This is a genomic window from Bradyrhizobium genosp. SA-3 (assembly GCF_004212635.1).
Taxonomy (GTDB): Bacteria; Pseudomonadota; Alphaproteobacteria; order Rhizobiales; family Xanthobacteraceae; genus Bradyrhizobium.
On the sequence record NZ_PSRT01000061.1, the window covers coordinates 1 to 49,515 of the forward strand.

A 49,515-nucleotide genomic window follows, 5' to 3' on the forward strand; every position below is an offset into this window, starting at 1 on the left:
CGAGCTCGGCGGCACGTCGGGCCCGGTGCTGGTCGCAGGCTGGAGCGCCGGCGGCAACATCGCCGCCGTCACCTGCCAGCTCGCGCGCGACCGCGGCGGGCCTGACATCGCCGGCCAGCTCCTGGTCTGCCCGGTCACCGACTGCACCTTCGATCGTCCGTCCTACAACGACAATGCGACCGGCTACTTCCTGACGCGCTCGCTGATGTACTGGTTCTGGGACCTGTACTGCTCGCCGGCGGACCGCACCGATCCACGCGTCTCGCCACTCCGCGGCAAGGTCGCCGGCCTGCCGCCAGCCTTCGTCGTCACCTGCGAGTTCGACCCATTACGCGACGAGGGCGTTGCCTATGCCGAGGCGATGGCCGCAGCCGGCGTCCCGGTCGAGCACCTCAGAGCGAGCGGCCATTTCCACTCGTCCTTTGCGATGGTGGACGTGGTGATCACCGGCGTGCCCGGCCGGGCGCAGATGGCCGGGGCCTTGCGGCGCTTCGCCGGGCTGCCGGAGGTCAGCCGCGGCGACGAGAGCAGCAAGGGCCATGACAGCCCGGAGCACAGAATCGCGGCCGCCGCGAGCTGAAGCGGCACAACGCCGCCGGGAACCTTTTCCCGGCTGCCGCGTTAAGTGTTCGTGGCATTGAGATGCAGCGACAGGTGTGTAGACCCCGGCACGCGAACCCGTGTGCTGGGGTCGTTTTTTGTGTGAGGCGGGACGATGGGGGACGTGGCCGGAGATTCAAAAGTCGATTTCGGCGCGCTTGCGGTGCTGCATAAATGGCCGTCGCTGGCAAACCAGCGAAGACCGGACAGAGACTCCTATCAGGTGAGTCAAGGCACGCTCGACGAGTGCATCTCGGCCTTCATGCAGAAGCCGGCGGCAACCCGGCACCTCTACGAGATCCGCACCGTGGCGCAGCCACCGCTCGTCACCGAAATCCTCTCGCCCGAGCACGTCATCGAGCTATCACGCTTACGAGAATTTCTCTGACGGCCTTCACAAGCACGCGAGCAGGAACCTTCTTCCCGTTTTTCCCGTTGTCAGGGATCGGAAGCAAAGACGTGAGCGCCTCAAGATGTTTGACGCCGACGTATCATCACCGATCGTACCCTACGGCGCAGACGAGACCCTCTTCGTGGTGATCGATCGCCGCGACGAGGCGACCGAAATCCGCATCGAGCGCAGCGATCTCGAAGCCACCATCGGCGAGCTTGTCGCCGGATGCTTCAACGACCCGATCAAGGTGATTTCGTTCAATACGCTAGAGCATTGGATGAAGGACATCTCGACCGACGTCGCCGGCGAGATTCGTGCGCGCTGCGAGATCTACGGCATAGAGCTGCCCGATTATCTCAGCGACTTCGTCGAGAGCCACCGCTGAGCGGGCGTTGTCTCAATTGCGCAGACAGGGAAGCAAGGGCGGATGCGCTTAGCGCGTGGTTCGCCAGAGTTAGGCGCGCCGGTGCTTGCCGGCGATGACCTCGATCTCGCGGCGGCGCTCGCCTGCGAAGGTCAGCAGCTTTTCGATCGTCAGCGTATCCGTGATCCGTTTGGCCAGCCGCTCGGCGCGCGCGGCCTGATCTTCGAGATACTGGATCGTGTTCAAGCGCCGCCTCCCCCAAAGCCCCGAATTGTTGGACAGCCATGGTGCGACAGAGCAGCTAACAGCCGGTTAAGCGCTGCGATGGGCTTGAGGCTCATTGCACGACGTCGAGCCGGACATTGGTGATGCCCTTGTCGACCATGCCGAGCGCCTCGGCCGCGGAAGGGGAGATATCGACCACACGCCCGCGAATATAGGGCCCGCGATCATTGATCCTGACGGTGACGAAGCGGCCGGAGGAGGTCTCGGTGACGCGCAGCTTGGTGCCGAACGGCAGGGTGGGATGGGCCGCGGTCAATTCGTTCTTGTCGAACTTCTCGCCGCTCGCGGTCTCCGTGTCCGAGTAGAAGCTGGCAACGCCGCGCGAAGCTGTTTGCTTTGCGTCATCGCCAGAGGCGCGCGACCGGCTGATCGGCCGTGGATGCAGCGCCGCCACCCTGTGCGGGCGCTCCACCGCGGCCTGCCGGCCGGTCGCGGCGAGATCGGCCTTCTGACGGCCGACCGGCGATTGCGCGCAGGCGGCGAGCGAGGCGGCGCCGGCAATGGCGAGCAGCCGGCACGAGGTTGCGAGGGAAATCCGGGCAGTTTCGGCACGTGCAATGCGAGACATGGTACGCCCCTCCGAACGGCCGGATTTTCGGTGGGCAATGAGGGCAGAACCTTGTCGGAACAAAAGCGGCCCTGAGGCCGCGGCCGTTTCACGCCAGCTGTGGCGATTCCACCACAGTCACTGTCCTGAATCGGGACAGAGACTGCCTCCTAGAGGCGGCCCAGCTCAGGCCGGAGGCGGGATCGCGCGCAACACGTCCCGGAATACGCCGAACTGCAATCGAAATGCTTGCGGGCTGTAGTCCTGATAGTAACCCGCGGTCACCGCGACGACGAGATCGAGCTTCGGGACGATGCGGATCGACTGCCCGCCGCGACCAAGCGCGCCGATCCAGTTGACCTTCCCGTGATTGAGCCTCGCTTGGCCCCGCCACCACAGATATCCGTAGGATTGATCGTCCGTCGCCTTGATCTTCTCTGCCGTCGAGGCGTCGATCCATGCCTTGGAAACGATCTGGCGGTCGTTCCAGCGACCGCCCGCAAGAACCAGCTGGCCGATCTTGGCCATGTCGCGCGGTCGCAAGCGCAATCCCCCTCCGGCATCGGTATCCCCCCCTGTACCGATCCCAAGCTGTGCTGGTGATCCCCAGAGGCTCGAACAACGTCTCGCGCGCGAATTCGTCGAGGGGACGTCCGGTCGCCTTGCGGATGATGGCCGACACCAGCGTGAGCGCGCCGGTGTTATAGAAGAACTCCTGCCCCGCCGCGGCGGTCACGGGAAGACCGAGAACGTAACGGCACGGATCCCATGCCATATGCATGCGCGCCTCGTCATTGTCGTAGTCTCCCGTTGCCGGTGTCGCTTCGACCCACTTCAGGCCCATCGACATGCTGAGCACGTGCGCCAGCCGGATGCGGTCCTTTTCAGGGGAGCGCAAGTCGGCCAGCTCGGGGAAGAAGCTCCAGATCGGTTCGTCGACGCTGCGTATCAACCCGCGATCGATCGCGATTCCGACTGCGAGCGACGCGACGCTCTTCGAAACTGACTTCATGTCATGCAGCGTGTCAGCATCAAAGGCGACGGTTTCCACCCGGCGGCCGTAAATATGGCCGGGTATCTCGTCGGCTCCCTTGAAGTACCGCTCGAACGCCAGCTTGCCGTTGCGAACGACCAGCACGGCATGAATATTGGTATCGCCTGATGCGAGCCGATCAGCCATCGCGCACAGCGCGTCCCGATTGACGAGCCCATCGTCATTGACGGAGCCGACGGGCCAGCCATCGCCTCGCGCAAGCGGAACACCGCAGGCGCCCGATGGGTCCGCATACGCCGGCAGCGCGGAGAGAGGCGCCAGTGCGGCTCGCCCGAGAATTGAAATGAACCGGCGCCGTCTCATCCGAGCTTCTCGTTCACACCCTTTGCGAGACGCGGCAAAAGTCGGCGCGGGCCTCGCTGGACTCCGCACCCTCCCTGAGAATACGCGCGAACTCGCGCCAATAGAGCCTTCGCCAGCTCGTCTTCAAGCTGGCGAGAAAATCGAGCTCTCGTTGCGTCAGCGTGCACATCGCGCTTCAGGCCACGAGGCCTCCCATCGGCCTGACGTCGGCGCTGCCGGGGAAGACCGTCTCGGCGAGAACCTTCTCCTCGACGCGCAGGTGATCCCTCAGCAGGCCCTTCAGCACGGCGCGCAGATCCATTGTCGGCTTGAGGTCGCGATCCTCGAACAACTGCGCCGGCTTTAGCCCCGGCCAGTCCGCGATCACGCGCCGCCGGCGAGCGCGCCGCCGATGAGGAAGGCGACCGTGCCGGTGCCGTGATCCGTGCCTTGCGTGCCGTTGATGCGCGCGGTGCGTCCGAACTCGGTGACGACGGCGACGACCGTCTCGCGCCACGCCTCACCCATGTTGCTCTCGATCGCCGCGAAGGCGCCGTCGAGCGCGCCAAGCAGATTGTAGAGCTGGCCCGAGGCCGCGCCTTCGGCGATATGCGTGTCCCAGCCGACGAACCCCATGGCGCCGACACGCGGGCCGTCGGGTTTGGCGAGATAGCGCGCGGCAGTTCCGGCCGCTTCGGCGAAGTAGGCGCGCACGCGCGCGATGCCGGGCGGCGCCAGCGTCGGATCATCCGACATCGGATCGCCCGCGCCAGGCGCGCCGCCGAGTGAAGCCAGCTTCATCCGCGCCTGGAGCACGGTCGCGAGCTTCTGATCGGTGTGCTGATAGAGATCGAGCAGGCGGTTCTGCGTGTCCTCGCTCGCCGGCAGCAGCTTCTGCGGCACCCACGTCATGACGGGCGCTGAGCCGCGCACCACGAGCGGCGTCACCGAGCCAATGCCGAGCGCGCGGCTGCCGCGCGGATCGACGCGGCCGCCCGATTCCAGTGCGAGCAGCGCGCGGTTGAGCCATCCCGAGCTGGTCATGCCGGGCTTGACCAGCCCGCTCTCCAGCACGTCCTGGCCGTCGAAATGCGAACGCTCGCGATAGGGCGTCGCAGCGGCATGGACGATCGCGGCCTTGCCGCTTCGATAGAGCCGGTGCAGGTTCGGCATCGCCGGATTGAGCGCGAAGAAGGAATCGAGCGGCAGCGCCGGCGGCTTGCCATCCAGCACCAGCGCGCGGTCGCCGCGCAAGGAGGCCCAATCGGGATCGCCGACCGGCGCGACGGCACCGAGGCCGTCAAGCGCGCCGCGCAGGACGATGACGAGCAGGCGCGGGTCGCGTCCTTCGGCGCGCGCAATCCGCGGCATCTGGCTCCATGCGAACAGCGCACCGGAGCCGACCAGAAGCTCGCGCCGCGTGGGCAGGTGATTGACGAATCCCATGCTCACCTCCTCTGAAAATCCGCCGACATGAACAACAGCGCCAGCGCCTGCTGCCGGCTCTCGGCGCGACTGACCGCCTGCTTCACCTCGGGCGCGATCTGCGATGCGAAGACGTCCTCGATGATGGCTTGCGGATCGGCCATGCCGGTGATGCGCTCGGCGAAATTGTTGGCGACGTCGAGCCGCCGGCCGACGCCGTCGATCCAACTCGCCTCGTCGTCCGGATAGCCTTTTGGTGCCGGCGGACGCCACAGCGCCTCGCCGAGGAGCTCCTGGCCTCCGGCGAAGCGCACCGGATCGACCTGCGTGATGCCGGTCGCACGCACCATGCCGATGACCCATTCGCCAGGACGCTTGAGCTTTGACGGCGGCCCGCGCCACGCCTCGTCCGACGACACCATCGCGATCGCGACCTGCTTGAGATCGCCGTCGGTGTCGCGGAAGGTTTTCGCCATCAGCTCGACGAGTGCCGGCGGCGGCTCGTCGGCGACGAAATGGCGCGCGAGCTTGGTCGCGACATGGGTTGCGGTCGCCGGATGCGCAGCGAGATCGCGCAGCACGGCGCGGCCCTGCTCGACGTCGTCCTGCTCATAGTGTTTGCCGAGCACGGTCTGGCTGCCGGGCTCGTGCAGGCGTGGATTGAAGGTGAACTCGCCACCATGCAGGGGGTCGGCGCCCGGCGGCACCAGCGTCCAGCCGGTCAGCACGTTGGCGAAGCTGATGACGTCCTCCTGGGTATAGCCGGTGCGCACACCGAGCGTATGCAGCTCCATGATCTCGCGCGCAAAATTCTCGTTGAGGCCGCGGCTGCGGTTGATGCCGGCCGTCGAGTTGGCGCCCATCGACTCCAGATTGTCGAGATAGAACAACATTGCCGGATGACCTTCGACGGCCTGGAGCAGGTCGACGAAACGACCGAGCGCATGGGCGCGAACGGCTTCGCGTTCATAGGCACCGGACATGCTCTGGATCCGGTTGGCCGAGACGCAGAAATGGTTGGACCAGAACCACACCAGCCGCTCGGCAAAGCCGATGTCGGCGGCAAGCGCAGCTTCCGTGCGCAGCTTGGCTTCCTGCAAATAGATCGGACGTCCGGGATCGGGAATGGCGTCGGCCGCCTGCTTCGCCGCCATCTCGGCGGCGTCTTTCTCCTGGCTATAACCCTGCGCTTGTCCTTCGCTCTGCGCCTGAGCCTGACCTTGGTCGCCCGACGCTACCGGCGTCGCAGCCATCTGCTGCTTCTTGGCCTGCTGCTGCGCCTGCTTGGCGCGCGCGGTTCGCCGCGCATTGGCATCGGCGACGGCGCGATAGGCCTTTGCGCTTGTGGGAAGGCTGGCGGCGGCGCTCAGCACCAGCGGTCGCTCGAGCTCGGCGATCAGCGCACCGCGCGGATCGGTGCCGACGGTGGCGATCGATCCAGGTCGCGGTCCCATCCCGAAGCGCTGAAGCGCGAGGACGACCTCTGCCTTTGCAGAATTGCTCATGGCGCACGCCCAATTCTTTCGAGCCTGCCGATAGCGCGCGGCGCGAGGCTACGACTTGTAATGCTACAAACCGTAACACTCACGACACGATTCCGCAAGCGGAGATTGAACCCTGCCCGTCAAATGATCGAGAACCGGATCATGCTCTAGAAATTCGGCCCCAACGCGATCTTCGTGATGGTGCCGTTCCTGACGCCGATCCGCCATTCCGCCGACCCATTGGCGAACTGGGCGATGTAGATGTCGCTGTCGAGCGCTGTGACGCCACGGAAGGAGACCGCGCGCAACGCGCCGAGCCGCGCCAGGATCGCCTGATCGAACGGAAGCTGCTGACGCGTGATGTCGGCCACCTCCGACGTCATGCGGTCGTAGTCTGGCTGTCCCTTGCCGACGCCCTCGATGTAGCGGCGCAGCATCTCCTCGCCATTGGCGATCGGAACGGCGCGGCGCGCGGCGCGCCCCGGACGCGCACCGAGGTTCGAGGCTTCGACATTGTGGAAGCGCGTCTGCCGGCCCGGCACCAGGATCTCCAGGCAACGTCCGGACTTGTCGGCAATCACCCAGGGATTGTTTACGGTGGTCGTGGAAGCCCAGGACATATTGGGCCTGACCACGCTCTGCGTCCTGCGATTGCCGTCGGCGTCGAGATTGGAGATCTGGATATCCTCGCCCGTCTCATTATAGACCATGATCCTGATCGGCGAAGTGCCGGCGCGTCCGCGCACGCTCGCCTCCTCCGCGCAGGAGACGATACCGCCGAGCTCGTCATTGCCGTCGGCCCGGAAGATGACGTCGCCGGCCTTGCCGTCGGGCTCGAGCAGCAGGCGGAATTCCGCGGTGCCGTTCTCGAACTTGGCGCCATAGATGTCGTAGCCGCCGGGGCCGACGCCGCGGAAGAAGATCGATTCGAGGGCGCCGAGCGCCACGAACGTCGCCTGCGTCTCGTTGAGCTGACGGTGGATCTTCGCAGCCAGCGGCGCGCTCATGCGATCGTAGTTCGGCGTGCCCCGGCGCAGATCCTCAATTCCGCGCAGGATCACCTCCTTGCCGCCGGCGACGGGGACCTGCTCGCGGAAACGGTCCGGCACCCCCGCAACACGGCGCGCGAAGTCGGCCTCGATCGCCTGCGCCGCGGCCGCATCGATCCGCGGCGCGAGACGGGCACCAAACACCGCATTCTGGACCAGCACGCGCGAGACCCTGGCTTGTTCGTCGCGCAGGAAGATCAGGAGATTGTCGCCATGGATCGAGAAGACGTCGGCGCCTTCCGCGAGAAGTGCCGCCCGGCCCTGCACGGTTTCCTGCACCTGTAGCCGATCGCCGTCGCGGCGCACGGTGAGAACGCGGTTCGGTGCAACCCTGTACGAGCCGACATATTGATCGAGCGGCGCGGGTCCCGTTGCCGACGCCGGCATCTCGGCGACGCGAAGCGCGCGCACGTCGCGGCCGTTCATGCGCAGCATCAGTTCTGAGGAGCGACGCTCCGCTTCGATCGGGAACGTGATCTCGCCGGTTGAAGCCGGGTAGGATGCCGTACCATCACCGCCGATCGTCAGACGCAATCTGCGCTGTCCGGTGAGTTGGCCGTAGAGCTCCTCGCCCTCGCGGAAGATGGCGAAGACCGAGGCCGGGCCCATGGCGTAGAAATTGACGAAGGGGCGGTAATGCTGGGCCGGGACATCGCCGAGATCGGCGGTGACCGGCGCGACGTCCGGCGTGCGATAGGCGATCATGCCGGCGGACACGATCACGGCGGGGACGATCGCGGCCGCGATCCACAATCGCTTGCGCCAGCCGACCGCCACCGGCATCGCGCGGCCGCAATGATGCGCTCGACGCGAGCGCGCACCGTCGAGGCCCGCGCCATCGCGAGCTCGACCGAGCGCGGTCTTACGGTGCTGGCAAAATCGAGCAGGATCTCGGCATAGGACAGCCGGTCTTCGATCACCTCGATCGCCCGGGCATCGCTGATGATCTCGGCGAGCTCGGCGAGGCGCGCAAGCTGCCACCACGAGAACGGGCTGAACCAGAACACCGCGCGATTGAGCGAGGCCAGCAGCAGGATGTAGAAATCGCGATTGACGACATGCGCGCCTTCATGCGCGAGCACGGCGAGGCGCTTCTTCGCATCCCAGCCGGCGAATTGCGGCGGCACCAGAATGGTCGAGCCGAAGGTGACGGGACCGCCGACGTCACGGCTGATGCGGACGTCGGCAGCGATCAGCTGTGCACCCTTCATCGGCGCCGCCGCGCGTGCCATGCGCCAGGTCAGGCAGAGGCCGATCATCAGCCGCAACAGCAGGCAAGCGGTGACGCCGGCATAGATGATCGTGGCCACCAGCCACCAATTGATCGAGAGCCCGCTTCGGGCCGGCGGAACGATCGCCGCGCCTGATGCGACCGGCAGCGACGGCTGCGGCAGCTCCAGCATCGAGACGTCGGTCGGTACAAAATCGCCCGGCGCCGGCATCGGCACAGGCGGCCGGGTGATCGTGAGCGTCGGCCAATGCATCACGAAGGGCATCGCCAACGACGCCAGCAGCACGACGACCCACGCCGTCATGTGGACGTGCGGATTGCGCACGCGAAACAGGGTGAGACCGAACCAGACGATGCCTCCCAGCACGAAGGAGCGCAGCGCCGCCTCAGCCAGAGTTGCGATCATCTTTCTTCACTCCCCTCGCCTTCTTCGCCTTGGCCACCTGGTCGGCCAGCGTGCGCAGCTGCTGCTGGTCGAGCATCTTGTTGTCCACCATGCCGACGAGAACTTCTTCAATTGAACCGTTGCAGAACCAGTCGACGATGCGCTGCACCGCCTTGGCCGCCACGCGCGCGCGTGGTTCGGCGGCGTGGTAGACGTAAGTGCGACCGTCCACGGTGTGGTTGGCATAGCCCTTTTCTTCCAGCCGGCGCAGCACCGTGCGGACCGTGGATTCCTTCAGACGCCGCGGCAGGCGCTCACGCACGATTTCGGCCGTGACGGGACCATGGGCCCAAACCAATTGCATGACCTCGCGCTCGAGGTCGCCCAGTTCGGGCAAACGATCGTCCATGGCACTTACCTTGCGGATTGAGATTTCTTGTAACGCTACAGATCGTCACATATGCGGCCGCAGCGCGCAACGGCGATTCCACCTGAAATGGTATCGCTGGACCGTCGCTCTAGGCGCGCAGCGGCCAGTAGTGCGGCTCGTACATCTGCGACTGGACCAGGGCCCTCACATCGTTGGGCGCAGGTCCGTCGGCGAGGGCGCGCTGAAAGGCGACGTCTGCGACGGCGGCGGCGATGCGGACCGAGACCTCGCGGATGCGCGGCAGCGCCGGATAGAGGCTACCCTGCGCGAGGTCCTCCTTGCCGACGCAATCGGCGAGCGTGTGGGCGGCCGCCATGAACATTTCGTCCGTGACGAGGCGCGAGCAGCTGGCGATGACGCCGAGGCCGACGCCGGGGAAGATGTAGGAATTGTTGCCCTGGCGCGGCACGAAGGTGCGGCCGCTGAGCGTCACCGGATCATATGGACTGCCGCAGGCGAACAGCGCGCGGCCCTCGGTGTAGCGGTAGGCATCCTCCGCCGAGCACTCAGCCTTCGAGGTCGGATTGGAGAGCGCGAACACGATCGGCTGCTCGTTGAGCTCGGCCATCGCCTTGAGCACCTCGGGCGTGAAGGCGCCGCCGACCGCCGCAACGCCGATGATCGCCGTCGGCCTCAGCGTCTTGATCGCGGCGAGGAAATCGGCGATCGGCGCCTGGTCGGTGTGGGCATAGCGCAGCTTGTGGCCGGACAGGCCATCGCGGCCGCCGACGACGAGGCCGCGGGAATCCACCAGCCAGTTGCGCCGCAGCGCTTCGGCCTCCGTCAGCCCCTCCGCCATCATGGCGGAGACCACGAGATCGGCGATGCCGGTCGCCGCCTCGCCCGCGCCGAGGAACAGGATGCGCTGATCCCTGAGCTTGCCGCCGGAGACGCGCAGAGCCGAGGATAGGCCGGCGAGCGCCACCGCCGCGGTGCCCTGGATGTCGTCGTTGAAGACGCAGGCCTCATCCCGGTATTTGTGCAGCAGCTTGAACGCCGAATGGTTGGCGAAATCCTCGAACTGGATCAGCACGCCCGGGAAGGTCTTGCGCGCGGCCTGCATGAATTCGTCGACGAAGCTGTCATAGGCCTCGCCGGTCAACCGTCGCTCGCGCAGGCCGAGATAATAGGGATCGTTCAAGAGCTCTTCGTTGTTGGTGCCGACGTCGAGCACGATCGGCAGGCACAGCTCGGGATGTACGCCGGCGCAGGCCGAATAGAGCGAGAGCTTTCCGACCGGAATCCCCATGCCGTTAGCGCCGAGATCGCCAAGGCCCAGAATGCGCTCGCCGTCGGTCACGACGATCAGCTTGGCCGGATACGGCCAGTTCTTCAGGATCTCGGCGATCTGGCCGCGATCGCGCGAGGAGATGAACATGCCGCGCGGCCGCTGGAAGATCAGGCCGTATTTCTGGCAGGCGAGCCCGACAGTCGGGGTGTAGATGATCGGCTGGATCTCGTCGATATTGTCGACGACGACGCGGAAGAACAGCGCTTCGTTGCGGTCGTGCAGCGCGTTCAGCGCGACGTATTTCTCCAGATCCGTCGGCAGCGTGCGCAGATTGGTCAGCACGCGCTGAGCTTGCGTCTCCATCGTCAGCACGCAGGGCGGCAGCAGGCCGCGCAGGCCCAGCGCCTCGCGCTCGGATTCCGTGAAGGCGGTGCCCTTATTGAGCAGAGGATCGCGCAGCAGCGTCATGCCTTGCGATTGATCGGATGATGTCGCTTGGGCAGCGACACGAGCGGGTCTATTCACGAATTCCCCCAAGGAGTTTCTTATTGAACCGCGGTCATTGTCGGCCAGCGCTCCCCGGAGATCAAGGACGTTGGGACTGAGGCATCGATTGTGATCTCGCACCGCAGCGAGATTGTCGCGCGAGATCGCAGGCGCGCGACGCAAAGGTTAACGCCGCAAAGCTCCTGCTCCTCATGATGAGGATTGAGAGCTGGGCCTGCTCTCTCCCCTCGTCATTCCGGGGCGCGCGTCAGCGCGAGCCCGGAATCCATTTGTCAGCAGGCTGATGCCGGAGTGAACGCTGCCGGGCGAGCGGAGGCAAGCCGGAAGATGATCGGGCCGTTATCCGGCCGCCCGCCTTGGCGTCAGATTGGCGGCGCCGTCGGCTGGTGGCGCGATCTGCATCAAGATGGTCTGGGTGGCGGAGGCGACCTCGATGCCGCTCTGCTGGAAGCGCAGCTTCATGCGGCGGTTAAATTCGCGCTGGACCGGCCAGCGGCCGGCCTCGGTGCAGCGGATCTGGCCGACGATCGACACCATTGCGCCATCGACCTTGTCGATGCCCCAGAGCTCGAGGTCACCGCGGATCAATGCACGGAATTCCGGTTCGCGGCGCATCTCCTCCACGATGTCCTTGAGGATCTGGCCGGCGCGGTCGGTATCTTCCTTGTAGGCGACGTTGACGCTGACGGAGGCGTTGCCGGCGCCACGGCTGGCATTGGTGATGGTCGTGACCGCGCTGAACGGCACGATGTGCACGGCGCCATCGCCGGCGCGCAGGCGGATGGTGCGGATCGAGACGTTCTCCACCACGCCTGACAACCCTGAGACGCTGACATTGTCGCCGACCTGCACCGTGTTCTCCAGGAGCAGGAACAGACCCGTGATGAGGTCCTGCACCAGCTTCTGCGAACCGAAGCCGATGGCAATGCCGACGATGCCGGCGCCCGCGAGCAGCGGGGCGACATTGACGCCGATCTCGCTCAGCGCGGTAAGGCCGACGACGGTGGCGATCAGGCAGAGCAGCGCCGTCCGCAGCATCGGTTGGAAGGTGCGTAAGCGAGCGGCGCGGGCATAATGGCCGTCCCGGGACAGCGCATTGATCTGGCGGTCCAGCAGCGCGTTGCTGGCTTCCCAGATCGCGGCCGCGATGAACACGGCGAGCCCGATCGTCACCAAGGCCGAGATCAGCCGGCTGCCGATCTGGCCGCCATAGAACCAGACGATCGCGTCCACGCCCCAGACTTCTAGCACCGCCACGAAGCCGATGAAGGCGATCACGCCAGATACGATCTTGCGCAGCAGCGGCAGATAGCGGTTGGCGCGGATCTCGAGACCGGGAAAGCGCTGGAGGATCTCCGGCTTGATACGGAAGCCGCGGTCGATCAGGCTCAGCGTCAGCATGATGGCGACGCGCGTGATCAGCACCACCACGACCGTCCCGACGAAATACTGCAAGAGCAGCGAATAGCCGTTGCGGATGTTGAGCGCCCACACGGCCCACAGCGCGAGATCGAGCGCGATGGCAAGATAGTGCCAGCCGCCGGCGATGCGGTTGCGCAGACGGGCCGCGATCCCCTGCCGCTCGGCCGGCGCGCGGATGGCTTCAGCGACCTGGCGGCGGCATTGCAGGATGATGACGACGATGAAGAGGTGCACGATCAGCATCACCATGCGCAGCAGCGCAGCGTAACCGGCGCGATGCAGGCCGAGCAGCAGCGCCACATTGGCAAAGGCGATGCCGGATACACCGACGCCGACGATGCGGCGCGCCCAGATCTCGATATAGGCTGCGGTCTCGGCCCGAACCGGAAACAGGCCGAACGGTCCCGCCAGCGCCCGGATCACGCAGATGAGTCCGCGGGAGAACGCATAGGCGTTGATGACAGCGAGGATCACGAGGCGAACGGTCGTGGGCTCGCCGATCTCGGTCCCGAGCAGCGCCGTGGCGATGCCCACCAAGACGACCACCGGCAGCAGTTCGAGCACGAGGCGTCCCAGCACGAAGGGCAGCCGCAGCAGGACCTGCCAGACCCTTACCAGACTGTGGTGGCGCTTGTTCAGTTCGGGCGCGGAGGTGACATCGGCTACCGATGACGGCGGATCGGCAATTGGCAGGGCCTGTGCCGGCAGGCGCGCAGTCTGCGGCACGCGCCCTTCCAGGAACGCGACCGGCCGCCGGATCAGGCGGAACATCACCCATTCGGCCGAAAGGGCGCAACCGAGCACCAGCGCCAGCTTCCAGGCGATCTCGATCAGGAGATTGTAGGCGGCGGGATCGTTCGCGGTCCGCATGATCCAGTAATAGAACGTCGGAAAATGCGTGAGCGTCCGCGCCATGCTGGCGATCTCGCTCGAGATCGCACCGATCTCCTCCGACACCGTGAGCAGGAGCTGCGCACCGAGGCCGTCGGCCGAGAGCGGGATCGGCGATTTCTGCTCCGGCGCAGCGGGTGCAGGCTGCTGCTGACCGGACGCATTCGCGATCACGCGCAGCGTATCGATCATCTGCGCACGCTTCTTGTCGTCCTGCAGCGTCTCCAGCGCACGCTTGGCCTCGTCAGGCGACAGCGCGGCCGCACTGCTCGCGGCCGGCGTCTCGGCGCGAGCGCCGCAGAGAGATGAGATCGCGAGGAAGAGAGCGGCGAGGAGCGCCGGGGCAAGCTTGTGCGACACGCGGATTCCCTGAAAAAAATGAATGCGCCGGCGGTGCCGGGACCGTCACCACCGAAGCACATGCGTCATGTCGGATGACCGTTATTCGCCTCGGACCTGTGTCGGAAGTTGGCCTTTGAGGCGACATTCTCTTGGCATTTGGCCATGCAAAGGCTCAGCGCAGCGAGACGGCTTGAGAACGCTGAGCGCGCTCCCGCCGTTCCGCAGCAGTTGCTTTTGAGGGCGGTTTCCCTGTGGCCATCCTTCGAGACGCCCGCTTTATGCGGGCTCCTCACAGGATGAGGATGGAGTACGCGGCAGCAGTTTCAACGGGCACCGCTGCCGCTTAGCCTCATCCTGAGGAGCTTGCGGAGCAAGCGTCTCGAAGGACGAGGCGCGCGCGCAGTCCGCCTGGAGTGCCATATGCGAATGTCCTGCGTCATTCCGGGAGTCGCCCCGGAATGACGGCAAGGAGGGAGGAGGGACAAGGCAAGATTTAAATACGTTCGTCGTGGCGGCCTCGGCGCGGTCAGCCATTGATCGACGTGATGCAAATTACAGCGCCGGGAAGGTAGGGGCTTTGCCTCACTGATGCAGCCCGCTAAACCTTGACCCGGCGTGCCGTTCGCGGTTTTCGCCGCTATGCGATAGTCCGAACGAGCTCCATCGCACTTAGCGGCTGGATTTGCGGAGGTGGTGTCATAGACCTCCCCTTGCTCATGAGGTGGACGTTGCGCGTCGCTTGTTTGCGACCTCTGCGATGCTCCTCCCGAGACACAAAACTGTCAAGCAGGATCGATGACCTGAAGGATCACATTTGAACGCGCGAGTTCCCTAGACGGGGCATGGTGACATTATGCGCCTGTTTTGCCCGACGCGTCAAGCGAACTTCGTAAAATCCGCATAAGCCCGACGTGACCGGCAAGCCATTGATTCCGCTATCCCCGGCTACTGTGCATGGGGTTGTTTTCGCAATTATTGTCCATGGCCGGCTCGCGCCGCCTAGAGAAACATGTCTGTCAGGTCGACCGTCGAGGACTTTCCGACCCGGTCGAAGTTTCGCGCCAGCCAGCTTCGCGCCGCCGCGCGGCCCTCATCGCGCAGGCGGCACAACAGGGTCCATTCGGGGTGGAATTGCGTGGCCGTGCCGAGTTGCGACATCAGCTGGTCGTTGCCGATCCAGTGCATGTACATGCGGCTGTGCCTGTCGCTGTCGAGCTCGCCGTCGTCGATCAGCCGTGTGGCGAAGGCGATCGCGCGCATCTCGCGCATCAAGGACGAATTGAAGCTGATCTCGTTGATGCGGTGGAGGACATCGGCCGCGCTGGTCGGCAGCTCGTCGCGCCGGATCGCCGTGACCTGCACGATGATGACGTCGTGACTGCCCTTACGGTAGATCAGCGGATAGATCGCGGGATTGCCGAGATAGCCGCCATCCCAATAATGCTCGCCGTCGATCTCGACCGCCTGGAAATAGGGCGGCAGGCAGGCCGAGGCGAGCACGGTGTCCGCATTGAGAAACGGGCTCTGGAACACCTTGATCTTGCCGGTGCGAACATTGGTGGCGTTGAGAAACAGCTGCGGCGCCTCGGGCGAGGAATTGAGCCGGTCGAAATCGATCACGCGCTGCAGTAGCGCGCGGAGCGGATTGAAGTTGAAGGGATTGAGCAGGTTCGGCGGCAGCGTGTGCGTCAGCGTGTGGATGAAGGCGTGGACCGGATGATATTCCGGCGGCAGCTTCAGGGCCTGGATCCACTGGTTCAGCGGCGAGAGCAAATCGTACGCCAGGTCCATGCGCGACACTTCGTACCAGAACGCGTGCAGGCTCTGCCGCGCCGCCTCCGCGCCTCCGTTCGCCATGCCGGAGGCCATCGCCACCGCATTCATGGCGCCGGCGCTGGTGGCGCTGATCGCCTCGATCGCGAGCCGGCCATCCTCGAGCACCTGGTCGAGCACGCCCCAGACGAAGGCGCCGTGCGCGCCGCCGCCCTGCAGCGCGAAGTTGACGTTCTTGCGGTTCGCGGTCCCGTTGGCTGTCACTTTGCCCGCTTCCTGCCTTCCGTCCCCTCTTTCTCCAGCGCCTTGCGCACTTGCTCGAATTCCTCCAGCGAGGCCCTGTCGGCACGCGGAAAGCGCAGGTCCAGCTTTTCGAGCGCTGCATTGATGACCGAGCCGATCACGACGCGGGCGAACCATTTGTGGTCGGCGGGCACGACGTACCACGGCGCATGAGGTGTCGACGTGTGGCGCACGATGTCCTGATAGACTGCCTGGTAGCGCGGCCACAGCGCGCGCTCCTTGATGTCGTCCATCGAGAACTTCCACTGCTTGGCCGGCTCTTCCAGCCGGTCGAGGAAGCGCTGGCGCTGCTCCTCCCTGGAGACGTTGAGGAAGAACTTCAGCACTACGGTGCCGTTGCGGCCGAGATAGCGCTCGAAGGCGGAGATGTCCTCGAACCGCTCCTTCCAGATGTTCTTGGTGACGAGCTTTGCCGGCAGCTTCTCCTTGGCGAGGATCTCCGGATGCACCCGCGTCACCAGGCATTCCTCGTAATGGGAGCGGTTGAAGATGCCGATATGGCCGCGCTCCGGCAGAGCGACCACGTGGCGCCAGAGGAAGTCGTGGTCGAGCTCCTTGCTGCTCGGAGCCTTGAAGGCAGTGACTTCGCAGCCCTGAGGATTGATGCCCTCGAAGATCGCCTTGATCGCACTGTCCTTGCCGCCGGCGTCCATGGCCTGGAATACGATCAGGAGCGACCAGCGGTCCTGGGCGTAGAGCTTCTCCTGAAACGCGATCAGCCGCCTCTTGTTGGCCTCGAGGATCTCCTGCGCCGTCTCCTTGTCGAGATCGCCCTTCTCGTCGGTCTTGTGGTCCTTGAGGTGAAACTTGCCGGATCCGTCGTAACGGAACGGCGTGATGTAACGGTCGAGCTGTTCGGCGATCGATTTGGACGGCTTCTTGCTCATGAGTTCGAGGACACCTTGCGTTGCGGCTTCAGTCGGTCGAGCACGCTACCAAGGATGCCCTTGGGAAGAAATATGATGAAAAGCACGAGCAGCACGCCATAGACGAGATTGTCCCAGCCGACCGCCTTGGTGCCGAAGCCGATGCGCAAGCTCTCCGCGAGCAGGATGGTGATGATGGCGCCGACGGTCGGCCCGAGCGAGACGAACAGGCCGCCGACGATGGCCGCGAACACCATCTGGAGCGACACCGCGATGCCGCTGACGGTGTCGGGCGTGATGAACATCTGGTACTGGCAGTAGATCGCGCCGGCGAGCGCCGTCATCAGCGCGCTGAGCAGCGTGATCTTCAGCTTCTCCGCGGTGACGTCGACACCGGCCGCGGCCGCGGCGTCCTCGTCCTCCGAGATCGCCTCCAACGCATGGCGAGCCATGCTGCGGTCGACCCAGTGCCAGACCACGATGCCGAAAAGCCAAATCGCAAGTGCGATCAGATACCAGGTGGTCTTGTCGTCGAATTGCAGCGCCAGCAGCTGGTTGCCGGACGCACGGTTCGGCGTGTAGCCGAGCGAGCCGCCGGTATAGTCGCGCGTCGCGGTGATGACCTGAAGCACGATGCCTGATAGCGCGAGCGTTACCAGCACGAAATAATGCCCGGTGATGCGGAAACGAAAGCAGGGATAGCCGACGATCAGCGCCAGCGCGCCGGCCGCGACCATGCTGGCGGGAATGCCGATCCATGGCGAGAGGCCGAGGTGATTCCACAAGAGAGCGGTGACATAGGCGCCGATCCCCATGAAGCCGCCGTGCCCGAGCGAGACCAGGCCGAACCGCCCCATCATCGACCAGGACGTGTAGGCGAACGACCAGATCAGGATCAGCACCAGGATGTGCAGGTGATAGGGATCGCGATAGACGAAGGGCAGCACGACCAGCGCCGCCAGCCCTATCCCCCAAGCTGCAAGCCGCCCCTGCCCCATCATCGGCGCCTCGCCAGGAGGCCTGCGGGCCGGATGAACATCATGACGATGAAGAAGGCGAAGGCGAGCACATAGCCCCATTCCAGGTCGGAGAACAGGCCGCCGAGCGAGATGATCTCGGCGAACAGGAACGAGGCGATGAAGCCGCCGATGAAATTGCCTAAGCCGCCGAGCACGCAGATCAGGAAGGTGATCGGCCCAAAGGAGAGACCGACGAAGGGATGCACGTCATATTGCAGCACCAGGAGGCAGGCGGCGAGTCCGGCCAGCGCACCGCCGAGCGCCGAGGTGATGAGATAGATCCGCTTGGCGTCGACCCCCATCAGCGCCATGATCTGCCGGTCCTGCGAGATGGCGCGGATCGCGGTGCCGGTGAAGGTTCGCGTCATGAACAGATAGACCGCGACCATGCCGACAAGCGCCGCCAGGAAGGACAGCAGCCGCGCGTAGCTGAAGTTCATGTCGCCGAAGGCGAGCACCGGCAGGCGGATGCCGAGGTTGCGGAAGTCGATGCCGAAGGCGACGGTGGCAAAGCTCTGGAGCACGAACAGCATGCCACCGGTCGCGAGCAACTGATTGATCGGCGGTGCCGTGAGCAGCGGCGCGATCACGAGGTAGTGCAGCGCCGCCCCGAGGAGCGCGACCAGCAGGACGGTAAAGGGAGCGGCGATGAAATAGCTGACCCCGTAATACTGCACCATGAAGTACATGGCGTACATGCCGATCATCACGAGCTCGGCATAGCAGATCCAGGTCACGTCGATGACGCCGAAGATCAGGTTGAGGCCGAGCGCGAGCAGCGCCAGCACACCGCCGAGCAGGATGCCGTTGATCACGGCCTCCAGCAGATAAATGTCGAAGACGTCCAGAAATGCCTGCATGCCCCCTCACACCCCGAGATACGCTTCCTTGACAGTGTCGCTCGCCAACATCTCGGCCGAGGTGCCTGAGGCGCGGATCGTGCCCGCCTCGATCAGATAGGCCCGATCGACCACTTTCAGCACCTGCTGCACGTTCTGCTCGACGATCAGCACGGTCAGGCCGCTGGCACGAATCCGCTTCACCAGCTCGAACACCTGCTGCACCACGACCGGCGCGAGGCCTGCCGACGGCTCGTCGAGCAGCAGGAGTTTCGGATTGGACATCATCGCGCGGCCGATCGCGCACATCTGCTGCTCGCCGCCGGACATGGTGCCGGCCATCTGGTGGCGGCGCTCCTTCAGACGCGGAAACAGGTCGAACACGACGTCGAGCCGCTCGGCATAGTGGGCGCGCGCCTCCTTCATGAAGGCACCCATCTTGAGATTGTCGTCGACCGAAAGCTGCGGAAACAGCCGCCGGTTCTCCGGCACATGCGCAATGCCGAGGCTGACGATCTTGTGCGACGGCGTCGCCACGACGTCGATGCCCTCCATTTTGATCGAGCCGCGCGACGGCCGGATCAAGCCGGAGATGATGCGCATCAAGGTGGTCTTGCCGGCGCCGTTTGGCCCAATGACGCCGACGGCCTCGCCGGCCTTGACGTCGAGATTGACGTCGAACATCGCCTGGAACGTGCCATAGCCGGCATTGACGCCGCGGAGCTCCAGCATCGGCTAACCTCCCGCGCGGCGGCGCGCCTCGGCGGCCGCAGCCTGCGTGGTCTCGGCATCGGTGCCGAGATAGACCTCGATGACCCGCGGATCGCCGGCGACCGCGCTGGGCAGCCCCTCGGAGATCTTCTCGCCGTGATCGAGCACCATCACGCGGTCGACGACGCGCATCAGCACGCCCATGATGTGCTCGACCCAGATGATGGTGATGCCGAGCTCGTCGCGAATGTTGCGCAGCATGTCGGCGGCCTGATCCATCTCGGCCTCGTCGAGGCCGCCGAGGCTTTCGTCCGCCAGCAACAGCTTCGGCGCGGTGGCGAGGGCCTTCGCAAGCTCGAGCTTCTTCAAGCCGGCTGCGCCGAGGCCATCGACACTGGCATGGCGATCGGTCGGCAGGCCGACCATCGCCAGCGACCGCTCGGCCGCTACCTCGGCCTTGACGCGACTGTGGCGCCCCTGGCCGTAGAAGCCGGCGAGCGCGACATTCTCGAAGATGGTGAGGCGACGGAAGGGCCGCGGAATCTGGAAGGTACGACCGATGCCGCGGTTGATGATCCGGTGCGGTGCAAGGCCAGCGATCTCATGCCCGGCGAACAGGATCGATCCGGAGCTCGGCGTCAGGGTGCCGGAGAGCATGTTGAAGATCGTGCTCTTGCCGGAACCGTTGGGGCCGATCAGGCCGAGGATCTCGCCCTGGTCGACCCTGAACGAGACATTGTTGACGGCCGTGAAGCCGCCAAACCGCTTCACCAGCCCGCTGACTTCCAACACCGAAGCACTCCGCCGCTACTGGTTGCTGTAGGTGGTGCCTTTCGGCAGCGGCAGCACCGCCTCGCGCTGCGCCTGGCTCTTGGGCCACACCACAGAGGACTTGTCGTCGATGTACTGGATCACGACGGGAAACGAGCGTTCGTTCTGCCCGGCCATCGGCGTGCCCTCACCGTAGAACTTCACGCCGAAGCCGAGCATGGTGCCGCCTTCGGGGATGTCGGTGTCGAGCGCCGCCTTGCGCAGCGCGTCGGGATCGACACCGCCATACTTCTTGATCGCGCGCGGCAGCACGTCGCTCATGAATAAATACGTGTTGGACGCGCCGATGCCGACATGGGCCGAGCGGATCGCGACTCCGGGCTTGATCTTGTCGAACTCCTCGCCGACCATCTTGATCACGGGCGGCAGCTTCGGATCCATTGTCTTCTGGTTGGCGAGCCAGATCGAGATCGGGTCGGCGTTGAAGATGTAGGCGGCGTCTGCGCCCATGCCTTCTTTCAGCTTCTCGTAGACGCCGTAGCCGGCGCCATGTCCCATCAGCGCGCCGAACTTCAATCCCTGCTCGCGGGCCTGGCGCAGCAGCAGCGTGATGTCGGGGTTATAGCCGGTGTGGAAGATGACATCGGGCTTGGCGCGCTTCAGCTTGGTCACCAGCGCGGAGAGATCAGGCGCGGTCGCCGAGTAACCTTCCTTCAGCACGACGTTGAAGCCGGCCTTCTTCGCACCGGCCTCATTGCCCTTGGAGACGTCGACGCCATAGGCACCGTCCTCGTGGATGATGGCGACGCGAAGGTCCTTCGGCTCCTTGCCGAACTTCTCCTTGGCGTTCTGCGCGATGAAATCCATCGTCATCATGCCGAACTGGTCGCCGCTCGCCTGCGGGCGGAACACGTATTTGTAGCCCTTCTCGTTGAAAACGGCCGACGAGATGCAGGTCGTGATCCACATGAACTTCTTGAGCTGCTCGACACGGGCCGCGACCGGCACGCATTGCGCCGAGGAAAAGAAGCCGAGCACCATGTCGACCTTCTCTTGCTCGAGCAGGCGGACGGATTCGTTGATGGCGATGTCAGGCTTGCTTTGCGCGTCGGCGTAGACGGCCTCGATCTTGTAACCCTCGACGCCGGTCTTGGCGAAATGATCGAGGATGATCTTTGCGCCGACATAGTTCAGCTCGGACCCGCCGCCCGCGAGAGGTCCGGTCAAATCAAAGACGACGCCGATCTTGATCTTCTTCTCTTTGCCTTGGTCTTGGGCCTGGGCGGACACCGCCAAGCCCGCCGCTGATATCGCGACCAACAGCCCACGTACCAAACGGGCAGCCATGCGCAGGCGCATCAAAACCTCCCTGGACGATTGTGCATCGCATTCTTGTTGCTCTTGCTTTTTTTCGCCCATCACATGGGCTGAGCGAAGCGATGTCAAGTCTTGGGCGTCAGCGAGAGGCGAACTGCTGCGCAATAAAGGCCGTGACAAATCGCGGCATGGTCGGCGTGAGATCATCCATCCCGCGCACGAGATGGATGGCCGACAGTTCGGGCTCGGCCTCGCGCGCCAGATTGGCCTCGATCCGGGCGCGGGCCACCTCGCCCGGCATATCCAGGTTGAGGACCTGAATCATCGCAATCGCACGGCCGGAGACGACGCAATGCCAGTCCGCCTCCGCTGCGTAGTCGTCGTCGGTCAAGCCGGTCTCCTCCGCGATCTCGCGGACGACGCTGCCGGGGATGTCGAGGGCACCAGCCCTGATGTCGTCGAGGTCGGGCGTTCCCGACGGGAAATAGATCCGGCCCGCATTGGCGGTGTGCTGCGCCATCTCGCCCATCACGAAGGCGCCGTCGGAGGTGCGCAGCGCGCCCATGCCAAAGCCGTTGAACACGGCCGGATCAGGAAAGCCCCAGTCGCGCCAGGCGAGGAAGCTGGCGAAATCGGTCTCGAAATAAGTCGCGGCGAGATGGCCGTCCGTGAACACGGCATCGCGCCCGAGCAGGACGCGACCGTTCCAAATCTTCGGCCGCTCGCGCTGCTTCTCGGCGAAATGCGCCGCGATCTCGGCGCGGCGCTCCTCGGCGAACGGCCACACGATCGGCCGCACCGCAAGATCAAGCGTCGCAACGCGATGAATGACCGGTGACGTCATGACGCCTGACTACTTCGCCTTCGCGTCAGCTATTTGGCATTCCCCGTCGTCTTCTTGGCCTGATCGACGAATTTGTTGGTGAAGGTCTTGCTGACGTCGATCTTGGCGTTCGCCACCTCGGGCGAACCGACGCTGAACACCGCAAGCACGGCCTCCGCGCCCTTCGGGTCCATCTTGCCGGTTTCGGAGAACATCGGGATCGTGTTCTTCAGCGCGGCGAGATAGAGATCCTTGTTCTTGCCGACCGCCTCCTCCGGCATCTTCGCCATGATCTCCTCGGGCGAGTGCGAGTGGATCCAGGTCAGCGTCGCCAGGATCGCATTGGTGAGCGCCTGCGTCTCCTTCGCGTGGCCGTTGACCCAGGCCGCCGTCGAGTATAGCGCGCCGCCCGGATATTCGCCGCCGAACGTCTCGAGCGTGTCCTTCTGGGTGCGGGTGTCCGAAAGGATGCGCAGATCCTTATGGCTGCCCTGGAGCACGGTGACGGAGGGATCGAGCATCACGGCCGCGTCGATCTGGCCCTGCTCCATAGCGGCGACCGCGGTGGCGCCGAGGCCGACGCCGATTACGGGGGTGCCGGCGGGATCGAGACCATTCTTCTTGAGCATGTATTTGAGGAAGAAGTCGGTGGAGGAGCCGGGGGCACTCACGCCGACCTTCTTGCCGGCAAGATCCTTCACCGACTTGATGTCGTTGGTCCGAGAGGGCGCAACCACCAGCACGAGGCCGGGATAGCGGTCATAGACCACGAAGGCCTGAAGCTCCTGCTTCTTGGCGGCGAGGTTGACGCAATGGTCGAAATAGCCGGAGACGACGTCGGCACTGCCGCCGAGCACGGCCTTGAGCGCGTCAGAGCCGCCCTTGAGGTCGACCAGTTCGACACTGACGCCGGCCTTCTCGTACTCACCGAGCTGCTTGGCCAGCACGGTGGGCAGATAGCACAGGCAAGAGCCGCCGCCGACCGCGATGGTGACCTTGCTTTGCGCCGCGGCAAGCGAGGTGGTGAGCGTCAGCGCGAGCAGCGCGCCGGCGAGCCTGGCAATCGTGTTCTTCATTGGTTTCCTCCGTTCGGCCGGCCGCACCATAGAGCAGCGGGGCTGGCTTGAGAAGCACCGCCTAAGTGGGCTGGCCATCGGCCTTTCGGCGCAATAGCATGCCCAAACAAGAACAATCTTGATGGGGAGGATCATCCATGAATCGCCTTGCTGCCGGGCTGTCGATCGCCGCCTTGCGGGAGAGGTCGGCGCGAAGCGCCGGGTGAGGGTTCTGTCCTCTTGAGGATTGTCCCGTCGCGGAGACACCCGCTCCCAGCCCTCCCCCGCAAGCGGGGGAGGGAGCAAACCTTCCATGAGGCTTGCAATCAAATCACTCTCATCGCGCCCTAGCCGCGACCGTCCGCCGCTGTCGGCCGCCACACCAAGAGACGGCGCTCCACCAGCGTCACCCCAAAGTCGATCAGGATGACGAAGGCCGACAGCACGAACATGCCGGCGAACACGCCGGCGACGTCGAAGATGCCTTCGGCCTGCTGAATGAGATAGCCGAGCCCAGCCGCCGATCCCAGATATTCGCCGACGACCGCGCCGACGACGGCGAAGCCGACCGAGGTGTGCAGGGAGGAGAACATCCAGGACAGCGCCGAGGGCCAATAGACGTGCTGCATCAATTGACGCTCGCTCATGCCGAGCATGCGGCCGTTGTCGAGCACGGTACGGCTGACTTCCTTCACGCCCTGATAGACGTTGAAGAACACGATGAAGAACACCAGCGTGACGCCGAGCGCGACCTTGGACCAGATGCCGAGGCCGAGCCACAGCGCGAAGATCGGCGCCAGCACGACGCGCGGCAGCGCGTTGACCATCTTGACGTAAGGGTCGAACACGGCTGCGACCAGCGGCTGGCGCGCAAACCAGAAGCCGACCAGCACGCCGCCGAGCGATCCGATCACGAACGCCAGGATCGATTCTGCCAGCGTGATGCCGAGATGCTTCCAGATCACGCCGGACGCGAACCACTTCACGATCTGACTGAACACGTCGAACGGGTTGGAGAAGAAGAACGGCGGCAGCAGGATCTTGCCGAACACGGGGACGGTCGACAGCACTTGCCACAGCACAATGCAGACGACCGCGACCAGGACTTGCAGCGCAAGCAGCGTCGGGCGCGACATCAGACCGCCTCCTTCGCGTGCGTGGACTGCTCGTAACCCTTCATCACCTCGTCCTTCAGCACGCTCCAGATCTCGCGATGCAGTGAGTGAAACTCCTTGTCGAGCCGCACCTCGAAGATGTCGCGCGGGCGCGGCAAGCTGACGCGCCAGTCGCCGATGATGCGCGAGGATGGCCCCGCCGACATGATCACGACGCGATCGGCCAGCGCGATCGCCTCTTCGAGGTCGTGGGTCACGAACAGCACCGCCTTGCGGTCGGCGTTCCAGAGGTCGAGCAGCAGGTTGCCCATGACCTGCCGCGTCTGCGCATCGAGCGGCCCGAACGGCTCGTCCATCAGCAGGATCTTTGGATCGCGGATCAGCACCTGTGCCAGCGCCACGCGCTTGCGCTGGCCGCCGGAGAGCATGTGCGGATAGCGGTTCGCGAAGGCGCCGAGGCCGACGGAGGTCAGCCATTTCTGCGCCCGCGGCAGCGCTTCGGAACGCGGCGTGCCCTTGATCTCGAGCCCGATCGCGACATTGTCGAGCGCGGTCTTCCACGGGAACAAGGCGTCGGCCTGGAACAGGTAGCCGGCATCCCGGTTCAGCCCTGCGAGCGGCTGGTCGAATATCCTGACGCTGCCGGCTGCGGGCTTGAGCAGCCCGGCGGCAACGTTGAGCAGCGTGGATTTCCCGCAGCCGGTCGGGCCGACAATGGCGACGAACTCGCCCTGCGCCACCGCGAGATGGGCTTTCTCAACCGCCGTATAGACCCGCCCGTCTCCGAGGCGGAACGCGACCTTGGCATCTTCCAGCGCCACTGCCGTGGGCGTCGTCATGTGCTTCCTCCAAACCTGGACCGATGCCTTAGCCGCTCGCGCGGCCAAGTTCAATCAAGGCGCCAAGCGTGCTACGCATGGGTTGCCGGGCGCTCTTACCCTCCCCTGGAGGGGGAGGGTCGCTGGGCATGTAGCGAAGCGAAATGCACAGCGGGGTGGGGTGACGGTCTTTCCACGTCCAACACTACCCGTGTTGAGAGATCACCCCACCCCGCCCGCGCTTCGCGCGAGCGACCCTCCCCCTCCAGGGGAGGGTAAAGAAGAATGAGCCGCGTCGGATGTCTCCCAAGCCAGCAATCAGCTACGTCCGCGTCACCAAGAAATTCGGCTCCCTCACAGCCGTCGACGATGTGTCGCTCGACATCGCCGAAGGCGAGTTTGTGGCCATCGTCGGCGGCTCGGGCTCCGGCAAGACCACCCTGCTGCGGCTCGCCAACCGGCTGATCGAGGCGGATGGCGGCACGATCACGGTCGAGGGCGAGGACGTGCAAAACGTCGATCCGGTCGCGCTGCGGCGGCGGATCGGCTACGTCTTCCAGGCCGGCGGGTTGTTTCCGCATTTGAGCGTTGCCGACAATATCGGGATCACGCCAAAGCTGCAGGGCGTGTCGGCTACGGATATCGCCGTGCGTATCGACGAACTGCTGGAGCTCGTGCAGCTCGACCGTGCCGCGCATCGCGACCGGCTGCCGGAAGAGCTCTCGGGTGGTCAGCGCCAGCGCGTCGGTGTGGCGCGGGCGCTCGCGGCAAAGCCCCGCATCATGCTGATGGACGAGCCGTTCGGCGCGCTCGATCCCCTCACCCGCGATGCGCTCGGCGAGGATTTTCGGGACCTGCACCGCAAGCTCGGACTGACCACCGTGATGATCACGCATGACATGACGGAGGCGATTTTGCTGGCCGACCGCATCGCGGTGATGCGCGCTGGAACGCTGCTCGCCCAGGGCACGCCGGCAGAGCTGTCGAAGAGCGGCGAGGCCTATGTGCTGGAGCTGTTGCGCACGCCCCGGCGCCAGGTCGAGCGATTGAACGCGCTGTTGCCGCAGGACGGTGGGGCATGAGCTTCTTCACCGACCCGCGCTGGGGCGAGGCGCTGTCGCATTTGCCCGACTATCTCGGCAACCATGTGCGGGTGAGCCTTGCCGCGCTCGCGCTCGGTCTCGCCGTCAGTCTGCCGCTGGCAATCCTGACGCGCAATCGCCCGGCGCCACGCGGCATGCTGCTCGCGTTCGCCAGCATCGTGCAGACCGTGCCTGGGCTGGCGCTGCTTGCGCTGTTCTATCCGCTGCTGCTGCTGGCGGCTTCCGTCACGCTCGCCTGGTTCGGCTTCACCTTTTCCGCCTTTGGCTTCCTGCCGGCGGTGCTGGCGCTCGCGCTCTATTCCATGCTGCCGGTGCTGCGCAATGGCATCACCGGTCTCAACGGCATCGATCCGGCGCTGCTCGAAGCCGCCAAGGGTGTCGGCATGACCGCACGGCAGTCGCTTCTCATGGTCGAACTCCCGCTGGCGCTGCCGGTGATGATGGCGGGCATCCGCACCGCCGCGGTGTGGGTGATCGGCACGGCGACGCTGTCGACGCCGATCGGGCAGACCAGCCTCGGCAACTACATCTTTGCCGGGCTTCAGACCCAGAACTGGGTGTTCGTGCTGTTCGGTTGCCTGGCCTCGGCCCTGCTCGCGCTTGCGGTCGATGAGTTGCTCGGCCTGATCGAGACCGGCCTGCGCCAACGCAGGCGCATGCGCGCCGGGCTCGGCGCGATCGGGATCGCCGCACTTGTCGCTGCCACGCTGGTGCCGACGCTGGGACGCTCGTCACAGAGCTACGTCGTCGGCGCCAAGACTTTCGCCGAGCAATATGTGCTGTCGGCTCTTCTGAGGGACCGCCTCCAGGCCGCCGGTCTTTCCGCGACCGCGCGATCCGGCCTCGGCTCCAGCGTGGTCTTCGAGGCGCTGAAGGCCGGCGACATCGATCTCTATGTCGACTATTCCGGTACGCTCTGGGCCAACCAGCTGCATCGCACCGACATTAAGCCGCGCGCAGAGTTGTTGGCAGAGCTGAAGACAGCCCTCGCGAAAGAGAACATCACCTTGCTCGGCGAGCTCGGATTCGAGAATGCCTATGCGTTGGTGATGCCGAGAGGGCGCGCCGAGGCGCTAGGCATCCGCAACATCGCCGATCTCGCCGCGCACACATCGACGATGTCGATCGCCGGCGACTACGAGTTCTTCTCGCGCCCCGAATGGGCCGCGCTGCAAAAGGCCTACGGCCTTTCCTTCCGCGCCCAACGCCAGATGCAGCCGGACTTCATGTATGCCGCGGTCGCCAGCGGCGAGGTCGATGTGATCGCCGGCTACACCAGCGACGGCCTGATCGCGAAATACGATCTCGTCGCGCTCGACGATCCCAGGCACGCGATCCCGCCCTACGACGCGATCCTGCTGTTCGCGCCGAAGCGAGCCGGTGACGAGCGATTGCAGGCTGCGCTCAAACCGCTTCTCAGCAGGATCGACATCGCCACGATGCGCGAAGCGAACTTGCGCGCCAGCGGCAACGACGCGAATTCGTCGCCCGATGCGGTGGCGAAGTGGCTGTGGGAGAAGGTGGGCGGGCGGTAGGACCGGATTTCGTAGGGTGGGCAAAGGCGCGTAAGCGCCGTGCCCACCGTCTTTGGACACGCGCGACAAGATGGTGGGCACGCTTCGCTTTGCCCACCCTACGATCTGGGGCTGGCGCAGCGATCAGCACTACAGCCCCTTGATCATCCCCGCTTCGATCAGCAGCCGGTTCAGCCGCCGCGCCTCGGCGCCATGCTTGCAGCTGTAGAAGATGCCCTTGCAGCGGAGCATGATCTCCTTCTGCTCGGCGAAGGACGGATCGAGCGGGATGCCGGCGGCCTCCTGGATCACCAGCGGCAGATACGGGCCGTCGATCGTGTCCATCACGGCGTCGCTTCTGACCGGCTCGAAATTGACGGCGTCGATCGCATAATAGGTTGCGTAGAGACGCGGATCGTAAGCGTCGAGCTTCTTGCCGAGAGCGCCCTCGTCGAGCCCGGGCTCGAGCAGGTTCGGCGCGAATTCCGGCTGGTGATCGCCGTAGCGCACGATCAGGAAAGGTTCGCCAGGAAAATTCTTCTTCAGGCCGGCGACGAAAGTCCTGTACTGCTCGGCGCTCATCGCCTGGCGGCGCAGATATTCGTCGATCGACGGCACGTTGCCGGGCGCGCGCCAGTTCGGCATCAGGTCAGGACGGAAGCGCGTCTCCCAGGGGAAATGATTGGCGCCGAGATAGATGAAGGTGAACAGCGGCTTGTTCGGCGGCTGTTGCCCCATCAGCTGGAGCGCCTTGTCGTAGAAGAAGGAGTCCGGTTCGACGTCCTTGGCGCCGAGATCCTTCGAGTCGAGGAAGCGTTCGATGCCGGTCGTCATCTGGAAGCTGCGCGCGCCCATGAAGCCGCCATGGGCGGGATAGAGCGACATTGTGTCGTAGCCGCAACGGCGCAGCGCCAATGGCAAGCCGCGCTCGACGCGGTTCGAGGCGATGCGCGTCACGAAATAGGCGAAGCGGCCGAACGAACGCGAGGAGAGCCCCGCAAGCACGTTGTATTCGGTGAACCAGCTCGGCCCGCCATTGCTCTCGGCCAGGAACGTGCGCTGCTTGCCGTCCCAGGACTTGAAGTGGTCGCCATAGCGCGGCGGCACCTTGATGCCCTGCGCGGCGCGAATGTCGAAGCTCGATTCATCGTGGATCATGATGATGTTGGGCCGGCGGCCCGCAGGGTGGCACTCATCGACCAGCGGCACGTTGAGCCGCTCGTTGGTCGCGGCGGCGGATTCCATGAAACCGTACTGCACGAAGTCGGCGACCGCGGTGACGCCGGAGCGGAAGAATTTCGAGAGATAGCCGTCGTCGTAATAGCCGCGCCAGGCTTCGTCCGGATGATAGAGCGAATAGCCCACCAACGCGGCAAGGCAGGCGAGCTTGCAGGCGAGCGCCGGCAGACGGCGGATGCGGAACGGATCGAGCCACCACAGCGCATACATCAGCGGCAGCGTGACGAGGCCGGCCAGGATCACCGACCAGCGCAAATTTGGGAAGATCGTGAACAGGAACGCGACGGTGTCGCGGTCGATCATCATCAGGTCGATGAAGTTGACCGTCATCTGCACGACGTCGTGCTTGAGCCGGGACAGCAACACCAGCACGACGACCATGGTCAGCGACAGCGCGCCCGATAGCGCCGGCCGCCGCAGCAGCGTGATCCAGAAGAAATTGAGGATGCCCCAGGCCAGCGCGAAGGAGAGGCGCGAGCCGAAATCGGTCTCGGTCTCGTACATCAGCGCGATCGCTGCGAAATGTGGCGCTGTGACCGCGAGCAGCCGCCAGATGCCGAGCGCGGCGACGCTCGCCAGCACGGCGGTGGTGGCAGAAGGACCTGGATTGGGCGCGGACGCCATCGACGACACGCAACTTCTGGTCCGGCGCGGTGATGCGAGGCCGTCTGGCCGGCCTCGAGACGGCTAGCGGCGCCCGGCGCAGCCGGAAGCCTGCGCCGTGTCATAAAACTGTAATGGAACAGCCACGGTCAGGCAACGCGTCCGGCGATTCGACTTTCGCTTATTGTTAGCGGGAGACGTGGGCCGCAAGCCCGGCAAGCCGCTGCTCGCAACGTCAGGGCTTGGCGATAGGATGGACGGCCAAGACGAGCTGAACGTCGGTCACCCCTGCGGCAGCAGCCCGAGGCGCTTGGCGATGATGCGGTCCAGCGTCCGTTTCGGCAGCAGGGCGCCGATCAGATGGCGGAGCGGGTCCGGCGTGATCTGGTAGCGCACCTTTGGTCTTGCCGCCGTCAGCGCCTCGAACACCACTTCGGCGATACGCTCGGCGGGCAGGCCCTTGGCGCCGATGTCCATCATGAACGCCATCGCCTTGTTCAGCGCCGGCAGATAGGGCGAGTTCTGGTAGACGGAGAGGTCGATCTCTTCGGCCTTGCTCCAGATCGGCGTCTTCACCGCGCCGGGGGCGACGATGATGACGTCGATACCGAACAGCATCAGCTCGCGGCGCAGGCTCTCCGACAGGCCCTCGATGGCGTGCTTGGAGGTGCTGTAAGGTGCCGACAGCGGATTGCCGTTCTTGCCGGCGACCGAGCTGATCATCACGATCCGGCCCTTCGGCCCCTTCAGCGCGGGGTCTGCACCGAGCAGCGGCCCGAACGCCTGCGTCGCGATGACCGGGCCGATGACGTTGACATCCATCTGGCGGCGGAAATCGTCGGCCGACAATTCGAGCACGGGGCCGGCGACCGCGATGCCTGCATTGTTGACGAGCCCCGCCAGCGTCTCGCCGCCCAGCGCCTCGCGAACTTTTCGCGCAGCAGCGAGGACTGCTGCCTCGTCGGTGACGTCGAACAACAACGGCGTGAAATTGGTGCCGAACTCACTCTTGAGCCGGTCGGCGTCGGCCTGCTTGCGGACACTGCCGAACACGCGATAGCCACGCCCGATCAGAAATTTCGCAACGGCCCAGCCAATGCCGGTGGATGCGCCGGTGACGACGACAGATCGCATGGTTCCCTCCCCTCGAGTTCCCGCAATCATATGCAGGAGGAAGGTGCTGGGGCGCAATGCCGCCCAGCTGGCAAGTCCGCGCAGCAGGTGTCAGTTCTTAAGATGAATCGGCGCGCGAACGTTGCGACATAAAGTCGAAGGCGCGTTAAAAAGGCGGATGAAGAGCCGAATCCTTGGCTCTGACGACGCAGCGCTTTTGACGATCAGGAAGTTCTAAGAAGCCTTGAAAAACGACGCGAGACCAAGAATGTGGTTTAAGCGTCAGTTCTTGGCGATCGAGCAGCGCGTCAACTCGCGAAGAATTTGAATGAAGCAACTATGCTTCCCGCGAGAAGAAAAGAGCGAGACCGCTGTCTGCGATTGCTCGACCCTAATCGCGAAGGTTTAAGATTTGGTGTGACGAGCGAAGCTTGTGTTCGCTCGTGTCCCGGACAAGCGAAGCGGAGCCCAGAGCCGGGACCACCCAGAGGCCGCATTGGACCCCGGATCAGCAGCGCATCACCAGAGTGCTGCGCTGCGTCCGGGGCACGACGGCTTAGTTCTTCGACTTATCGACAAGCGCGCCCTTCTTGATCCAGGGCATCATGTCGCGCAGCTTCGCGCCGACTTCCTCGATCGGGTGTGCCGCGAGCTTGGCGCGGGTCGCCTTGAACGAAGTCTGGTTGACCTTGTTCTCGAGCATCCAGTCGCGCGCGAACTTGCCGCCCTGGATGTCGGCGAGAACCTTCCGCATCTCCTTCTTGGTCTCGTCGGTGATGATGCGCGGACCGGTGACATACTCGCCGTATTCGGCGGTGTTGGAGATGGAGTAGTTCATGTTGGCGATGCCGCCTTCATAGATCAGGTCGACGATCAGCTTCACTTCGTGCAGGCACTCGAAATAGGCCATCTCCGGGGCGTAGCCGGCTTCGACCAGGGTCTCGTAGCCGCCCTTGATCAACTCGACCAGACCGCCGCAGAGCACCACCTGCTCGCCGAACAGGTCGGTCTCGCACTCTTCCTTGAAGGTGGTCTCGATGATGCCGGCACGGCCGCCGCCGATGGCGGACGCATAGGACAGGCCGAGGTCATGGGCATTGCCCGAGACATCCTTCGCGATCGCGATCAGGCAGGGCACGCCGCCGCCGCGCTGATACTCCGAGCGCACGGTGTGGCCGGGGCCCTTCGGCGCGATCATCAGCACGTCGAGGTCGGCGCGCGGGTCGAGCAGGTTGAAGTGGACGTTGAGGCCGTGCGCGAATACGAGGGCGGCGCCCTTCTTCATGTTGTCGTGCAGGTGCTCGCGGTAGATATCGCCCTGGAGCTCGTCCGGGGTCAGCATCATGACGAGGTCGGCCCATTTGGCGGCTTCGGCGACTTCCATCACCTTGAAGCCGGCGTTCTCCGCCTTCTTCGCCGAGGCAGAGCCTTTGCGCAGCGCAATCGCCACCTCCTTGACGCCGGAGTCCTTCAGGTTGAGCGCATGGGCGTGGCCCTGGCTGCCATAGCCGACGATGGCGACCTTCTTGCCCTTGATCAGGTTCAGGTCGGCGTCGCGATCGTAATAAACACGCATAGTTCGTTTCCTCGTTCGGGGCCGGAATCGGCCGATGGTCAGGTCTTTCGAAGGTGAATTGACGGATTTCGGGGGCTGTCTAGAGCATTTTAGGGCCCCTGGGAAACCCGTTTCTGCATGGAAATCTGCGGCATCATGCATCCATGAAGACGGGATAGAGGGAAGCGAGCAGCAGCACCGCCATAAGGATATTGAAGGCGCGGACCAGCCGCTCTGAGGTCAGGACCGGCCGCAATGCGGAGCCGAACAGAGCCCAGACCATGGTCGAGACCGTGCCGACGAGCAGGCTGATCAGGGTCTGGATTGCGATGTTGAGCGGGAATTGGGCGATCGCCGCGTAGGCGGTAATGGTGCCGATCACGATCACCCAGCCTTTGGCGTTGATCCATTGGAACATCGCCGCGCCCCAGAAGGTCATTGGGCCGCGGCCGCCCCCCTCGCCCGGCTTGGTCGGACCGGACATGGCGATCGCGGCGGCGAGATAGATCAGGTAGGCCGCACCGGCATATTTCAGGATGGTCTGGAGGATCGGATAGGCCAGGAACACGGTGCCGAGCCCGAGGCCGACCGCGGCCACCATGAAGGCAAAGCCGATGACGATCCCGACGATGTGGGGGATGGTGCGCCGGAAGCCGTAGGTCAGGCCGGAGGACAGCAGCATGATGTTGTTCGGCCCGGGCGTGAAGTACATCACGACCATGAAGATGAGAAAGGCATAGAACAGCGATTGGGACATGCTCACCTCACGCGACTTTGGGCAGCGGCTCTTCAGGCAACGCCTTGGGCCGCTTCGCCAGCACCATCACCGCGATACCGCCGATTACGGTCAGCATGCCGGCGAGCCTTAGGGGTCCGAACCGCTCGCCGAACACGACGCTTGAGGCCGCCGATCCCACGAACGGCACCAGCAGCGCGAACGGCACCACCTGGGCGGCTGGATAGTCGCGCAGCAGCCGACCCCACAGCCAATAGGCGATGCTCGTCGAGACACCGCCGAGCGCCAACATGCAGAGAGCCGACGTCAGCGATATGTGGGTCAGCGTCGACGCCGGGCCGTTGGCGATAAGCGCCAGCGCGAACAGCGGTATCGCCGAGGCGAGACACAACCACGCGAACAGGTCGAACATGGGCACGCCGCGGGCGCCACGCAGCAAGAGATTGCCGACGGCAAAGCTGACTGGCGAGATCATCAGCACCGCAAACGCAGCAGCGCTGAAATCATATCCGACAGTGCCGCAGATCATCAGAAGACCGATCGCAGCAATGCCGATGCCGAGCGCCTGCATCGGCGTCGGCCGCTCCCCGAATGCGAGCGCGGCAAAGCCGATGGTGAACAGCGCCTGGCTCTGCACGACGACACTGGTCAGCCCCACCGGCACGCCATGGGCGATGCCATAGGCCTGGGACAGGAACTGGCCGAGAAACAGCGTGAAGCTGATCGCGATCAGGAGCGGCCAGGCAACCTTCGGCTTGCGAATGAACAGACACGGCACGGCAGCAATGGCGAAGCGTAGCGCCGTCATCAACTCCGGCGACAGTTCGTCGAGGGCGATCCGGCTCGCCACGAAGGCAAGCCCCCAGATGATCGCCACCACGATGGCGATGAGGATGTCGGCCGGCTTCATTGTTGTTCCCGGTTCTGCACTGTCGTGCAGCCCTGTTACTTTTTCTGTCTAGCCTTGCTCGCCGGCTTTCGGTTTCCGCAGCAGATAAGTGCCGTGCATGGGGGCGTGATAATCGGCCGAGACCAGCGTGAAGCCGACGTCGGTCAGCATCCGCTCCATCACCCAGCCGAAGGTGGAATATTCGTCGCGCATGTGCGTGACGACGCCTTCGCGCGAAAAGTCGTGGTTTTTGATCTGGAAGTCCGCCCATTGCTCGACATCGCGCTCGATCGCATCTGGCATCGAAGCGTAGACGATATCGCGCAGGTAGAAGCTCGCGCCCGGCTTCAGCGCGCGATAGATCCGCAATATCGCCACCGCCTTCCAGAAGTCCGGCAGATGATGCAGCGTGAACTCGCTGACGATCAAATCGTAGGATTCCGGCCGGTAGGAGAAGCTCAGCAGGCCCGCCGACTGGGTGCGGACCGGCGCCTTGCGGTCACGTGCATAGATTTCGGCGAGCGCCAGCATCGCGGGCGAGATGTCGATGGCATCGACCTCGGCGCCCATCAGCGCCGCTTCGGTAGCGAGCACGCCGTTGCCGCAGCCGATATCGGCGATGCGCCAGCCGCGCTGGACTCCGAGCATTTTCAGCGCGGCGCGCGCCCGCAGATCGGCATCGTCATGGCTGTCATAGATCGACGCCACCGCGGGCTCGATCCCCATCCGGTTCCGCTCGTTATAGTACCAGTCGCGCGCCAGCATGGTTCACATTCCTTCAGGCCCGCGGCCAATCGCGGCAACGCCGGTGCGCGACACCTCGACGAGGCCGAGCGGACGCATCAGGTCGATATATTGGTTGATCTTGTCCGTATTGCCTGTGATCTCGAACACGAAGCTCTCGGTGGTGGCATCGATCACGCGGGCGCGGAACGCATCCGCCAGCCTGAGCGCCTCGACGCGGTGCTCGCCCTGCCCGCGCACCTTCACCATGGCGAGCTCGCGCTCGATCGAGCGCTTGGTCTGAGTCATGTCGACGACGCGATAGACCGGGATCATGCGATCGAGCTGGTGCTTGATCTGCTCGATCACCATCGGCGTGCCGGTGGTGACGATGGTGATGCGCGACAGATGCTTCTGGGCCTCGGTCTCCGAGACCGTGAGGCTTTCGATGTTGTAGCCGCGGCCCGAGAACAGGCCGATGACGCGCGCGAGCACGCCCGGCTCGTTCTGCACGAGCACCGCGAGCGTGTGCGTCTCGTTGGGATCGTGGCGGTCCTCGATGAAGTAGGCAGATGCCGGCTGGTTCATTGTCGTCCCCTCAAATGTCTCTCGTCACGCCCTGCGAAAGCGGGCATCCAGCGTTCACCGGCCGGGATTTTCACGCAGGCCGCGGCGTGCTGGATCGCCCGGTCGAGCCGGGCGATGACAGCGGAGCTTGTGAACATCGCGCTCAAACCAGCGCCTTGCCGGCGGCGAATGCCTTCGCGGTAGCCTCGTCGTTGGCCTGCTCAGGCAACAGCATCTCGTTGTGCGCCTTGCCGGAGGGGATCATCGGGAAGCAGTTTTCCAGCGCCGCGACGCGGCAGTCGAACAGCACCGGGCGCTTGACCGCGATCATCTCCTTGATGGCGCCCTCGAGATCGGCGGGCTTGTGCACCTGGAGGCCGACGCCGCCATAGGCTTCCGCGAGTTTGACGAAGTCCGGCAGCGCCTCCGAATAGGAATGCGACAGGCGGTTGCCGTGCAGCAGCTGCTGCCACTGCCGCACCATGCCCATGTACTGGTTGTTCAGGATGAAGATCTTGATCGGCAGCTCGTACTGCACCGCCGTCGACATCTCCTGCATCGTCATCTGCACCGAGGCATCGCCCGCGATGTCGATGACGAGGCTGTCGGGATGGGCCACCTGCACACCGATGGCCGCAGGCAGGCCGTAGCCCATGGTGCCGAGGCGCCCGACGTCATCCAGCGATGCGGCTCCTCGAAGCCGTAGAACTGCGCCGCCCACATCTGGTGCTGGCCGACCTCGGTCGTGATGTAGGTATCCTTGCCACGCGTCAGCTCGAACAGGCTCTGGATCGCGTGCTGCGGCAGGATGACGTCGTTGCTCTTCTTGTAGTAGAGCGAGTTGCGGGCACGCCACTGCGCGATCTGCTGCCACCACGACTTGATGTCGGGCTTCTTCGCCTCCGCCTTGAACACCTGGAGGATGTCGCCGAGGATGTTGCCGCAGTCGCCGATGATCGGCACGTCCACGCGGATATTCTTGTTGATCGAGGACGGATCGATATCGATGTGGATCTTCTTCGAGCTAGGGGAGAACGCATCGACGCGGCCGGTGATGCGGTCGTCGAAGCGCGCGCCGACGCACAGCATGACGTCGCAATCATGCATGGTCATGTTGGCTTCGTAAGTGCCGTGCATGCCGAGCATGCCGAGCCAGTTCTTGCCGGACGCCGGATAGGCGCCGAGGCCCATCAGCGTGGAGGTGATCGGGAAGCCGGTGACCTCAACCAGCTCGCGCAAGAGCTTGGTCGCCTCCGGGCCGGAATTGATGACACCGCCGCCGCTGTAGATCACCGGGCGCTTGGCGTTGGCGAGCAGCGCCACCGCCTTGCGGATCTGCGTCGCATCGCCCTTCACGCGCGGCGCATAGGAGCGGTGCACGTCGGACTTGCGCGGTGGATGATAGGTGCCGGTCGCGAATTGCACGTCCTTGGGAACGTCGACCAGCACCGGACCCGGCCGGCCGGAGGTCGCGACGTAGAACGCCTCGTGCAGCACCTTGGCGAGATCGTTGACGTCACGCACCAGCCAATTGTGCTTGGTGCAGGGGCGCGTGATGCCGACGGTGTCGCATTCCTGGAAGGCGTCGTTGCCGATCAGATGCGTCGGCACCTGGCCGGAGATGCAGACCAGCGGGATCGAGTCCATCAACGCGTCGGTCAGCGGCGTCACCATGTTGGTGGCGCCGGGGCCGGAGGTCACCAGAGCGACGCCCGGCTTGCCGGTCGAGCGCGCATAGCCCTCGGCGGCATGGCCCGCACCCTGCTCATGGCGGACCAGGATGTGCTGGACCTCGCTCTGCTGGAAGATCTCGTCATAGATCGGAAGCACCGCGCCGCCGGGATAGCCGAAAATGTCGGTCACGCCGTGATCGATGAGCGCGCGGACGATCATCGCGGCGCCGGTCATCTGGTTCGGATCGTGGCTCTTGTCGCTCATTGGCTTGCTCCGGATGCGCTGTTGTCAGCGGCTTCGTTCGTGTCGGGTTCGGGAAATAAAAAAGGCCCCGAAGAGGGCCCACGCACACCGCCTGTCTTGTGGATGGCAGCTAGCCACCCCCGGCGGTGTGCCTGGGTACGACGGCGATAAGGAGTTTGGTAATAATGTTACGCATGGCAGGCGCCCGGCTTCCCAAAGGTTGCGCGAAACATAGCGGCCAAAGCCTGGATGTCAAGGCAATGCGGCCGTTCCCGCGCGATTTTGGCAGTGTAGCGGTGTTCCCGGGGTTCGGCGAGAGGTAAATTCGGGAACCGGGCACAAAAGCACGTCAGTCCGAGTCCGCACTCGCCGCCGCGAGCCATCCCCTCGCCTCCTCCGGCTTGACCCATTCGAACTCCGGCAATTGGTGCCGGAACCAGGTGAACTGGCGCTTGGCGTAATGGCGGGTGTCGGCGCGCCCGATTGTGGCTGCTTCGTCCAGGCTGAGCTCACCGCGCAGATGCCGGATCAGCGCCGGCACGCCATGGGCCTTCATGGCCGGCAGCAGCGGATCGAGATGTCTGGCGGCCAGCCGCTCGACCTCCCCCAGCGCGCCGGCGCCCAGCATGGCATCGAAGCGGGCATCGATGCGGGCATAGAGCTCGTCGCGCCCGGGGGCGAGAAACACCGCGCGAAAGCTGTCCTTCGGCAGCAACTGCGGCTGGCCCTCATGGTGCCAGTCGAGCAGCGAACGGCCGGTCGCCTCGACCACTTCGAGCGCGCGCGCGATCCGGGTGCGGTCGCGCAGATTCAATCGTTCGGCCGCGCGCGGATCGCGGTGTGCGAGTTCCGCGTGCAGCGCCTCGACGCCGTTCCGCTCCAGCCGCGCGCGCACGTCCTCGCGCACCTCGGCGGGAATTGGCGGCACCACGGAGAGGCCCGCCGTCAGTGCCTTGAAATAGAGCCCGGTGCCGCCGATGAAGATCGGCAGGCGGCCTTCGGCCGTCGCCGCTTCCAGCACCTTCGCCGCGTCGCTGACCCAGGCACCGGCCGAGAAATTCACGGCCGCATCGACATGGCCATAGAGACGATGCGGTACGAGCGCCTCATCCGCCCTTGTCGGCCGTGCCGTGATGATGCGCAGGTCCCGGTAGACCTGCATGGAATCGGCATTGATGACGACACCGCCGGTGGCGAGCGCAAGCTCGAGCGCCAACGCCGACTTGCCGCTGGCGGTCGGGCCTGCGATAAGCACGGCCTTGCCAACATGCCTTCTGCTGACTTGCCCCTCGCTCACGAAAACCTCAAATGTCCCTCGTCGCCACGCTGATCTGCAATCCCGACAATCCTGCGCTCGACTCTACCATCGTCGACGGCGCCCGCGCCGTGCTGCCAAAGGCAGCTCCCGCGCACTGGCTGTTCGACGGAGTTGCGGTCGACATTCCCTTCGGCGCCGACAGTAACCTCGAAGGCGACCGCCACGCCATCGAGCAGCGGCTCCGCGAGCTTCGCGGCGACCTGCCCATCGACATCGTCGTGCAGCCAGTCGGCTTCCGGCGCAAGAAGCTTTTTCTCGCCGACATGGATTCCACCATGATCGGCCAGGAATGCATCGACGAGCTCGCCGACTTCGTCGGGGTGAAGGCGCATGTGGCCGCCATCACCGAACGCGCGATGCGCGGCGAGATCGAGTTCGAGCCGGCGCTGCGCGAGCGCGTTGCGCTGCTCAAGGATCTGCCCGCCAGCGCGGTCGACGAGGTGCTGGCCAAGCGCATCACGCTGACCCCCGGCGGCCGCGAGCTGGTCGCGACCATGCGCGCGCACGGCGCCTACACCTGCCTCGTCTCGGGCGGGTTCACGCTGTTCACGACCGCGGTCGCCGCCAAGCTCGGCTTCCAGGAAAACCGCGCCAACGAGCTGGTGGTGCGCGACGGCAAGTTCACCGGCGAGGTGAAGCAACCGATCTTGGGCCGCGCCGCGAAACTCGCGACGTTGGTGGATCTGATGGAATCGTTCGATCTCGACGATCTCGAGTCGGTCGTGGTCGGTGACGGCGCCAATGACCTCGGGATGATCCAGGCGGCTGGGCTGGGCGTGGCGTATCATGCCAAGCCGGCGGTGGCTGCTGCGGCGGCGGCGCGGATCGATCACGGCGATCTCACCGCGCTGCTCTATGCTCAGGGGTTTCGGCGCGAGGAGTTCGTGGAGGCTTAGCCTCTCCCATCGTCAGCCCTTGCTGCTGGCTCAGCAGCCGTAGGGTGGGCAAAGGCGCGCTTGCGCCGTGCCCACCACTCTTGCCGCGATGGTGGAAAGATGGTGGGCACGCTTCGCTTTGCCCACCCTACGAGACCGTACTGCGACTACTGCACGCTCAGCGCCACGAAGCGCAGCTCGCCGTCGGCATTGGAGACGAGCAGCAGCACCGACTTCTTGCCGTCCTTCTTGAGCTGGTCGACCCGCTTCTGGATCTCGGCGCCGCTCGACACCGCCTCCTGCGCCACCTCGACGATGACGTCTCCGGCGGAGAGCCGCTTCTCGGCGGCGTCGGAATTGGCGTCGACACTGGTGACGACCACGCCCTTGACGGTATCCTTGATCTTGTAGCGCGTGCGCAGATCCTTGCTCAGCGTTGCCAGATCGAGACCGAGCGCCTTCTGCGTCACCGGCTTCTCGGGCGCGGGCTCGTCGGTCTTCACCGCGGCCTGCACCTTCTCGGGATCCTGCAGACGGCCGAGGGTGACCTTCTTGGTCTGCTCCTGGCCCTTGCGGATGATGATCACGTCGACCTCCTTGCCGACCGCCGTGTCGGCGACGACGCGGGACAGATCCTTCGGGTCCTTGACGTCTTTGCCGTCGAACTTGACGACGACGTCGCCGGGCTCGATGCCGGCGGGCTTGGCCGGGCCCTTGTCGTCGACGCCGGCGATCAGCGCGCCACGCGCGGGCTTGATGCTGAGGCTCTCGGCGATCTCGTCGGTGACGCTCTGGATGCGCACCCCTAACCAGCCGCGGCGCAGCTCGCCGAACTGCCGGAGCTGGTCGACGACGCCCACGACGGTCTTCGACGGCACGGCGAAGCCGATGCCGATGGAGCCGCCGGAGGGCGAGATGATCAGCGTGTTGACGCCGATGACGTCGCCGTCGAGGTTGAACAGCGGGCCGCCGGAATTGCCGCGGTTGATGGAGGCGTCGGTCTGGATGTAGCTGTCATATGGCCCTGAAGAGATGTCGCGGTTCTTGGCCGAGACGATACCGGCCGTGACCGTGCCACCGAGACTGAAGGGGTTGCCGATCGCGACCACCCAGTCGCCGAGGCGCAGCTTGTCGGAGTCGCCGAACTTCACCGCGACCAACGGCTTCGGCGGCTTGATCTTGAGCACGGCGAGGTCGGTCTTCTTGTCGACGCCGACCAGTTCGGCCTTGATCTTGGTTCCATCGTTGAGAATGACGTGGATCTCGTCGGCATCGGCAATGACGTGGTTGTTGGTGACGACCACGCCTGATGTGTCGATGATGAAACCGGAGCCAAGCGAATTGGTCTTGCGCGGCGGGTTGTTGTCACCGCCTTTGCTGCCACCGCCGGGACCCCTGCGGTTCTTGAAGAAGTCGTCGAAGAACTCCTCGAAGGGCGAGCCGGGCGGCAGTTGCGGCATGGTGTTGCTGCCGCCGCCCTTGGCATCGACGGTCTGCGACGTGGAGATGTTGACGACCGCGTCGATCACCTTCTCGGCGACGTCGGCGATGCCGTCCGGCCCACGCGCATGAGCCGGCGTGCCGAATGCGCCGAATGCACCGATGGCGAGCGCGGCCAGCCCAGTTCGCACCCAATGGCGCAAGCGGGACGGGGCAATGGTGGCAGCGGTCATTGTGATCTCCAGAGAATAGGGGGTTCGGCGCCAGACTGCGCTCGAACGGGGGGACGGCGCAAGCGCAGAGCTTAACGGGTCTCAACACCCCGATAATACGGCGAAAACCAGTCGTTCGCCTTCACTTTGGCGTTGGCATGACGCCTAAACCGGGCGCCGCATCACCCAGATCAGGATCAGGCCGGCCACGGCCGAACCGATCCCGACCGCCCGCAGGATGTTGTCCGGCGTGGCGATGGCGCTCTTCATCGCCTTGCGCATCCAGTTGGGACTTGCCGCGAACATCAAGCCTTCGAGCACGAACAGGATGCCTAGGCCGATGAGGAAGTCGGCGAACGCAATGGACCTCATCGGAATGGAACCTCCCGTTGTGCTGTTCTTGTCTGGACAAAGGGCGGCCAGACCGGCCGCCCTTGTCTAGCTTACGGCTTCGCCGGCGTCTCGGTTGCCGTCTTGCCGGACGGGCTACCGAAGTACCGGAAGAAATCCGAGTCCGGCCGCAGCAGGAAGCGAGTGTCGCTCGAACGCAACCCGTTCTCATAGGCCGTCATCGACCGGTAGAAGGCGAAGAAATCGGCGTCCTTGCTGTAGGCTTCCGCAAACAGGCGGTTGCGCTCGGCATCGCCCGCACCGCGGGTCTGCTCGGCCTGCGAATTGGCTTCCGCGACGATGACGGTCGCCTCGCGGTCTGCCTTGGACTTGATCTCCTGAGCCTTCTGGCCACCTTGTGCACGGAACTCGGCGGCCTCGCGCTCACGCTCGGTTTTCATGCGCTGGTAGACCGCCTGGCTGTTCTGCTCCGGCAGGTCGGCGCGGCGGATCCGGACGTCGACGACCTGAATGCCGTAGCCATCGGCCTCGCGGTCGAGCTGGTCGCGGATGCGCAGCATCAGCTTTTCGCGGTCGTCGCGCACCACGTTGATGAAGCTAACCTCGCCGAGCACGCGGCGCAGCGCCGCGTTCAGGAGCGTGGTCAGCTGAATGTTGGCAGCCTGGATCGAGCCGACACTCTGATAGAACCGCAGCGCGTCCTTGATGCGGTAGCGCGCGAAGGCGTCGACCACCAGCCGCTTCTGGTCGGAGGCGATCGCTTCCTGTGACGGGTTCTCCAGGTCGAGGATCCGCTTGTCGATGTTGATCACCGAATTCCACGGCGCCTTGAAATGCAGGCCGGGCACGGTGACGACGTCGACAGGCTTGCCGAACTGGAGCACGATGGTCTGCTCGGTCTGCTGCACCGTGAACAGCGACATGTAGGCCACGATCAGGATCAGGAGCAGCCCGAGCAGCGAGACGAAACCTGTAACCGGAGACCTCATCGGCTGCCTCCGCTCGACTGCGGACCGGTCATAGGTGCCCGCTTGGGCGCCAGTTCGGGAAGCGGCAGATAGGGCACGACGCCTTGACCCGAGGGGCCGCCGTCATAGACGAGCTTGTCGGCGCCGCCGAGCACGCGCTCCATCGTCTCCAGATAAATCCGTTCTCGCGTCACATCGGGCGCCTTCTTGTATTCGTCGTACACTTTCAGGAAGCGCGCGCTCTGGCCCTTGGCCTCGGCGACCGCCTGCTCCTTGTAGCCTTCGGCGTCCTGGAGGATCTTGGCCGCCCGTCCGCGCGCCTGCGGGACCACCTGGTTGGCGTAGGTCTGCGCCTCGTTTTGCAGCTGCTCGAGATTGGCGCGTGCAGCCTGCACGTCGCGGAAGGCGTCGATCACCTGCGCCGGCGGATCGACCTTCTGCATCTGCACCTGGGTGATCAGAATGCCCGCGCCATAGCTGTCGAGGGTCTTCTGGATCAGCTCCTGCACGCCCTGTTCGGTGACATTGCGCGCCCCGGTCAGGATCGGCTGGATCTGCGAGCGGCCGATCACCTCGCGCATCGCGCTCTCGGCGACTGCCTTCACGGTGCCTTCGGGATTCTGGATGTTGAAGAGGAAGTCGCCGACGCCATCCGGCTTGATGCGCCAGAGCACGGTGAAGTCGACGTCGACGATGTTTTCGTCGCCGGTCAGCATCAGGCTCTCTTCCGGGACGTCACGTATGGAGCGGCCGCGCCGCGCCGGATCGTCGATCAGCGTCATGCCGATGGAGATGGTGTTGACGCGCAGCGCCTTGGGCAGCAGCACTGTCTCGATCGGATAGGGCAGATGGTAATTCAGGCCCGGCTGCACCGTGCGGACGTGCTTGCCAAAGCGCAGCACGACGCCAAGCTCTTCGGACTGCACGCGGAAGAAGCCTGACAGCAGCCAGAACGCGACGATGAGCAGGATGATCAGCGTGATGCCGACGCCGGAGAAATAGCCGCCGGGCATGATCTGCTGGAGGCGGTCCTGGCCGCGCCGCAGAAGGTCTTCCAGATCCGGCGGCCTCGGCCCGACCGGTTGCGGGCCTGAGCCCCATGGTCCCTTTGGACCCGAGCCCCACGGGCCACCGCCCTGATTCTTCCACGGCATACGACGCTCTCCTCGGCAGGGTGGAATTGCCCCCGCCCGCTTTGTCCGGTCCGGCTTTATAGGGGACGGGCAGGTCCCTTACAACGCAGCCCTGACCGTCTTTCGAGCTATGCTCGGGCACGAAAAAGTCAATGTAAACATTGGCGAATGCGGTTAATGGCCCGCCCGCCGACGATATGTCACATAGGAGAAGTCGGCGCTGTCGTCGGGGCCGGCAGGATGACGGATGCGTGCCACCTCATCCCACTCCGCCTTGTCGATGTCGAAATGCGTGTCGCCTTCGGGCCGCGCATGCACTTCAGTGATTTCGAGGCGATCGGCGCGATCGAGCAACTGCCGATAGATCTCGGCGCCGCCGATCACCGCGATCTCGGCGACCGAACGCCGCAGGGCGTCGCCCCGCGCAACCTCGCTCGCATCCGCCGCCGATGTCGTGACGATGGCCCCGATGGCGCGATAACCCGCATCGCGCGTGATCACGATGTTGGTGCGGCCCGGCAGCGGACGGCGCAGGGATTCGAAGGTCTTGCGACCCATGATCACGGGCTTGCCGATCGTGAGCGCCTTGAAGCGCGCCATGTCGGATTTCAAGCGCCACGGGATCGCGTTGCCTGCGCCGATGATTCCGTTCTCGGCGATCGCGACGACGAAAACGATCTCCATCAGGCAGAGCTCCCGGCAAGCCGTGTCAGCGCCGGCCCGGTGACGCGACACAGCGTCCAGTCGTCCATCATGACGGCACCGAGCGATTTGTAGAACGCGATCGACGGCGCGTTCCAGTCGAGCACCGCCCATTGCAGGCGCGACCAGCCGTTATCGACGCATTCCTTCGCGAGATAGACCAGCAGCGCCTTGCCGAGGCCCCTGCCCCGATGCGATGGCCGCACATAGAGGTCTTCGAGATAGATGCCGTGCCGGCCGCTGAAAGTGGAGAAATTCGCAAACCACACCGCAAAGCCGACCGCCTCGCCGCTCCACTCGGCGATCGCGCAATGAAGTTGCGGCCTGTCGCCGAACAGCGCGTCCGCGATGTCAGCCTCGGTCGCCTCGACCTCGTGCGACAGCTTTTCATATTCGGCGAGCTCGCGGATGAACGCAAGAACGAGCCCAGCTTCGCCGGAGCGCGCGCGGCGGATGTTGACCGACATCTGCGCTAGACCGCGACTTCCGCCTTGATATGCGGATGCGGATCGTAGCCGACGAGTTCGAAGTCCTCGTAACGGAAGGAGAAGATGTCCTTCACATCAGGGTTGATCCGCATCACCGGCAGCGCGCGCGGCGCGCGGGTGAGCTGAAGCCGCGCCTGCTCCAGATGGTTGGAGTAGAGGTGGGTGTCGCCGAGCGAGTGCACGAAGTCGCCGGGCTTCAGGCCGGTGACCTGCGCGACCATCATGGTGAGCAGCGCGTAGGATGCGATATTGAAGGGCACGCCGAGAAAGACGTCGGCCGAGCGCTGATAGAGCTGGCACGACAGCTTGCCGTTCGCGACATAGAACTGGAACAGCAGGTGGCAGGGCGGCAGCGCCATCTTCTCGACGTCGGCCGGATTCCAGGCGGTGACGATCAGCCGGCGGGAATCGGGAGTGCGCTTGATCATGTCGATGACATTGGCGATCTGGTCGATGCTGCGCCCCTCGGCCGTGGGCCAGGAGCGCCACTGATGGCCGTAGACCGGGCCGAGATCGCCATTGGCATCGGCCCATTCGTCCCAGATGGTGACGCCGTTGTCGCGCAGATATTTGATGTTGGTGTCGCCCTTCAGGAACCAGAGCAGCTCATGCACGATCGCCTTCAGCGGCAGCCGCTTGGTGGTCAGCATCGGGAAGCCGGCGGACAGATTGAAGCGCATCTGGTGGCCGAACACCGACAGCGTGCCGGTGCCGGTCCGGTCGGTCTTCTCGGCGCCGTCTGAAAGAATCCGCTCGAGCAGGTCCTGATACTGGTGCATATGTCGTGAGCCTTTGGGGAGGCGGGAAACTTAACGGCCGCCTCTGCGCTGCGACAGCGGCGATTCGCTGCCCGCACCGATTATACCCGGAAAAGTGAGTGTTCCCCGCGCAAACGACAAGGGGCGGAACTCGGCATTCCGCCCCTCACCTATCAGCTTGATCCTGCTGGCTAAGTTGCCGGCTTGAGCACCGGGCTCCACTTCGCGATCTCGTTCTTGACGAGGGTCGCCAGCGCCTCCGGCGTACGGTCCTTAGGGCCCGGAATGACGCTGCCGAGCTCGAGCAGGCGCTTGCGCACGGTCTCGTCGTCGAGCGCCTTGATGGCAGCGGCGTTCAGACTCGCCACGATCGCCGGCGGGGTTCCCTTCGGTGCGAACATCGCATTCCAGGCCTGGGCCTGGAATGCCGGCAGACCGGCTTCCGCCGTCGTCGGCACGTTCGGCAGCGACGGATTGCGCTCCGCCGTTGCGATCGCATAGGCCTTGATGGTGCCGGCATTGATCTGCGGGACGGCGTTGACGATCTGGTCGCACATGTAGTCGACCTGTCCCGCCACCAGCGCGTTCATCGCGGGACCCGTGCCATTGAAGGGCACACCGACCGGTTTGATGTCGAGGATGGAGTGCAGAAGCTCGCATGAGGCGTGCGAGACCGAGCCGACGCCGGCATGCGCGGCATTCACCTTCTCCACATTCGCCTTCACATAGGTGACGAACTCCTTGAGGTCCTTCGGCGGAAAATCCTTGCGCGCCAGGATCAGGATCGGCGTGCCCGCGAGCAGCGCGACCGGCTCGAAGTCCTTCTCGGGATGATAGGCGAGTTTCGGATAGAGCGGCACGGAGGCGGCATGCGTGCCCATATGTCCGGTGATGAGCGTATAGCCGTCATTGGCCGCACGCGCGGCCCGCGTTGTGGCGGTGGTGCCGCCGGCGCCGACCACGTTCTCGATGATGATGCTCTGCCCTAGCGTCTGCGCCATGTGTGCGGTGACGATGCGCGCGACGACGTCGGTCGGTCCGCCGGCCGCAAACGGCACGATCATGGTGATGCTGCGCGTCGGATAGGTCTGCGCCTCAGCCGGTGCAGCAAGGACGCACAACGATGCGAACGCCGCGGCACATGCGCCCGCAAGCGCGCGAATGACAGTCATCTCGATCTCCGGGAAAACAAACAAAAATGCCGGCCACAAGGCCGGCATTTTCATTTCACGAAGCCGTCACACAAGTCGATTCGACTTCCGAATGCGGCGCGCCGACGCAGGGCGCGCGCCGACGCAGGCGCGGCGCCTCAGTTCTCGGACTCGGTGAACACCTCGTCGCGCTTGGCGCGCAAGACCGGTAGCACCGTAAGGACAAGAAGGGTCGCCGCGACCGCGAGCAGCACTGCCGACAACGGACGCGTCAGGAACACGCTCCAGTCGCCGCGTGAGATCAGCAGCGCACGGCGCAGATTCTCTTCCATCAGCGGTCCCAGCACCATGCCGAGCAGCAGCGGCGCCGGCTCGAAATCGTGCTTGATCAGCCAGTAACCGACGAGGCCGAACACACCTGCGAGGATGACGTCGACCGGCGCGTTGTTCACCGAATAGATGCCGATCGCGCAGAAGATCACGATCGAGGGGAACATCAGCCGGTACGGCACGCGCAAGAGCCGCACCCAGATTCCGACCAGCGGCAGGTTGATGATGATCAGCATCAGGTTGCCGATCCACATCGAGGCGATCATGCCCCAGACGAGATCCGGCTGCTTCTGCATCACCTGCGGACCCGGCACGATGCCGTGGATGGTCATCGCGCCCACCATCAGCGCCATCACCGCGTTCGGCGGGATGCCGAGGGTGAGCAGCGGGATGAAGGAGGTCTGCGCGGCGGCGTTGTTGGCGCTCTCCGGCCCGGCCACGCCTTCGATCGCGCCGCGGCCGAAGCGCGACGGATTCTTGGCGAGCTTCTTCTCGAGCGTATAAGCCCCGAATGATGCAATGGTCGCACCGCCACCGGGCAGGATGCCGAGGATCGAGCCGAGCACGGTGCCGCGTAGGATGGCGGGCGTCGAGTCGACTAGGTCCTTCCTGGTCGGCATCAGACCGGTGATCTTCTGCTGCACGAGATCGCGACTCATCTCGGCGCCTGCGTCGAGATTGCGGATGATCTCGGCAAAGCCGAATACGCCCATCGCCACCGTCGCAAAGCCGAGGCCGTCGGCGAGCTCGGGAATGTTGAAGGCCATGCGCGAGGCGCCGGTCTCGATGTCCGAGCCGACCATCGAGAGCAACAGACCGAATACGATCATTGCGATCGCCTTCAGCACCGAGCCCTTGGCCAGCACCACCGCGAAGATCAGGCCGAGCACCATCAGCGAGAAATACTCGGCCGGGCCGAACGCCAGCGCGAGTTTCGTGAGCGGCGCGCCGAGGACGGCAATCAAGACGGTCGCGACGCAGCCGGCGAAGAACGAGCCGATCGCGGCGATCGCCAGCGCCGGGCCGGCGCGGCCCTGCCTGGCCATCTGGTGGCCGTCGATGGCGGTGACGACCGATGTCGCCTCACCGGGTATGTTGACCAGGATCGACGTTGTCGAGCCGCCATACTGGGCGCCGTAATAGATGCCGGCGAGCATGATCAGCGCGCCGACTGGCGGCAATCCAAAGGTGATCGGCAGCAGCATCGCGACCGTTGCGATAGTGCCGATGCCCGGGAGCACGCCGACCAGCGTCCCGACCAGGGCGCCGATCAGGCACATCAGGAGGTTGATCGGAGAGAACGCGACGGCGAAGCCGTGAGCGAGGTTGGCAAAGATATCCATCACGCCCTCACTGGATCAGGAAACGCGGAAACATCGGCATCGGCAGCCCGAGCACGTATGGAAACAGGATCGCGCAACCAACCGTCAGGCAGGCGCCGACGATCGCCGCTTCAAGCCAGCGCGTCTCATTCGATCCGGTCGCCGCGATCATGAAGCTTAGGAAGGCCGTGACCACGAGGCCGAGGGGCCGGATCGCCAACGCAAAGAAGAGGATCGCCGCCACAACAAACAGCGGTCCCCGCCAGGCGTAATGGGAAAGCGGGGCTCCCTCCGTCAGGAGGCCCGTCAGGGCGATGCCGGCGGACAAGGCGACCAGCAGGCCGCCGAACATGCGCGGCGCGGTCCCCGCGCCGAAGGAGAAGCCGCGCATGCCCTGCAAATCACTCGACGCCCACAGCGCGAACAGGGCGACCGCCATCAGGACGATGCCGCCGACATAGTCCTGCGCCGACCGGATCGTCATGAACAGCGTGAGGATCGCCACCACAAACAGCGGATAGGAATAGATCAGTGCCAGCAGCACCTCGGACGATACCTTCTTGGCCCCACCACCGAGCGACCCGAAGATGGCGCTGGGCGCTCCGGCGAGCAGCGCCGTCGCGTGGCTGGTGACGACCATTGCCGGGCCGCGGCCGGTGCCCCAGCCGAAGATCGTCCCGATCGACCAGATCAATTCGAAAATCTGCGGCGCAATCGCCAGCAGACAAAAACCGAGCGCCAGCTTTGTGTTTCGGGTGGCTGTCGCTGAGTGGCCCATCGTGTCGGCCATGCCTGTCTCCTCCGCGACCCGTAAGTCACGAGCACTGTTGTTCTAAATCGGCTGGAACTGAATCCCCCGCCCGGATCACTGCCTAGCGATTTTCATCACACAATGCCAGCAAAACCCAACAAACCCCCAGCATGCAGGAACCAGAGTGGATTGATGCGCGAAACCGATGCGATCACCGTAACCATCACAGTCAGGGAGCAGTGCAGCAATTGTGCGATCGGTCGCAGGGCACTCGCCGCCGTAGCCTATTCTATTAACGTCACGATAAGCACGTTCGGGCCGGGCGAGAGCTGCGCGATCGCATAGGCGTCAGTGAACTGCCTGTCGGTCATCCAATGATGCACCTCGACCGCAATGAGGTGCATCTTGGGCACCTGAGCCGCGG

Annotated in this window: 43 protein-coding genes and 4 pseudogenes; 6 read left to right on the forward strand and 41 right to left on the reverse strand. The window is 64.7% G+C overall.

The features are described 5' to 3' along the window. The 3 genes from CWO91_RS21735 to CWO91_RS21745 all read left to right on the forward strand — a co-directional run. Positions 1–580 (forward strand): alpha/beta hydrolase (locus CWO91_RS21735; RefSeq protein WP_130216130.1); only part of this gene is annotated, 580 nt, incomplete at its 5' end. A gap of 135 nt (positions 581–715) precedes the next feature. After that, complete coding sequence (locus CWO91_RS21740) at positions 716–988, forward strand: hypothetical protein (protein WP_130216132.1); 273 nt, start codon at positions 716–718, stop codon at positions 986–988. An 85-nt stretch (positions 989–1,073) separates the two neighbouring features. Continuing rightward, positions 1,074–1,379, forward strand: coding sequence for a hypothetical protein (locus tag CWO91_RS21745; protein ID WP_091878914.1), 306 nt, complete (start codon positions 1,074–1,076; stop codon positions 1,377–1,379). A gap of 69 nt (positions 1,380–1,448) precedes the next feature. Here CWO91_RS21745 and CWO91_RS43130 read toward each other — a convergent pair whose 3' ends face one another. From CWO91_RS43130 to CWO91_RS21840, 21 genes and pseudogenes are all read right to left on the reverse strand, one after another. After that, positions 1,449–1,604 carry a hypothetical protein gene (locus tag CWO91_RS43130; protein WP_164934324.1) on the reverse strand — a complete coding sequence of 52 codons (156 nt, stop codon included), beginning with the start codon at positions 1,602–1,604 and terminating at the stop codon, positions 1,449–1,451. Positions 1,605–1,695: 91 nt separating this feature from the next. Beyond that, entirely contained in the window at positions 1,696–2,211 is a 516-nt protein-coding gene (locus CWO91_RS21750) for a septal ring lytic transglycosylase RlpA family protein (protein ID WP_130216134.1), read from the reverse strand. 165 nt (positions 2,212–2,376) lie between these two features. After that, a pseudogene (locus tag CWO91_RS21755) lies at positions 2,377–3,547 on the reverse strand (serine hydrolase domain-containing protein). 175 nt (positions 3,548–3,722) lie between these two features. Then, positions 3,723–4,972: pseudogene (locus CWO91_RS21760) on the reverse strand (DUF1501 domain-containing protein). Positions 4,973–4,974: 2 nt separating this feature from the next. After that, positions 4,975–6,456 (reverse strand): DUF1800 domain-containing protein, encoded by a 1,482-nt coding sequence (locus CWO91_RS21765; RefSeq protein WP_130216136.1) that lies wholly within the window; start codon positions 6,454–6,456, stop codon positions 4,975–4,977. Positions 6,457–6,602: 146 nt separating this feature from the next. Continuing rightward, positions 6,603–8,267 carry a DUF3471 domain-containing protein gene (locus tag CWO91_RS21770; RefSeq protein ID WP_245471330.1) on the reverse strand — a complete coding sequence of 555 codons (1,665 nt, stop codon included), beginning with the start codon at positions 8,265–8,267 and terminating at the stop codon, positions 6,603–6,605. Further along, positions 8,204–9,121, reverse strand: a complete 918-nt coding sequence (locus CWO91_RS44385) for a M56 family metallopeptidase (protein WP_245471331.1) — start codon at positions 9,119–9,121, stop codon at positions 8,204–8,206. The genes CWO91_RS21770 and CWO91_RS44385 overlap by 64 nt, the downstream gene beginning before the upstream one ends. Continuing rightward, positions 9,102–9,509 (reverse strand): BlaI/MecI/CopY family transcriptional regulator, encoded by a 408-nt coding sequence (locus tag CWO91_RS21775; RefSeq protein ID WP_128945956.1) that lies wholly within the window; start codon positions 9,507–9,509, stop codon positions 9,102–9,104. Before CWO91_RS21775 ends, CWO91_RS44385 begins: the two co-directional genes overlap by 20 nt. A 109-nt stretch (positions 9,510–9,618) precedes the next feature. Then, on the reverse strand, positions 9,619–11,286 hold the full coding sequence (locus tag CWO91_RS21780) for an NAD-dependent malic enzyme (protein WP_283810986.1): 1,668 nt from the start codon (positions 11,284–11,286) through the stop codon (positions 9,619–9,621). A 321-nt stretch (positions 11,287–11,607) separates the two neighbouring features. Beyond that, positions 11,608–13,941, reverse strand: coding sequence for a mechanosensitive ion channel domain-containing protein (locus CWO91_RS21785; protein ID WP_130216138.1), 2,334 nt, complete (start codon positions 13,939–13,941; stop codon positions 11,608–11,610). A gap of 981 nt (positions 13,942–14,922) precedes the next feature. After that, positions 14,923–15,960, reverse strand: a complete 1,038-nt coding sequence (locus tag CWO91_RS21790; RefSeq protein ID WP_130216140.1) for a patatin-like phospholipase family protein — start codon at positions 15,958–15,960, stop codon at positions 14,923–14,925. Next, the gene (locus CWO91_RS21795) at positions 15,957–16,886 is read right to left on the reverse strand and encodes a polyphosphate kinase 2 family protein (protein ID WP_130216142.1); all 930 of its coding nucleotides are present in this window, start codon (positions 16,884–16,886) and stop codon (positions 15,957–15,959) included. Before CWO91_RS21795 ends, CWO91_RS21790 begins: the two co-directional genes overlap by 4 nt. Then, positions 16,858–17,866: pseudogene (locus CWO91_RS21800) on the reverse strand (branched-chain amino acid ABC transporter permease); the annotation flags it as partial. The gene CWO91_RS21795 and the pseudogene CWO91_RS21800, both read right to left, overlap by 29 nt. Then, positions 17,863–18,744, reverse strand: a complete 882-nt coding sequence (locus tag CWO91_RS21805; protein WP_130216144.1) for a branched-chain amino acid ABC transporter permease — start codon at positions 18,742–18,744, stop codon at positions 17,863–17,865. The pseudogene CWO91_RS21800 and the gene CWO91_RS21805, both read right to left, overlap by 4 nt. A 6-nt stretch (positions 18,745–18,750) precedes the next feature. After that, the gene (locus tag CWO91_RS21810; protein ID WP_130216146.1) at positions 18,751–19,455 is read right to left on the reverse strand and encodes an ABC transporter ATP-binding protein; all 705 of its coding nucleotides are present in this window, start codon (positions 19,453–19,455) and stop codon (positions 18,751–18,753) included. A gap of 3 nt (positions 19,456–19,458) precedes the next feature. Continuing rightward, positions 19,459–20,226: an ABC transporter ATP-binding protein gene (locus tag CWO91_RS21815; protein WP_130216148.1), complete on the reverse strand. Its 768-nt coding sequence runs from the start codon at positions 20,224–20,226 to the stop codon at positions 19,459–19,461. Between the two features lie 15 nt (positions 20,227–20,241). Next, positions 20,242–21,564, reverse strand: a complete 1,323-nt coding sequence (locus tag CWO91_RS21820) for an ABC transporter substrate-binding protein (protein WP_130216150.1) — start codon at positions 21,562–21,564, stop codon at positions 20,242–20,244. Positions 21,565–21,661: 97 nt separating this feature from the next. Then, positions 21,662–22,366, reverse strand: coding sequence for an NUDIX hydrolase (locus tag CWO91_RS21825; RefSeq protein ID WP_130216152.1), 705 nt, complete (start codon positions 22,364–22,366; stop codon positions 21,662–21,664). Between the two features lie 29 nt (positions 22,367–22,395). Then, entirely contained in the window at positions 22,396–23,421 is a 1,026-nt protein-coding gene (locus tag CWO91_RS21830) for an ABC transporter substrate-binding protein (protein WP_165405618.1), read from the reverse strand. A 326-nt stretch (positions 23,422–23,747) separates the two neighbouring features. Further along, positions 23,748–24,536: an ABC transporter permease gene (locus CWO91_RS21835; RefSeq protein WP_130216155.1), complete on the reverse strand. Its 789-nt coding sequence runs from the start codon at positions 24,534–24,536 to the stop codon at positions 23,748–23,750. Further along, positions 24,536–25,354 carry an ABC transporter ATP-binding protein gene (locus CWO91_RS21840; RefSeq protein WP_130216156.1) on the reverse strand — a complete coding sequence of 273 codons (819 nt, stop codon included), beginning with the start codon at positions 25,352–25,354 and terminating at the stop codon, positions 24,536–24,538. The genes CWO91_RS21835 and CWO91_RS21840 overlap by 1 nt, the downstream gene beginning before the upstream one ends. Positions 25,355–25,632: 278 nt before the next feature. Between CWO91_RS21840 and CWO91_RS21845 the strand changes: the two genes are divergently transcribed. Further along, positions 25,633–26,415 carry an ATP-binding cassette domain-containing protein gene (locus tag CWO91_RS21845; RefSeq protein ID WP_130216158.1) on the forward strand — a complete coding sequence of 261 codons (783 nt, stop codon included), beginning with the start codon at positions 25,633–25,635 and terminating at the stop codon, positions 26,413–26,415. After that, positions 26,412–27,971: a glycine betaine ABC transporter substrate-binding protein gene (locus CWO91_RS21850; RefSeq protein ID WP_130216160.1), complete on the forward strand. Its 1,560-nt coding sequence runs from the start codon at positions 26,412–26,414 to the stop codon at positions 27,969–27,971. The genes CWO91_RS21845 and CWO91_RS21850 overlap by 4 nt, the downstream gene beginning before the upstream one ends. 129 nt (positions 27,972–28,100) lie before the next feature. Here the strand turns inward: CWO91_RS21850 and CWO91_RS21855 are convergent, their stop codons facing one another. The 9 genes and pseudogenes from CWO91_RS21855 to miaA form a co-directional block, all read right to left on the reverse strand. Then, positions 28,101–29,813 (reverse strand): sulfatase-like hydrolase/transferase, encoded by a 1,713-nt coding sequence (locus tag CWO91_RS21855; protein ID WP_130216162.1) that lies wholly within the window; start codon positions 29,811–29,813, stop codon positions 28,101–28,103. Between the two features lie 261 nt (positions 29,814–30,074). After that, positions 30,075–30,926 (reverse strand): SDR family oxidoreductase, encoded by an 852-nt coding sequence (locus tag CWO91_RS21860; protein ID WP_130216164.1) that lies wholly within the window; start codon positions 30,924–30,926, stop codon positions 30,075–30,077. A gap of 535 nt (positions 30,927–31,461) precedes the next feature. Further along, positions 31,462–32,481, reverse strand: coding sequence for a ketol-acid reductoisomerase (gene ilvC / locus CWO91_RS21865; protein ID WP_035700280.1), 1,020 nt, complete (start codon positions 32,479–32,481; stop codon positions 31,462–31,464). Between the two features lie 133 nt (positions 32,482–32,614). After that, on the reverse strand, positions 32,615–33,217 hold the full coding sequence (locus tag CWO91_RS21870; RefSeq protein ID WP_165405619.1) for a LysE family translocator: 603 nt from the start codon (positions 33,215–33,217) through the stop codon (positions 32,615–32,617). Positions 33,218–33,224: 7 nt separating this feature from the next. Further along, positions 33,225–34,106, reverse strand: a complete 882-nt coding sequence (locus tag CWO91_RS21875; RefSeq protein ID WP_130216168.1) for an EamA family transporter — start codon at positions 34,104–34,106, stop codon at positions 33,225–33,227. A gap of 48 nt (positions 34,107–34,154) precedes the next feature. Beyond that, positions 34,155–34,850 carry a class I SAM-dependent methyltransferase gene (locus CWO91_RS21880; protein ID WP_130216170.1) on the reverse strand — a complete coding sequence of 232 codons (696 nt, stop codon included), beginning with the start codon at positions 34,848–34,850 and terminating at the stop codon, positions 34,155–34,157. Between the two features lie 3 nt (positions 34,851–34,853). Next, on the reverse strand, positions 34,854–35,396 hold the full coding sequence (gene ilvN / locus CWO91_RS21885; RefSeq protein WP_130216172.1) for an acetolactate synthase small subunit: 543 nt from the start codon (positions 35,394–35,396) through the stop codon (positions 34,854–34,856). Between the two features lie 142 nt (positions 35,397–35,538). Next, positions 35,539–37,313 (reverse strand): annotated as a pseudogene (locus CWO91_RS21890) (acetolactate synthase 3 large subunit). Positions 37,314–37,641: 328 nt separating this feature from the next. Beyond that, complete coding sequence (gene miaA, locus CWO91_RS21895) at positions 37,642–38,589, reverse strand: tRNA (adenosine(37)-N6)-dimethylallyltransferase MiaA (RefSeq protein WP_130216174.1); 948 nt, start codon at positions 38,587–38,589, stop codon at positions 37,642–37,644. Between the two features lie 11 nt (positions 38,590–38,600). Between miaA and serB the strand changes: the two genes are divergently transcribed. Next, on the forward strand, positions 38,601–39,506 hold the full coding sequence (gene serB / locus CWO91_RS21900) for a phosphoserine phosphatase SerB (RefSeq protein ID WP_130216176.1): 906 nt from the start codon (positions 38,601–38,603) through the stop codon (positions 39,504–39,506). 146 nt (positions 39,507–39,652) lie between these two features. Here serB and CWO91_RS21905 read toward each other — a convergent pair whose 3' ends face one another. The 11 genes from CWO91_RS21905 to CWO91_RS44390 all read right to left on the reverse strand — a co-directional run bounded on the left by CWO91_RS21905 (position 39,653) and on the right by CWO91_RS44390 (position 49,504). Then, positions 39,653–41,158 (reverse strand): Do family serine endopeptidase, encoded by a 1,506-nt coding sequence (locus CWO91_RS21905; protein ID WP_128935963.1) that lies wholly within the window; start codon positions 41,156–41,158, stop codon positions 39,653–39,655. A gap of 144 nt (positions 41,159–41,302) precedes the next feature. After that, complete coding sequence (locus CWO91_RS21910) at positions 41,303–41,509, reverse strand: DUF2065 domain-containing protein (RefSeq protein ID WP_027560516.1); 207 nt, start codon at positions 41,507–41,509, stop codon at positions 41,303–41,305. Positions 41,510–41,580: 71 nt separating this feature from the next. Further along, positions 41,581–42,477, reverse strand: coding sequence for a protease modulator HflC (gene hflC, locus CWO91_RS21915; RefSeq protein ID WP_130216179.1), 897 nt, complete (start codon positions 42,475–42,477; stop codon positions 41,581–41,583). Then, complete coding sequence (hflK, locus tag CWO91_RS21920; RefSeq protein WP_128935965.1) at positions 42,474–43,610, reverse strand: FtsH protease activity modulator HflK; 1,137 nt, start codon at positions 43,608–43,610, stop codon at positions 42,474–42,476. Before hflK ends, hflC begins: the two co-directional genes overlap by 4 nt. A gap of 153 nt (positions 43,611–43,763) precedes the next feature. Continuing rightward, entirely contained in the window at positions 43,764–44,273 is a 510-nt protein-coding gene (locus CWO91_RS21925; protein WP_130216181.1) for a dihydrofolate reductase, read from the reverse strand. Next, entirely contained in the window at positions 44,273–44,758 is a 486-nt protein-coding gene (locus tag CWO91_RS21930; RefSeq protein ID WP_130216183.1) for a GNAT family N-acetyltransferase, read from the reverse strand. Before CWO91_RS21930 ends, CWO91_RS21925 begins: the two co-directional genes overlap by 1 nt. A 5-nt stretch (positions 44,759–44,763) precedes the next feature. Continuing rightward, positions 44,764–45,558 carry a thymidylate synthase gene (locus CWO91_RS21935; RefSeq protein ID WP_130216185.1) on the reverse strand — a complete coding sequence of 265 codons (795 nt, stop codon included), beginning with the start codon at positions 45,556–45,558 and terminating at the stop codon, positions 44,764–44,766. Positions 45,559–45,728: 170 nt separating this feature from the next. After that, on the reverse strand, positions 45,729–46,709 hold the full coding sequence (locus CWO91_RS21940; RefSeq protein ID WP_130216187.1) for a tripartite tricarboxylate transporter substrate binding protein BugD: 981 nt from the start codon (positions 46,707–46,709) through the stop codon (positions 45,729–45,731). 137 nt (positions 46,710–46,846) lie between these two features. Next, complete coding sequence (locus CWO91_RS21945) at positions 46,847–48,361, reverse strand: tripartite tricarboxylate transporter permease (RefSeq protein WP_164939538.1); 1,515 nt, start codon at positions 48,359–48,361, stop codon at positions 46,847–46,849. Positions 48,362–48,368: 7 nt separating this feature from the next. Then, a complete protein-coding gene (locus tag CWO91_RS21950; protein ID WP_130216189.1) occupies positions 48,369–49,130 on the reverse strand; it encodes a tripartite tricarboxylate transporter TctB family protein in 762 nt (253 codons plus the stop codon). Positions 49,131–49,375: 245 nt separating this feature from the next. After that, positions 49,376–49,504 (reverse strand): chromate transporter, encoded by a 129-nt coding sequence (locus CWO91_RS44390; protein WP_283810987.1) that lies wholly within the window; start codon positions 49,502–49,504, stop codon positions 49,376–49,378. Positions 49,505–49,515: the final 11 nt, after the last annotated feature.

What these genes read in the sequence shown, in the direction of transcription:
- CWO91_RS21740 (WP_130216132.1), top strand. Translation starts at nt 716, where the DNA reads ATGGGGGACGTGGCCGGAGATTCAAAAGTCGATTTCGGCGCGCTTGCG.
- CWO91_RS21745 (WP_091878914.1), top strand. Translation starts at nt 1,074, where the DNA reads ATGTTTGACGCCGACGTATCATCACCGATCGTACCCTACGGCGCAGAC.
- CWO91_RS21750 (WP_130216134.1), bottom strand. Translation starts at nt 2,211, where the DNA reads ATGTCTCGCATTGCACGTGCCGAAACTGCCCGGATTTCCCTCGCAACC.
- CWO91_RS21765 (WP_130216136.1), bottom strand. Translation starts at nt 6,456, where the DNA reads ATGAGCAATTCTGCAAAGGCAGAGGTCGTCCTCGCGCTTCAGCGCTTC.
- CWO91_RS21770 (WP_245471330.1), bottom strand. Translation starts at nt 8,267, where the DNA reads ATGCCGGTGGCGGTCGGCTGGCGCAAGCGATTGTGGATCGCGGCCGCG.
- CWO91_RS44385 (WP_245471331.1), bottom strand. Translation starts at nt 9,121, where the DNA reads ATGATCGCAACTCTGGCTGAGGCGGCGCTGCGCTCCTTCGTGCTGGGA.
- CWO91_RS21775 (WP_128945956.1), bottom strand. Translation starts at nt 9,509, where the DNA reads ATGGACGATCGTTTGCCCGAACTGGGCGACCTCGAGCGCGAGGTCATG.
- CWO91_RS21795 (WP_130216142.1), bottom strand. Translation starts at nt 16,886, where the DNA reads ATGAGCAAGAAGCCGTCCAAATCGATCGCCGAACAGCTCGACCGTTAC.
- CWO91_RS21805 (WP_130216144.1), bottom strand. Translation starts at nt 18,744, where the DNA reads ATGCAGGCATTTCTGGACGTCTTCGACATTTATCTGCTGGAGGCCGTG.
- CWO91_RS21810 (WP_130216146.1), bottom strand. Translation starts at nt 19,455, where the DNA reads ATGCTGGAGCTCCGCGGCGTCAATGCCGGCTATGGCACGTTCCAGGCG.
- CWO91_RS21820 (WP_130216150.1), bottom strand. Translation starts at nt 21,564, where the DNA reads ATGCGCCTGCGCATGGCTGCCCGTTTGGTACGTGGGCTGTTGGTCGCG.
- CWO91_RS21825 (WP_130216152.1), bottom strand. Translation starts at nt 22,366, where the DNA reads ATGACGTCACCGGTCATTCATCGCGTTGCGACGCTTGATCTTGCGGTG.
- CWO91_RS21830 (WP_165405618.1), bottom strand. Translation starts at nt 23,421, where the DNA reads ATGAAGAACACGATTGCCAGGCTCGCCGGCGCGCTGCTCGCGCTGACG.
- CWO91_RS21835 (WP_130216155.1), bottom strand. Translation starts at nt 24,536, where the DNA reads ATGTCGCGCCCGACGCTGCTTGCGCTGCAAGTCCTGGTCGCGGTCGTC.
- CWO91_RS21840 (WP_130216156.1), bottom strand. Translation starts at nt 25,354, where the DNA reads ATGACGACGCCCACGGCAGTGGCGCTGGAAGATGCCAAGGTCGCGTTC.
- CWO91_RS21845 (WP_130216158.1), top strand. Translation starts at nt 25,633, where the DNA reads ATGTCTCCCAAGCCAGCAATCAGCTACGTCCGCGTCACCAAGAAATTC.
- CWO91_RS21850 (WP_130216160.1), top strand. Translation starts at nt 26,412, where the DNA reads ATGAGCTTCTTCACCGACCCGCGCTGGGGCGAGGCGCTGTCGCATTTG.
- CWO91_RS21855 (WP_130216162.1), bottom strand. Translation starts at nt 29,813, where the DNA reads ATGGCGTCCGCGCCCAATCCAGGTCCTTCTGCCACCACCGCCGTGCTG.
- CWO91_RS21860 (WP_130216164.1), bottom strand. Translation starts at nt 30,926, where the DNA reads ATGCGATCTGTCGTCGTCACCGGCGCATCCACCGGCATTGGCTGGGCC.
- ilvC (WP_035700280.1), bottom strand. Translation starts at nt 32,481, where the DNA reads ATGCGTGTTTATTACGATCGCGACGCCGACCTGAACCTGATCAAGGGC.
- CWO91_RS21870 (WP_165405619.1), bottom strand. Translation starts at nt 33,217, where the DNA reads ATGTCCCAATCGCTGTTCTATGCCTTTCTCATCTTCATGGTCGTGATG.
- CWO91_RS21875 (WP_130216168.1), bottom strand. Translation starts at nt 34,106, where the DNA reads ATGAAGCCGGCCGACATCCTCATCGCCATCGTGGTGGCGATCATCTGG.
- CWO91_RS21880 (WP_130216170.1), bottom strand. Translation starts at nt 34,850, where the DNA reads ATGCTGGCGCGCGACTGGTACTATAACGAGCGGAACCGGATGGGGATC.
- ilvN (WP_130216172.1), bottom strand. Translation starts at nt 35,396, where the DNA reads ATGAACCAGCCGGCATCTGCCTACTTCATCGAGGACCGCCACGATCCC.
- serB (WP_130216176.1), top strand. Translation starts at nt 38,601, where the DNA reads ATGTCCCTCGTCGCCACGCTGATCTGCAATCCCGACAATCCTGCGCTC.
- CWO91_RS21905 (WP_128935963.1), bottom strand. Translation starts at nt 41,158, where the DNA reads ATGACCGCTGCCACCATTGCCCCGTCCCGCTTGCGCCATTGGGTGCGA.
- CWO91_RS21910 (WP_027560516.1), bottom strand. Translation starts at nt 41,509, where the DNA reads ATGAGGTCCATTGCGTTCGCCGACTTCCTCATCGGCCTAGGCATCCTG.
- hflC (WP_130216179.1), bottom strand. Translation starts at nt 42,477, where the DNA reads ATGAGGTCTCCGGTTACAGGTTTCGTCTCGCTGCTCGGGCTGCTCCTG.
- hflK (WP_128935965.1), bottom strand. Translation starts at nt 43,610, where the DNA reads ATGCCGTGGAAGAATCAGGGCGGTGGCCCGTGGGGCTCGGGTCCAAAG.
- CWO91_RS21925 (WP_130216181.1), bottom strand. Translation starts at nt 44,273, where the DNA reads ATGGAGATCGTTTTCGTCGTCGCGATCGCCGAGAACGGAATCATCGGC.
- CWO91_RS21930 (WP_130216183.1), bottom strand. Translation starts at nt 44,758, where the DNA reads ATGTCGGTCAACATCCGCCGCGCGCGCTCCGGCGAAGCTGGGCTCGTT.
- CWO91_RS21935 (WP_130216185.1), bottom strand. Translation starts at nt 45,558, where the DNA reads ATGCACCAGTATCAGGACCTGCTCGAGCGGATTCTTTCAGACGGCGCC.
- CWO91_RS21940 (WP_130216187.1), bottom strand. Translation starts at nt 46,709, where the DNA reads ATGACTGTCATTCGCGCGCTTGCGGGCGCATGTGCCGCGGCGTTCGCA.
- CWO91_RS21945 (WP_164939538.1), bottom strand. Translation starts at nt 48,361, where the DNA reads ATGGATATCTTTGCCAACCTCGCTCACGGCTTCGCCGTCGCGTTCTCT.
- CWO91_RS21950 (WP_130216189.1), bottom strand. Translation starts at nt 49,130, where the DNA reads ATGGCCGACACGATGGGCCACTCAGCGACAGCCACCCGAAACACAAAG.